Here is a 57,671-nt window from a genome sequence, read left to right as displayed (position 1 = left end):
AGCTGCGCGGCCTCGGCCTGCAAATCGGCGACACGGAAGGCCCGGATCGACTGCACTACATTGAGCGGCACGGTTTTAAACAAACTCATTTATCCCTCATCTCCAGCAATTTATTATCAAGGAAACACACCCCGCTCACTCAATGACTCTTTTGAAGCTTCTATAGTGATCGGCGGTGTAATAATATTCGCGCGGCTTGGCTTGCTCGCCTCCTGTAATAATTCGCTTGGCACCCCGGTTACGGGCACGCGGCGTTTTTACAGTGTATTCGCGATAATACCCACGCTTTTGCTGCGGCAAAACCTTCTCATAATTCCCAAATACGGAGCCATCTTTCTCGTAAGGGAAAGGCCCACCCTGGCGAATCAACGCAATAGTCTGCTGCGCTTCACGCGGCAATTCGGCGACCGAAATGACCGGAAGTCCGCCGGAATCGAATGCAAAAGCGTTATAAGAAAGTAAGAATGTAGCGAAAACCAGGAAAAAACGTGTGAGAAATTTAACTTTCACCGAAATTCCTTCTAGTAATAATTGGCGCATCCTATCGATCTGACGAACGCAATACCTGAGAGTAACGTGTTGTGTTGTCCGAATCAACACGTAATTCACACGCCCGTCACACGCCGCAGGCGCGCGCTTTAGACCGTCGCATTTTCTGCAACACCTGTTTCCTGTGTTGAGAAAAAGGCAAGAATCTCGGTTTTATGAGCCAACGCGTCTTTGCGTCCCAGCTCGATTAATTCGCAGGTGTAGCTTTTTTCAAACAGCAAATACGATGCCAAAGCGGCGCCACGCACTTCAGCCGCGCCGATTCCTGAGAGCAACATTCGTACCGGACGCGGCAAGCTGCCGATGTGTCGGCTTGCGATTGTGTCCAGTCGCTCGGATGGCGCAATCGTCAACATCTCTATCGGCCGCAACGGCGTTTTGGTTTTTTGCTCATCGGTGAGAACCGACAAGGTTTGATTGATACGATTCAAGCGCTCAATATCGCCGGCAATACTGTCGAGGAAAATACTGGATAGCGCATGACCGAGTATTTGCGCCAAGCTTGGGTATTGCGCATTGGCCGATTGATCTATCGCCGGTTCCAGCAAGCGTCCGGCACCAATTACGAGAACTTTGTCTGCGCCCAAATGTATCGCCGGCGAAATCGGCGCCAACTGGCGCATGGAACCATCACCAAAAAATTCGCGACGCCCTTCGCAAAAAATAGGTGTCGCCGGAAAAATCAATGGGATTGAAGCCGATGCCAGCAAATGTTCGACACCAATCTGACCACGTATCGCTACGCGTTGTGTGCGTATCCAAGGTTCGATGTCGGCTTCGCTTTGATAAAAGGTCATGTGCTTGCCAGCGGTATACGAAGACGCCGTTACCGCCAAGGCATGCAATTTCCCATCCATCAGAGCCGCATCCAGACGCGGCAGATTCAACATCCGATTGAGCAAACTGACTAACGGCGTGTTATCGAGTAGTGAGTTCGGCGGATTCGCGCGCCATTTACGCAGCAACCATCCAAAGGACAGCAGCGACAACCACTTCGCACCAGAACGCAACACGCCTAATGAGTCGGCACGATAAACCTGCTCGGCAGTGAAGTGTTCCCAGACATCCACGACCTTTTTCAAGCCGGCGCAAAAATCGTCTGCATGACATGCCAGCGCTGTTGCATTGATCGCGCCGGCGGAAGTGCCGCAAATAATATCGTAGGGATTACGTTCAGGTGCCCAACCGGCTTCGCACAGAATGGTAGAAACAGTTTCCAGCACGCCGACTTGATACGCAGCGCGTGCGCCGCCACCTGTCAGCACCAGACCGATTTTCTTTTGATCTCGTATAGCAACCAATTAACTGAGCCTTTCACATGTCGGACAAGCGAAGCACACCGTCGTTGTATCAATCTCCCTTGGCAATACCTTCGCGCCGTGGGTCGGCACCGCCAAACCAGACTTCTTCACCGTGTATATTCAAACGCATGATGCCTTGCAAACCGGAAGTTTGCTCCAGCACTTGTACTTCATGACCTTTCGACACTAAAGCATTGACCAGTGCATTCGATACACGGCCTTGCTCCAGTTCGGTTGGGCCGTTGCGGCTACCGACGTTCGGCAAGTTGATCGCCTGCTGCACATTGAGTCCCCAATCCATCGTGCCGATGAGAACCTTGCCCACATAATTGATGATGGAAGCGCCACCCGGCGAGCCTATCGACAACACTAGCTTCTGCGTTCCTTTTTCAAAGACGAAAGTTGGCGACATCGAACTACGTGGTCGCTTGCCAGGCTGCACACGATTCGCAACCAAGCCATTGGCATCCGTCGCATTGAAGGAAAAATCGGTCAGTTCATTGTTCAGCAAAAATCCATCCACCATCTGACGCGAACCGAAACCGTTTTCAATCGTGGTCGTCATCGAGACTGCATGACCGTTGCCATCGACAATCGAGATATGCGAAGTAGACGGCAACTCAAGCGAGGTATTGTTGCCCAATGCTATGCGTGCACCGAAAGGTCGGCCAGGCTGCGCTTTCTTCATCGATTCTTCACGAATCAAGGCAGCGCGTTGTATCAGATATTTTTTATCCAGCAAAGGTCGTGCGCTACCACCGGGAAATGACACGAACTCAGGATCGCCTATGTAACGGTCGCGATCTGCATAAGCCAGTCGCCCCGCTTCCGAAAAGAGATGCACTGCCTCGGCATTCCATACGCCATCCACCGGTGCAAGTGCGCGCATGTCTTTCGTTTCCAGTATCCCGAGTATCTGTGCAATCGCAATACCACCGGACGAAGGCGGCGGCATGCCGCACACGATCCAAGACTTGTAATCACTGCAAATCGGCTCACGCACCTTGGCTCTGTAAGAAGCCATGTCACGTACGCTCAATCCTCCAGGATTAGTCGGATGCTTATTTACCTTGTCGGCGATGTCCTGTGCAATCTGCCCTCTGTAGAAAGCGTTGGCCCCCTCGTTCGCAATAGTCGTCAAAGTCGCGGCCAGCGCCGGATTTTTCAACAGATAACCGACTGGTCTTGGCTTGCCATCTTTATCGTAGAAATAAGCGGCGGCTACAGGATCATTTTTCAGATAGGTTTCTGACTGCAGCAAGGTGGCCAAACGCGGACTGACGGCAAATCCATCTGTCGCCAATTGAATCGCCGGAGCGAACAATGTAGCCCACGGTAACTTGCCGTACTGTTGATGTGCCAGTTCTAGCATACGCAGCACGCCTGGCACGCCAACTGAGCGACCACCGACTACTGCCTCATGGAAAGGCATCGCCTTATCGTCGGCAGTTTGAAATAATTTTCCCGATGCATTGTCTGGCGCAGTTTCACGACCATCGAAGGCTTTCACGCGCGACCCATCGTAATGCAACAGGAAGGCACCACCGCCGATACCCGACGATTGCGGCTCTACCAAACCCAGCACCATTTGCGTTGCAATCGCAGCATCAACCGCCGAACCACCAGCTTTCAATATTTGATAACCAGCATCCGCAGCAAGCGGATTGGCTGCGGCCACCATGTATTTCTTCGCGACCCAGCCTGGTTTTTCCGTGTAGCCGCTACTGCCTTCTGGCTCAATCGGGATATAGTTTTTGTGAACAGGTACGCTGCTGCAAGCTGCAAGCAAGGCGGACAATACGACGGCAATAACAGGCGTTTTAATCATGCAAGGTCCCGGAGAAGCAAAGATGGAAGCACAAGGTTTGCCCTAGTGTAAACCGCTTGCGACCTACTGTCAGTTTGTTGAAGCAGCGATATTGCATTTCGATGCACTACTTCAACGAAATCGACAAGCAATCCCGCACAAGAAAAAAGCAGCCGAAGCTGCCCTTTTCTTCCTCATCAACCAATGTCTAAGGTTTAACCAATGCCGGAGGTGCTGGTGCACTTTCAACAGGAACAACGATAGTTGTCACCGGCGACACTATCGTAACCGCCGTCACACTGCTTTGCGTCATTTGAAAACCAGATGCAGGCAGTAGCGGCACCATCAGCAATGCAACGATATTGATGATCTTGATCAAAGGATTCACTGCCGGGCCAGCCGTATCCTTATACGGATCACCAACAGTATCGCCGGTGACCGCTGCCTTGTGCGCTTCGGAGCCTTTGCCGCCGTGATGGCCGTCTTCGATATATTTCTTCGCGTTATCCCAGGCACCACCACCGGTGGTCATCGATATTGCCACGAAGATACCCGTCACAATCGCACCCATCAACAAACCGCCGAGCGCAGCAGGTCCAAGTATCATGCCAACCAGAATCGGAATCACCACCGGTAACAAGGATGGAATAATCATTTCCTTGATCGCCGCTGTAGTCAGCATGTCCACAGCCTTGTCGTACTCCGGTTTACCGGTACCGTCCATGATGCCTTTGATGTCGCGGAACTGGCGGCGCACTTCCATTACGACAGCACCAGCTGCACGTCCCACTGCTTCCATCGCCATCGCACCGAACAGGTACGGAATCAAACCACCGATGAAGAGGCCGACGATAACCAGAGGATTAGACAAATCGAAGGAAGTGCTCTTGCCGACAGAATCCAAAGCATGCGTGTAATCGGCAAACAAAACGAGCGCCGCCAAACCGGCAGAACCAATCGCATAACCTTTGGTCACCGCCTTGGTTGTATTACCTACAGCATCCAGCGGATCGGTAATTGCACGCACCGATTCCGGCATGCCTGACATCTCTGCAATACCACCCGCGTTATCGGTAATCGGACCATAAGCATCCAGCGCCACGATAATGCCGGCCATCGACAACATTGCTGTTGCCGCGATCGCGATACCGTACAAACCGCCTAGCCAATACGATGCAAGAATCGCCGCACACACCGAAACGACCGGCCATGCCGTCGAACGCATGGATACGCCAAGACCAGCAATGATGTTGGTGCCGTGACCGGTAGTCGATGCCTGCGCCACATGCTGTACCGGTTTGAAGTCGGTGCCGGTGTAGTACTCGGTGATGTAGACCATCAAACCAGTCAACACGATACCGACCACTGCAGAACCCATCATCGCCAATTGCAACTCGGGGGGAATAACCAACCAGGTCACGACGGCAAAACCGATCAGTGACAAACCAGCAGCCCACCATAAGCCTGTGTACAAAGCCGACATGATTTTCTTGCCCGGCTTGGCCTTGACCATCGAACAGCCGACGATGGAAGCAAGAATGGATACGCCCCCCAACAACAGAGGATAAATGGCTGCCTGTAACTCCATGCCGCGCATCACCAAAGTACCCAGCAACATGGTGGCAATCAAGGTCACCACATAGGTTTCAAACAAGTCAGCTGCCATACCGGCGCAATCGCCTACGTTATCACCTACATTGTCGGCAATCACTGCCGGATTGCGCGGGTCATCTTCAGGAATGCCAGCTTCGACCTTACCGACCAGATCCGCACCAACGTCCGCACCTTTGGTAAAGATACCGCCGCCAAGTCGTGCAAAAATCGAAATCAGCGATGCGCCAAATGCCAGACCTATCATCGGCGTGATCACATCATGCAAGGTGACGGTATAACCAACGCCATGCAATGCTGAGGTGACCAGAATCAAAAAGAAAATGGCGACACCAAGCAAACCCAGTCCAACCACCAACATGCCGGTAATCGCGCCGCCCTTGAACGCTACATCCAATGCCTCGTTCATGCCCTTGGTCGCCGCTTGCGCAGTACGCACATTGGCACGCACCGATACATTCATGCCGATAAAACCGCATGCGCCGGACAATACAGCACCAATGAGGAAGCCCATCGCCGTTACTAGGCCAAGGCCGGGCACCAACGCGATGATGATGAAGAGCACGACGCCGACGATGGCAATAGTGCGGTACTGGCGTGCCAGATAGGCTGCAGCACCTTGTTGAATCGCGGCAGCAATTTCCTGCATGCGTTCATTACCAGCATCTTGCTTGAGTATCCAACTGCGAGAGATCAGACCATAGACGACGGCAATAATGCCGCACGCAATGGCGAACCATAGACTTGATGCCATATCGACTCCTCCTGTTTTTTCACGACTAAGTTAACCACTACGACAATGCAACAGACATAAAGAATGTCCCGTGCTAACTGCGTACTGCAAAACTTTCTGTCGCCCTTTTTATTATTGAGTGCCAGGGCTGGTTGAGTCTCTTGATGCTATCGATATTAATGCTATAGCGATACAACAGTTTGAACAAGCATGAAAAAAGCGGACATATAGTCCGCTTTCTTTTTAACCTTCCAACGCTGCAAATGCCGCGTCGCGTATCTGATCGACTGGACCGACGCCCGCGATCTTGCGATACTTAGGCGCACCCGGTTTGCCGGATTCTGCCCATTTATTGTAGTAACCAACCAACACTTCTGTTTGATCGTGATAGACCGACAGACGCTTCTTGACGGTTTCTTCCTTGTCGTCATCACGCTGGATCAATTCTTCACCAGTCAGGTCATCCTTGCCTGCCACTTTTGGCGGATTGAATTTGACGTGGTAAGTACGACCCGATGCCGGGTGTACACGACGACCGCTCATGCGCTCAACGATCGCTTCATCCGGCACATCGATTTCCAAAACGTAATCGATGGCAACGCCAGCGTCTTTCATTGCATCAGCTTGTGGAATCGTGCGTGGGAAACCATCGAACAAATAACCCTTGGCGCAATCCGCTTCTTTCAAACGATCTTTGACCAGACCGATGATGATGTCGTCCGATACCAGACCGCCTTCATCCATGATTTTTTTGGCGGCGATACCGAGTGGCGTGCCAGCCTTGACTGCTGCGCGCAACATGTCGCCAGTGGAAATTTGCGGGATATTGAATTTGTCTTTGATGAAACCAGCTTGCGTGCCCTTACCGGCACCAGGCGCTCCTAAAAGGATGAGGCGCATGAAATTTTTCCTAAAACGAGTTTTGAATTCTATTACCGAAAGGCGCTAAAGCGGCGCCGAGGATAGTCGTGATTTATAGATTTAGCCTATGAACTTTGCACGAAACTTACCACAAAATCATGCCAAATCAATGTTTTTTGACTTTGTTGCAATGCATCATTGACCAAAAAAACGCCTGACGCGCTCCAGATCTTCCGGCGTATCCACACCCGTTACTGGGGCATGTGGCGTCACGTGTACGGCAATCGGAACACCGTGCCATAACACGCGTAATTGCTCCAGCGCTTCCAATTGTTCAAGCGGGGAAATGCCTAGCTGAGGGTATTCCTGCAAGAAGCCATTGCGATATGCGTACAAACCTATATGGCGCAACGGCGCATACGCTGCCGGCATCACATCCTTGCTCAAGGCAAAACCATCGCGATGCCACGGAATCGTCGCACGCGAGAAGTACAGCGCACGGCCAGCCTTGTCCAACACGACCTTCACCACGTTCGGATTGAAGGCTTCTTCAATGTCGCTGATTGCATGCGCCGCCGTTGCCATCGGCACATCGCGCGTAATCAAGGTGGCAGTTGCAGCGATCAATGATGGATCGATCAAAGGCTCATCGCCCTGCACATTCACCACCACTGCATCATCCGGCAAACCGATCAAGGCTGCTACTTCCGCTATGCGGTCAGTGCCGGACGGATGATCGGCACGCGTCATTTGCACCGCTACTTTATGCTGCACACAAGCGGAAAAAATATCGGCGTGATCAGTCGCAACGATCACCTGCGCCGCACCGGATTGCATAGCACGCTCAGCCACACGCACGATCATCGGCTTGCCGCCCAGATCAGCCAGCGGTTTATTCGGCAATCGAGTAGAAGCGAGACGTGCAGGAATGATTACAGTAAAAGACATCGAGAACTTCCAGAATAGCGGTGCTTACGCAGCTCTTAAGCTGAAGGCGTAGCTTGCAAATCGCGAGCTTGATCAGCCCACATGATAGGAATGCCATCGCGTATCGGGTACGCAAGCTTGTCTGCCTTGCAAATCAGTTCTTGCGCTTTTTTGTCATGCTCAAGCGGACCTTTGCAGATCGGGCAAACCAGAATATCAAGCAATCGAGTGTCCACGGAGTTTCTCCACAATTTTTTCAGCAAACGCAGCATCAAGCTGCGCTGTTACAGGCACGACCCACAAACGGGGATCGTTTCTCAAACCATCATTTTGCCGACATTTTACTGCATCCTTCTCTGTCATCAGGATCACATCCGCTTTCACGGCAGCAAACGGGTTATCGGCAAAATCATAATGATCAGGCAAGGCCATCTCTTCGAACTGCAAACCGGCATCGCGCAATAGCGTAAAAAATCGCGCAGGATTACCAATTCCAGCAGCAGCCAGTATCGTCGGAGAGTGTTTTCCTTCAATGCCGGCAAAGGAACTCAGCGCGCTCGTTTGCGAACGATCGTTCAATTTTTCCGCTGTCGTGCCGACCAACTTCATACCAACAGCATCAGATGGCATGACGTCCCCAACAGCAGCGCCATTAATCACGGTAAAGTCACGGCGGCGCGATGCAGACTCACGCAAAGGGCCGGCCGGCAGCAGCCAGCCATTACCGACACCACGACTATCGAACAATACGATTTCGACATCCCGCTCCAAACGGTAATGCTGCAAGCCATCATCCGAAATCAGCACATCGACTTCCGGATGCGCAGCCAGCAAAGCGGTTGCAACGGCAACTCGATCGCGCCCCACCATCACCGGGCATTCCGCCCTGTATGCAATCAATAAAGGTTCGTCGCCAACTTCCTGCGCCAAGGATTGTGGCGTCACTGCCTGCGGCACATCGTTATGCACACCGTAACCACGTGAAATCACGCCTGGCTTGAATCCAGCTTGCCGCAATGCCTGCACCAACCAGATCGTCAACGGCGTTTTACCGGTTCCACCAACAAAAATATTACCGACGATGACTACGGGTACCGGCAAGCGCTGAGCTTTGGAAAGTCCGAGTCGATAAGACATGCGACGCGCAGCAGACAGTGCACCGAACAAGCCGGATACAGGCAACAGCAAGCAAGCCGCCAGCCCGCGCTGCGCCCACGTTCGCGTCAAAAATGCTTCGAGATTGGAGCGTTGAAGAGACAAAGACGTGATCCCGTAATGAAAATGCTGCCCTTCACACCTGAAGCGACAGTATCGAAACGATAGAACTTACCAAATGACAGGATTTATTTTTTACCGCTGGTTTGCGCCGCGAACGTCACCTTGGAATAACCGGCAATACGCGCCGCTTCCAATACATTGATCACGGTTTGATGCGTGGTAGTTGCGTCGGCAGCAATGATGACCACCGGATCAGGATTGGGCTTGCCGGACGCAGCGGCGGCTGCGGTCAGCTCTGCCGCCAATCCTTCCGGATTTTGCACTGCGACGCGATTATTGTTAATCGAGTAGCGACCTTGCGCATCGACACCAACGTTGATCTCGAACGGTCTATCCAGTGCCTTCTCTGCATCTGCGGTCGGCAATGTGATCTGCAAAGCGGTGAACTTGCTATAACTGGTTGATACCATCAAGAAGATCAGAATCACCAACAATACGTCGATGAAGGCGATCAAATTGATTTCCGGATCTTCCCGGCTTTGTCCCTTGCGGAAATTCATCAGGCGTCCAGTCTCTTACTTGCGTGAACCATGCACGATATCGACAAACTTCACCGCTTGCTGTTCCATATCGATAATGAAGCTATCGACCAGTGCGCGGAAGTGGCGGTAAAACACTAATGATGGCATCGCAATCGCCAGACCAAAGCCGGTGTTGTACAAGGCAATCGAAATCCCGTGCGCCAGTTGTGTCGGATTCGCGCCGGTGCCGGTTGCATTCTGCGAACCGAAAATCTCGATCATGCCGACCACCGTACCGAACAAACCCATCAACGGAGCCAATGTTGCAATCGTACCCAGTGTAGTCAGGAAGCGCTCCAGCTCATGCGCGGTGCCACGTCCTGCTTCTTCTATCGATTCTTTCATCACATCGCGCGGCGCATCAACATTGCGCATGCCTGCTGCCAACACACGGCCAAGTGGTGAATTCTGTTCCAAGGTGCTCACGACGTTCGCATCGATTTTGCCGTTGTGATAAACCCGAATCACTTCGTCCAGCAAGCTCGGCGGCAAAATCCGGCGGCGGCGCAAGTACAGGCTACGTTCAATAATCAAGGTCAACGCAATAACGGAAGCAATCAGCAACAGCCAGATCGGCCAGCCTGCTGCGTGAATAATGGCGAGCAAAGTAAGCTCCTTCTTTGGGATTCAATAAGTATGGATGGAGAATGTAACGTTTTGGCGCAGGGAGAGCAAGTTTCTACCAGTGTCGGCTTGACAGCCTTGCATGACGAGCGATGACACCATGTTAACCGGCATCCGTACTACACCTGAAAATTCTTTTAACAACATGCCCTTCCCGGCAAAAAGACTTGTGCACATTTTCTGTGGATAACATTGTGCGTAACTGTGTGTAAGCAGTCGAAGTGATTGATTTCAAAGAAAATTTTATCCGTGCATAGAAATGAGGCGGTGCATATCCTTGATGATATCGCGACTATTTTTGCTTTCTGCCATGTTTCCTAGATACATCGGCCGCAACATCCCGCCCAGCATCAGAGAGAGTTGCCGCAGTGGTGGAAAATTCACAAATACCAATCTCATCCTCAAACACAGCACATATAAAAACGCCCGGCATCGATTACTCGACGTCGAGCGCATTTCGAACTTGATGTTCAGACACGCATACGCGTGCCCGGATTGATTAAATACCGCGGAATACGGCACACTGTCTGAAAGCTTCTTCCGAAAATGGTATCTGCTTGCTCTTGCAATATTTCGAAGTCAGCTTCAGCAATTCCTTGATATCGCGGCCGCTGCACTTCGCATAAATATTGCTAAGTGAGTCTATCAATTCGTCCGACAAATCTGCATGGAATTGCGTCGCCAGCGATTTCCACAGGCGCATGGCGTCGTCCTTCGGTGGCACCTCGTATTGAATCGTCGCAATGCAACGCGACAGAATCGCGTCATCGACATCGCCAATACGGTTGGTCGTCATGAACAGCAAACCCTTGAAGTATTCCAGCGTACGCAGGAACTCGGCAACGATAGCGTTGTGTTGCAAATCATTGTCGCGGCAACGGATATACACGTCCGCTTCATCCAGCAACAAGATTGCATCCCAGCGCGCAGCGCGACGCAGAATCTGCGACAGATTCTGTTCGACTGATGCAGCCGTAATACCAAGCTGACCTGAATGCACGCGATACAGCGGCTTGCCCACCACCTCCGAATACACTTCCGCCGTCAGCGTCTTGCCTAAACCCGGTGCGCCTTTACAGAGAATCGTGGTGCCGCCGGATTTACCTTCGACAATATCTTCCATCAACACACTCATATCTGCGGTGAGGATGTCTATCAATTCTCGGTGCTGTGTCGGCAGAATCAACTTCTCGCGCAATTCCGGCTTGTACTGATATGAAGTTAGGTTCTGTACATGCACCCAGATGTTTTGATGCAGCTCCAGATGGAAGAGATGTACATAGCAATGCAGAGGAATTTTCTCGAAACCTTGTGCGAAACCGTTCTCGCGCCAGAATTCGGCATCGGCCATCATCTCGAAACGGCGATCCAGGATTTCCTCGTCATTGACGCATTTCGCGACGGCACCATCCTTCAAGGTCAGCATGCCTATGCGGTGTTTTTCATCCATCGTGAATGCCGCATTGCGCGCGATGAATTGTTTACCAAATTGACGCTGATATGTGAGGAAGCGCTTGGATTGCTTTTCGTATTCCTGCTTGAATTCGGCGCATTCCTTGAAATAGCCGAGCTCGCTCAACAATTCCGGAATCGTGCGATTAACGATATCGTGTGAATTGATCACGATCGCATTGGTCATGCCGGAACGACGCATGCGCAGATCGGATGATTCTTCCTTGCCTGCAGCTTGCATCGTATTGGCGATCAGATCGATCACGACATACGGTGCGCCCTGATCCGGTACGACATGGCGCAGACGATGAATCAACCACGGCAGCAGCACGCCATCTTTATTGCGTTTGTACAGCCAACCGTCGATCACATCGCGTGAAAAATATGCGGCCAGACCCGGCACCAATTTATCCAGATCAGGAATCTTGCGTGCCTGCGGTGCGCCGAGAATATTGTCCAGCGCCAGCATCTGGAACATCAAGGAGCGATCGTCTTGCGCTTTGCACAAGGTGTACAAGGTATTCATCGCTTTCGCGTCGAACAACTTGCTGGAAACAATCATGCGGCCATGGCAAATGCCATGCTCGGAAAGCCGTTTGGCCAACGGAGAATCTTTTTCGATCATCTCCAGCAGCACATTCACCATCGATTCCGGTATTTCAAAATCCATCACAACTCCATGCTAATTTCGTGTTCGGCACAGGTGGGTACCCGATAAAATCCATGCGTAATTCAATGCAATGCCAATGCGGACAACTCGAAGCATAAAACATCAAAAACCAGGCATCATTGTGCGACATTACAAAAGAAAACGGCTTCCATATCTGGAAGCCTTCTGTCTGTTTGATGCCTATCGCCGAAATCGTGATTCAGCAGCGCACGTCTGGCATGTCTTCCCGTTATCGGTGCTTTTTCGTGTTTCTCGTAGTATTCGCCCGACCGCATTGCCTCGTCCATCATAAAGCAATAACTTGGGCATGTGAAGCCAGGGCCGACCACCTATCCGGACAGGGATAGTGCATATCCAGCCAAATAGCGCGCATATCCGGCCATGCTGCACTTGCACATACTTTCAAATATGCTTTTCGGACAATCAGAGAATCCAGACTGAAAGAAAGTCCTTATACTAGCGGGCCACGAAACAAGATCAATTCGCCACGGAGTCTCAGTGTCCAAAGGTATTACGTTTTCAGTTACCAGCTCCGTGCTGTTCGCCGTTCTCTATTATTACTCCACCTTGCTGATACCGCTCAGTGGCGAAGAAATTTTCGGCTGGCGCACGCTGTTGACCTTCCCTTTCCTGACCATATTCATCTGGTCAGGCGGCCGACAAATCATGGTGAAAATGCTGGCGCAACGCATGCTGCAAAATCCCGGCCTGCTACTCGGTGCCATTGCGACATCGGCATTTCTAGGCGTACAGCTGTGGCTGTTCATGTGGGCGCCGCTACATGGTCGCGCACTCAACGTATCACTCGGCTACTTCCTGTTGCCGCTCACGATGTTGATGACCGGTCGCATCGTCTACAAGGAACGTCTGTCGCGTCTGCAAAATCTGGCCGCACTATGCGCAGCATTTGGCGTAGCAAATGAGTTGTATCAGGTGGGCAGCTTTTCATGGGAAACGCTGACTGTCGCACTCGGCTACCCGGTCTACTTCGTTTTACGCCGTCGCCTTGGTTCCAATAATATCGGCGGACTGTGGTTCGATATGGCATTCCTGCTGCCCGCCGGTTTATGGTTCGTCTACGCAGGCAATCTGGACTTTGCTACGCTCCACGATCATTCACAGTTGTATCTCTTGATTCCGCTACTCGGCGTGATCAGCACGTTTGCTCTGATCTTCTACATGATGGCGAGCCAAATCTTGAGCTTGAGTCTGTTCGGTCTGCTCGGCTATGTCGAACCGGTGTTGCTAGTAGTAGTTGCCTTGTTGCTGGGAGAAAGCATCAAGGGCGCAGAATGGCTGACCTACATTCCGATCTGGATCGCGGTATTACTCCTGATCGTTGAAGGCGTTAAAACCGTTTATACACGGCACAATCTGGATACGTAAAACTGATCCAATCAAGCCGGACGAACCTTTATAGAGACGTCCGGCCAGCGATCAGAACTGTTCCCAATCATCCCCAGCACCAGCCAAAGCAGCAACCTTGTCATTCTTGATCGCAGGTGTCTCCTTGCTTGCAAGCTGCGCAGGCGCAGGATTGCGTGACAACACAGGCGCATCTGGTTTGGCAGGCAATGTATTAAGAGCTGATGGCAGAACGTGCAAAACCTGCGTGCCGTCCAATTTGAACACGCTGACAACTTTGACCAAATTCCCCGCCTGATCCTGCAATGAAGCAGCTGCCGCTGCAGCTTGTTCTACCAAGGCTGCATTTTGCTGTGTTGCTGTATCCATCTGCATGACAGCTTGATTGATTTGTTCGATACCAGCGGTCTGTTCCTGGCTGGCAGCGGTGATTTCTCCCATGATGTCGGTTACGCGACGCACGCTAGCCACCACTTCCTGCATCGTGGTTCCTGCATCATCGACCAGACGTGCGCCCACATTTACTTTGCTCACTGAATCGCCGATCAGATTCTTGATTTCCTTCGCAGCGGCAGCCGAACGTTGCGCCAGATTACGCACCTCTCCTGCAACTACGGCAAAACCGCGCCCCTGTTCACCTGCACGCGCAGCTTCCACAGCCGCATTCAAGGCCAGGATATTGGTTTGGAACGCGATGCCATCAATCACGCCGATGATGTCTGCAATCTTCCTGGCGGAATCGTTGATTGATCCCATCGTATCGACCACTTGCGACACCACAGTGCCACCCTTGATCGCCACTGCAGAAGCAGTCATGGCCAGTTGATTGGCCTGACGTGCGTTGTCTGCATTTTGTTTGACTGTACTGGTCAACTCTTCCATCGACGATGCAGTCTCTTCCAATGAACTGGCCTGTTCTTCGGTGCGAGAAGACAGATCCAGATTACCGGTTGCAATCTGTGTGGATGCGGTCGCAATCGCTTCTGTGCTGTAACGCACTTCACCAACTATGCGTACCAGGCTGGCATTCATTTCCTTCAATGCCTGCAATAACTGTCCTGTTTCATCCTTGTATTTGACGTCGATGACGCTGCTCAGATCGCCAGCGGCAACAGTTTGTGCAATCTTGACTGCCTCATTCATAGGCTTGGTAATCGAGTGCGATATCCAGTAGGCCAAGCCAATGCCGGCAATCGCCGCTGCGATACCGAGCGTCGTCATCATGGTTGTTGCCGATTCAATATGGCCGGCGGCGACGTCACCGCTCTGCTCCACTATTTTCTTTTGCAGCACTGACAATTGCACGATTACTTTTTGCACCGCATCAAGGGCCGGTAGCGTTTCTGTCAACATCGCATGCATCGCCTCATCACGCTGACGGTCGGCGACCATTTTCCCGACCTTGGTGAAAGAAGCGACGTACTGTGCGCGCACCTCCTTGAATTGCGTCATTAACGTTTTTTCTTCTTCGCTGATGACCAATTTATCCAGTACGGCGACGGCATCATCAATGGTCTTCTTGTTCTGTGTGATGGCAGCATAAATGGCTTCGACCTTGACCGGATCTGTTTCTATGAACAACTCCATATTGCGGCGTGCATTGGCGAGGGTGGTGCCATCTATCGTGGCAGCCGCTTCTGCCTTGACCCAGTCGGTGTCTATCATCTGACGATTGATTTTTCCAATATCGGAGAAACGAACCAATGCAAAAACGATCAGAATCGTGGTCAATACAAAGATCAGACCGAAGCACATGCCCAGACGGGCGCCAATTTTTACATTCAAGATGTTCATTTTCTTTTCCCCCAGCAAGTCGTGACGACATCTATTTAAAGACGCCAGCGCATTTCAATACTCAAATTCCATTACCATCTGTTTTTATTGTTTGCAGCTATGCACATTCCTAGGGCAGCAAGAAATTGCACTTCACTCATTTCGTGCGCCCAACCCCTGTGCAACCATGAACCGTCCCAAGCAAGAACACTTATGAACTCTGATCGTCCAGCATCGAACCATCCATCCGCACCAGCCGTGCTCAGCGTCTCTGCGCTAAATCAGGCTGTCTCACGCATGCTGGAACGCAACTTTCCTTTGTCGTGGGTATCCGGTGAAATATCCAACTTCACTTGTGCTGCATCCGGACATTGGTACTTCACGCTAAAAGACAGTGCAGCCCAGGTACGTGCTGTGATGTTTCGTGGTCGTGCTCAATATGCAGATTTCATGCCACGCGAAGGTGACAAAGTTGAAGTGCGCGCACTGGTGACGCTGTACGCGCCGCGTGGCGATTATCAATTGAGTGTGGAAGCGATACGGCGTGCCGGTGTCGGTAATTTGTATGAAGCTTTTTTACAATTGAAGGAAAAGCTGAATGCAGAAGGTTTATTCGATCCTGCGCGCAAACGTCCTATCCCCTCATTCGCTCGCACGATAGGCATCGTCACCAGTCCACAAGCAGCCGCCTTGCGCGATATTTTGACAACGCTGAAACGGCGCGCGCCGCATGTGAACGTCATCCTGTATCCAACGCCTGTGCAAGGCGAAGGCTCGGCCAACAAGATTGCGCAAGCGATAGCCACCGCTTCTGCACGTGCCGAATGCGATGTACTTCTGGTCTGTCGCGGTGGCGGCAGCATAGAGGATCTGTGGTCTTTCAATCATGAAATCGTCGCGCGCACCATCGTCGGTTGCGACATTCCTGTCATCGTCGGCGTCGGCCATGAAACCGACTTCACCATCGCCGATTTCGCTGCCGACTTGCGCGCACCAACACCGACTGCCGCTGCTGAACTGGCCGCGACACCACGCGCAGATTGGCTCGCCAGACTGGAAGCACAAGCTGACGATATGCGTCTGACAGTGAAGCGACAGTTGTCCGATACCGCACAAACACTGGATTGGTTATCGCGTCGCCTGATTAGTCCATCGGCTTACATCGCGCATGAAAGAATGAAGCTGCAAAACCTGCAAGCGCGTCTGGGCCACGCCACGCGTATTCCACTCAGCAAGGCACAATTCGCTTTGGCACATCTGCGCAATCGCTGGCTGACGCAATTGCCGGATACGCAAGCACAACGGCTGAATGTCGTTAATCATGCGCGTCGTTTGAGCAATCAAATGAATAGCAACATCGCGACGCAACGCCAAACGCTAGTCGCGCTTTCCGCACAACTGGAAATGCTGAATCCGCAACGCACGCTGGAGCGTGGTTACGCGATGATTACCGATGAAAAAGGAAAAATCGTACGCGCACCAAAAGAACTGCAACCGCGACAAAGTGTCACGGTACGACTGGCCGATGGCACCGCGCAAATCGGAATCGCAAGCGTGCAGGAGACGCTGGACTAAGATGACGCGCATTCGAATAAATGCGCGTCATCTTGGTGGAACTGAAACGTAAAAAATCCACCTCTGACATTCATTACGCAAGCATTGCTAGCCAGCGTAAACATCAAAAATCACACACATCACACCACAAACAATAATGAGAATTATTACCATTTGAAAGGTGTGTGACGAGGCTATGTAAATCGTACAAAGCCTTATATCTATTGGCCTTGCGCCATGTCGCAGCAAAATACAACGCTATGTTTTTCAGCACTTTTTCAAGTGTGTTTTTAAGCTTGCCGGAAATTGACCTGCGTCGTGTGCAAGCAAGGCATAACCGCTTTACAATGAACGCCTTTCAAAAAGAACATCTTCATTTTCAACCCCATATAGAAGGACGACCATGGAACATACCCTGCCGGCACTGCCCTATGCGTTGGATGCACTTGCTCCACACATCTCGAAAGAGACACTCGAATTCCATTACGGTAAACATCATCAAACATACGTAACGAATTTGAACAACCTGATCAAAGGTACCGAATTCGAAAACGCATCCCTCGAAGAAATCATCAAGAAATCTTCCGGCGGCGTTTTCAACAATGCAGCACAAGTATGGAACCACACCTTCTACTGGAACGGCCTGAAGCCTAACGGCGGCGGCGCTCCAACTGGTGCAGTTGCTGATGCAATCAATGCAAAATGGGGTTCCTTCGACAAGTTCAAGGAAGAATTCACCAAGTCTTGCGTAACCAACTTCGGCTCCGGCTGGACATGGTTGGTGAAAAAAGCTGACGGCTCGCTCGATCTGGCTAACACCTCGAACGCTGGCTGCCCATTGACCGGCGCTGACAAACCATTGTTGACCTGCGACGTTTGGGAACACGCTTACTACATCGACTACCGCAATGCGCGTCCTAAGTATGTTGAGTCGTTCTGGGCATTGGTTAACTGGGACTTCGTTGCGAAGAACCTGGCCTAAGCTATCTGTCTGATGCAGACATCAAGGTCTGCATCGATCACAAAAAAACCTTGCTCTAATCGGCAAGGTTTTTTTACGTCTGCAATTTTGCTGGTGTCCATTACTGCGTGCCGGATGAGGCTTGAGCGCTCTGCTCCATGCCTACTGTAAAAGTACGTCATCCCCGCCAGCCATCGTTTAGCGCCACGTACACATTTGTCCATAAAACGACGTTGTCATCACTGTTTTTTTCAAAAATATTCTTTGCATGCGAGGTGAGTACCAAACGCGGAATATGCACGCTTGCTCGCGTGTTTCTCCTCTGAAGCATCGTTTCCGACATCGCATTTCTTGCCTTGCAAAACTGCCTGGCCGTCAGATCGACTACTGCATTTGCAGTATTTACTCCTGAGAAGAAACACCTAACCATGTGCAGAAAATAAATTCTCTTTCTTTTCCGCCATGAACACGTCTTACCGCAATCTCTGGAATCCTGTCCTCGGCACCTGGGTCGCCGTTTCTGAACTCACGCGCGCTCGCGGCAAGCGCAGCCGAGGTGGCAAGTATGGACGAGTATCCATATCAATACACGTCGGCATGGTCGGCTTACTTGCCGGTCTGGGTAGTCCTTCGGCGATGGCAGGATGTACTACGGCTGGATTGACAGTGACCTGTACAGGAAGTGCAAATCCAGTACTTCCCAACTATGCAAACAATGCGAATAATCTGTCCGTCAACATCCTTTCGTCAGGCGAACTCGGCGTTTTGACTGGGGCTGGGGGCACGGCGCTGTCCTTGACTGGCGATAACGTCACACTAAACAACAATGGGACGGTTGATACGGCTCTTGAGGGACCTCAGAGTGTCTTGAGTAGCGGCGTAGTAATTGGCAATACCAATGTCTCAACGGTCAACATTACCAACAATAGCAGCGGGGTCATCAAGGGGTCAATGGCCTCGATAGACGCCCCTCTGCCCGACCTAAACGGCATGGCCCTGAACGTGAACAACGGCGCTGGCGGCATAACCAGAATAGTCAACAATGGCAGCATCTCTTCAAATCTGCTGTCAGGTGCGTCGGGCTTACAGCTTGCCGATACCGCTGTGGTGGCAGTTCGAGGTGGATCATCCGTTGAGATGACCAACTCAAACACAGGTTTCATCACTGGCCGAGTGGCCTTCGAATCTTCGACCAATGGCAACAGCTTCATTAATGCCGGGACCATCATGGGCAGCGTCTCCCTCGGTGCAAGCGGAAACAACACCTTCACCGCGGTGACCGGCTCAGTCATCAACCCAGCAGGCGGCAGCGCTTCCAGCCTCGCCGTGGCGGGCAATTCTAGCCTGACATTCGCTGCCACAGGCACCGTGGATGGCGGGGCCGGTGGCAACAATACCTTGATATTGCAAAACAGCCTTGGGGTGGGTGGTGGTACCTCGGATTCGGGAACGGCCTCGAGCGCCACCTATGTCAACTTCAACAAGCTAACTATCAACAGCGGCACCTGGAGCTTGACGGGTCCACTGGTCAGTGGCAGTGCCACGCTCAATGGCGGTGTGGCGCTGTTCAATACTTCCCAAACTTTTGGCAGCGACGTGCTCACCGGCAACGGAGGGGTGATACAGGCCAGCAACGCCGGCATCAACCTGACCAACCTGATCTACCTAGACACACGCGGGCTGACTGTGCAGGGGAGCAATGCCCTGACGCTGTCCGGCGTGATCTCGGGCAGCGGCGGCCTGACCAAGCTCGGCACGGGCCAATTGACCCTCAGCGGCGCCAATGACTACACAGGTGGCACCACCGTCAGCGGCGGCAGCGTGCTACTGGGCAATAACTTGGCATTCGGCACCGGCACCGTGACCTTTGCTGGCACAACCTCCCTATCGACGCCGGGCACCATCACGCTGAACAATGCCTTCACGCTGAACAACGCCACGGCTACCAGCAACACCGGCATGGGCGCCCTGACGCTGGCCGGAAGCATCAGCGGGAGCGGCTTGCTCACCCAGAACGGCACGGGCAGCCTCACACTCAGCGGCGACAACAGCAACTACAGCGGCATCATCGCCCTCAACGCGGGCACCTTGCGTGCGGGCAGCAGCACGGCGCTGGGTACGGGCAGGCTCAACGTCAACGGCAGCACGAGCCTGGACAGCACCAGCAGCGTGACCCTGACCAACGACGTGACCCTCAATGCCAACTTGAACGTGCTTGGCAACAATGCACTGGGCCTCGGCGGCGTGATCGACGGCACCGGCAGCCTCACCAAGCTCGGCACAGGCAACCTGACCCTCAGCGGTGTCAACACCTACACCGGCGCCACCACCGTGTCCGCAGGCCTGCTCTCCGTCAATGGCTCGATTGCCAATTCAGCCCTCACCGTCAACAACGGCGCCACCCTGGGCGGCATAGGTTCTGTTGGCAATCTCACTGTGATGAGTGGCGGCATACTGGCACCGGGTAATTCGATTGGGGAATTGACCGTCAATGGCAACGCAACTTTGGCCGCAGGTTCTATCTTCCGCGTTGAGGTTGATGACGCAAGTCATTCGGACAAGCTATTGGTCAATGGCAGCGCTACTATCAACGGCGGCACGGTCGACGTGCGTGCCAGTGCAGGAACGTATGCCGCCAACACGCAATACACCATCCTCAATGCAACAGGTGGGCGCACAGGCAACTTCGACAGCGTGACGTCCAACCTCGCCTTCCTGACACCGACGCTGTCTTATGACGCCAACAATGTTTTTTTGAATCTGGCGCGCAATAACAACAGCTACAGCAGCGTTGCAGTCACACCTAATCAAATTGCGACGTCCACTTCTTTGCAGAGTTTGGGCATTGCTGCTACTGGAGATATGGGTAATGTCATTACTACGGTCACAGGCCTATCCGCCGAACAAGCGCGCACCAGTTATGACGCCATGAGCGGTGCCAGCCTGAGGGCGATGAGTCGTGCCGGTGCCAGTTTCTCTGTCGGTGTCGGTAGTCAAATGCGTGCCCGTCTGGCGGCAGTGGGCGGTAACAGTAGTTCAGCCTATGCCTTCGGCACCCCAGTACAGTTGAGCGGCAAGGATCATGTCTATGATTTGTTCTCTTCTGCTTCGACTGCATCACCGTCTTCCTCTACTTCTTCTGGTCTTACCGGTCTGGGTGCGTCTGCCGATTCTTCCTTGACTAACTATGGTCGTGGTTTCTGGCTGCGTGGTTACGGCAACTATCAATCGACCAGCAGTGATGGCAATGCGGTTGCCAGTACGGTGCGCAGCAATGGTTTGAGCGTGGGTTTCGATACCGAAGTCAGTGAAGGTTTGATCGTCGGTGTGGCAGGTACCTTCGGTAAATCCAGTTTGCGTTTCGATAGCAACGATAGCGGTCGTTCGCGTGATCGTGCCCTTGCAGCTTATGCGAGTTATAAAACGGGACCGTGGAACTTCAATGGTTCGGCCAACTTTGCTTTCAACAGCAGCAATATGGAAAGACAAATCGTCGTTGGTGCTTTAACACGTACCGCAACGTCTGCCTTTGATGGTCATACCGCTTCTGTGTATGGCGAAGCGACTTACGATATCCAGATGCAGGATTGGATGTTGCAACCGTTAGCTGCACTGTCCTTAAGTAGAAGCAAAACCGACGGCTTTACCGAACAAGGTGCGGGTGCCTTGAATCTGCAGGTGGCAGGACAAACCACCAATTCAGTAAAGACACTGTTCGGTGCGAAGGCTCAGTTTGAAGTCGGTCAGGTCAAACTGGAACCACGGCTGGCGTGGGGCCATGAGTTTGGCGATGCGAATGCACCGATGACGATGCAGTTTGCTGGTTCGGCAGCACCGTCTTTCCTCATCTCTGGTGTGAAGTTGCCACGAGATAGTGTGATTGCAGGTTTGGGGCTGTCGAGCAATATCAGCAAACGCAGTAATGGCAATCTGTCCTTATTCGCTGATATTCAGGGTGAGTACAACAGCAGACAGAACAATGTGGCTTTGCTGGTGGGAATACGCAGTCGCTGGTAAGAGCGATACGAACAAACTCTTAGCGCGGCGCTTCCCATTCCAGTATCTTCCACTGCGAGGACACACCGTTCCATGACATTTCCAATTCATCTTGCGCGACAGCGAGCAGACTGACTTCCATATGTCTACTCTCTAGCCACGGCAAGGTCGAATGTTCGATGCAGCAACCGCTGGCGTTGCGGCGGCCGAATGAGATTTCAAAATCCAGCAGCATCTTCGCATCATCACGTTGCACGATGTCTGCCATCACAATTCCGTCCGGCCAGGTGATGCTACGTTCGCGCACATGCATCACATACTCACCGGCGATCATCACAAATTCTTTGGGCGTCGTGCAATTCGATGCTTCATCCATTTTTTTCAACACGGCAAAGCCTGCATCGTCATCCGGCAAGTGATGCCAGTTTTCCAGATACACGCCATGCACGCCGGTTTCCACCAATGTCTCAGGCTCGAATCGCATCACACCGGCATCCGGCGTTGCTGATGGCGGCTGATAATCAACCAGCCTATGCCATGTGCATACCTCGGTTTGCGGCGTGACGACAACTTCCGTGATGCCGGCAAATCCCTGCTGCCGCGCCAGCCACGCAAGCTGCTCCACATTGCAATCATCCAGACTGCTCACCTGCGAAAAATCAGGACGCGCTGCTGGTATCCGAATATCGGCATGCCAGCGTCCGCATTGCAACCAGAACACTGTCGTCGTTGTATCGTGAACGCCAGGCGCTTCCAGCAAGCTGCGCCGCCAGACGCCGCGATAACGCGCTGGCACCACCTCCTGTACCGCACCCATAGCTTCCATCTTGCTCATCATGTTCATCGTTCATGCCTTTCAAGAAAAGTATGCAAACCGCGATAAAGCGCGAAGTCGTGATTCAGCCAAATCTGAATGCCTTCTGCGTGTGCGATCTTTTTTAATGTGCGTATGCCGTTCTCTCAGTCGTATTCGTCACTGGATGGATGACCGCAGCAATCGCAGCCGCCGTGGCTACCTTTCCGAAGATGCCGCCCTCCACCGCAATCATGTCCAGCGCCGGCTGTTGCAATGCCGGATTGCTGGCAGCACAGGCATCGCCAACCACGATGCAGTTGTAGCCGCGATCAACTGCTTCGCGCAATGTCGAATGTACACAGACCTCAGTCGTGACACCGCACAAAATCAGAGTATCGATGCCATGGCCTTGCAAAATTTCCTGCAATGCTGTTTGGTAGAAAGCGCCGTAGCCGGGTTTATCGATCACGGTTTCATCCGGCAAGGGCGACAGTTCATCGATGATGTCGTGGCCGTATTCACCGCGCACCAGCAAACGCCCCATCGGTCCGACGCTGCCGATGGCGGCGCCCGCATGTACGCTGCGAGCCATTTTTTGCGGTGGGCAATCCGACAGGTCAGGCAAATGCCCTTCTCGCGTATGCAAGACCAGAAGCTGCGCCTGTCTTGCTGCACTCAGCAGCAGGCTGATATTGCTCACCACCGAAGTCAGGCGCGCGACATCCAGCCCGGCCTGTGCCGCATAACCGCCGGCTGCGCAAAAATCGCGCTGCATGTCGATCACGATCAGCGCTGTTCTTTCAGCCATCAATGAACTCCTTGCGCAATGCTGCGGCAATGCGCGTAGTCACTTCGTCTATCATCAGTACGCCCTTTTCTGCCGTCGCACCTTTGGCCGACGACAAGGCGCCGGACGATGGCACCCAGTGCGTGCAGGTCGGATACATGTCGTACGGAGGAAAAACGGCAGCAGGATGTTCCGGCAATTGATCTAGCCGAACCAGATCAGGAAAGTAATGCAGCATCATCGAAGTCTCGATCACTGCTGCGTGTTCCAGCGCAAAGCCGGGGAAGCCCTCAGGGAAAATTTTTGCCAGCGTCTCTTCGGTGATGAAATCCCAGTACTCCAGACGCATCACGCGCAAGTGAGAATTCGGCCCGACACGACGTCGCGCGAGGTCTATGCCTTCTGTCAAAAACCACTGATTTTCATAATGAGCAGACAACACCACCACATTGCGTACACCGTGCCGTGCCAATTCCGCGATGATGTCGCAAGTCAGACTTGCCAGCGTGCTGCCATCAAGGCTGGTGGTGCCGGGAAAATGCTGGCCACCACCACATTTCGGTTGCGACTTGTAACCGAAGTTGATCGGCGGCGCGACGATGCCGCCGATCTGCGCAGCGACTGACTGCGATACGGCATTCGCCAACAAGGCATCAGTGCCCAGTGGCAAATGCGGACCATGCTGCTCCAGTGCGCCGACCGGCAGCAACACGATGACGTTGGGATCCTGTATGCGCTGCTCGTACGTCACCCAGGTCAGATGATCCATTCTTGAATTATCCATACACATCTCCATTAGAGGCTGTTGAAAAATTAAGCTGACGTTGTTGTGCCTTCTTGTCCTACTACTCAGCCAGCGTTTGTGAACATGCCGTGCTCACAGCATCAGCGCACCGCCGTTCGGGCTTAATGTCTGTCCATAGAAAAAGCGCGCTTGATCGCTGGCAAGAAAAACAACCGTTGCTGCAATTTCATCCACATGCGCTGCGCGCGCGGCCGGAATCGCCAGCTCCTTCTCTTGCCATTCCGCACTGATCAGGTCGAGCGACAACATCGCGGTATCGGTCGGACCGGGTGCGACGGCATTGATGCGGATGGCCGGTGCGAACTCGCGTGCCAGCGATTTGGTCAATCCGATCACGCCGGCTTTCGCTGCGCAGTACACGCCGAACTCCTCGCGTCCCAGATACGCCAGTTCGGATGCGACATTGATCACACAGCCGGCAGCGCGCGGCACCATACCCGACAGCGCGGCGCGACTACAGAGGAACACCGATTTGAGATCGGTAGCGATGACGTGATCCCATTCTTCCTCGGAGGTTTGTAGAAATGGTTTCTGCAACAGGATGCCGGCATTGTTGACTAGGATGTTCAACGGTCCCATCGTGGTTTCTATCTGATCGAACATCTGTTCTACAGCGGCAGCATCGGTAACATCGGCATCGAAGGACAAGGCAGACCCACCCTGCGCGCGTATCGCCTGCTCTAGCTGCAACGACAATGCGGGCTGGCCAAAATGATTCAACGCCACTTTGGCTCCCGCTGCTGCCAGCGCCATTGCACAGGCGCGTCCGATACCAGTGGCGCTACCGGTGACACAGGCTATCTGCCCGGACAAATCGAGCTTGATCATGCCATCACCTCACCGCGGCTCACTAGCAGCGACTGACCGGTAATGGCCGCTGCATCGTCGGAGGCAAGGAAAAGAAAACTGCGCGCAATCTCTGCTGGCAGAATTTCACGCTGGATCGCCTGTTGCGCCAGCACCGCGCGTCGTGCAATTGCGATATCGCAGCCATCGCGTGCAGCAATCGCCGTCAGTGAACGTTCCGCCGCATCAGTAAATACCCAGCCGGGACACACTGCGTTGACGCGAATGTCACGTGTGCCGAGTTCCCACGCGAGAGCGCGCGTCAGCCCGATCACTGCATGTTTGCTGGCGACGTAAGCAGAGAAACCTGCAACGCCTATACGCCCCCAGATCGACGCCTGATTGATCACGCATCCGCCATCGGGTATGAGCGGCAGCAGCGCGTTAGTCAGCCGCGCCATGCTGGTTACATTGTTATCCAGCAGTCGGGCGAAGCTGGCTGCCACATCGACGGCCGCAGTCAGCGGCGTTGGATATTCAACGCCGGCATTGTTGACCAGCACATCGATATTCGGAATTTTACGAACCAGTGCAGCGACTTCATCGTCAGAAGAAAGATCGCAGGTAAAACCGCTCACGTCGGCATCCGGCATCGTCTGCAATGCAGTCGCGAGACCTTGAGCATTGCGATCAAGCAGCAGCGTGCGGCAACCTTGCGCTGCAAATGCCTGCGCAATCGCCAAACCGATACCGCTGGCGGCGCCGGTAATCAGCACCGACCGGCCAGCCAATCCGTAGTTGATCGACATGGCTGCGCTTGCTCAGATTGCGGTCAGAAACGACACGCCGACTGCACCGAGAAAACCATCAGCGCGACCGCTGGCATCTGGCGGCAACACCTGACCGTAATCTGCGGACAGCACGCGCTTGACGCGATTGATGTGAAAACTTTTCAGCAGTATGCGTACCGGAATCACCTGACTGTTAGATGCATCGTACAGTTCTCGATGGTAGGCAGGCAGCCGGTACCAAGGGATTGTCGGCCGTGCATGATGCGCATTATGAAAGCCGAAATTGAGCCACAGCATGTTCAGCCATTTGCTGTCGATGCCAACCACATTGCTGTAGGTATTGGCCTGCTCGTATTCACGATCGCGCACCTTGTCATTCGGAATCGGTGACTCGTCGAGTATCGGATACGCATCGTATGTGTGCTGAAAACAATCGGCAAAACGCAGCACGGTAATGAACACGACATACGCAAGCGCATACAGCACCAACGCCGAAAACGAATACCAGGCCAGTACCGCAAAAGCAGCAGTACGCACGATAAAAATGGCGACGATGCGAGTGCGCGATTTATCTTCACTCGGCTTGATGAACGGCAGCGCCATCACATAGGCGTGCATGATGAATTCGACCGCAGGGATATACGCCCATTCCAGCGCCAGCACCAACTTGCGTAGCCAGGTCGGTCCATTATTCAGAAAGCCCTGCACATGAAAGGTAATGACATCAGCACGTTCAACGTGATGTCGCATGTGCTTGCGGCGCAAATCGGCAAACTTCGCATAGCAACTGCCATTGATCCACGTCATGACCGTGCCCCAGCGTGCATTTGCTTCAGCCGTCTTGAAAATCGCCTGATGCGCGTATTCATGTATGAAGTAAGCAGACCAAATCAGCGTCAGCGTCACCAGCAAAAAACCGGCAGCCTTGGCCAGCCAAAACGGCTGCACCAGCAAAGCTATGCCCAAGGGATAACCCAACAATGTAAATGCCATCGCTGCCGTATTCGGCCAGGTGCCGTCTGGATATCGATAGTATTGCGAAATCATTGTTACCTCTCTAATCAAGACAGGCCGAGGCCGGTCCGCGCCTGACATCCATCTATGGAATATCGCTCGCAGGCCGACCCGACCGCTCACATTATTTCTTCTGCAGCTCGGTGACGAACTGTGCATCGATAGTCGATTCGGTTGGCGGAATGGTCTTGATCTGACCCTTCGCTTTCAGAATGCTGCTGATGATGTCGCCGCTGGCGTAGTAGGACGTGGTCTCGGTCGACTTCACATAAGCCTTCGGCATTTCAGCCAATGGAATGTTGTAGACGCCGGACAATTGTTCCTTCACTTCCTTGGCCGAGATACCCATGAACTTGCCGATGATCTTGGCAGCTTCATCCGGTTTGGCTTTCATGTAAGCCAGTCCATCGAGATAGGACTGGATGATGCCTTTGATTTCTTTTGGATTGGACTTGATGAACTTGTCGTTGAACACCAGCACGTCGGCGATCAGGCCAGGCGCATCTTTCGATGAATACACCACGTGGAATTTTTTGCCACCGCCCTGGCTGACGATCTGCGACAGGCTCGGTTCATAAGTGACACCAACCGGCATCTGTCCCGATGCCATTGCAGCCGGTACCGATTCCGGCGTCATCGCGACTGAGGTGATGTCCTTGTCGGTCAGGCCATTGGTTTTCAACGCATAGGACAGCAGAAAATCCGATGGCGACAATGGATTGAAACCGATTTTCTTGCCCTTGAAATCACTGACTTTGCTAATACTGTTGGCCGCAACAATCGCATCACCGCCATTTGAATAGTCGATAGGCATCACAACGCGTTGCTGCATGCCCAGCGCGACCTGACCAATCACCTGGTCATACGTCAGCATCGCACCTTGTACCGAACCACTGGCCAGCGCCGCCGGAATCAAGGCAGGATCGCTAAAGACTTTCAGCTTGACGTCGAGGCCGTATTTTTTATACAGATTAAGCGACTCTGCGACATAGAAAGGACCGTAGCCTATCCATACCACTGTGCCGACATTGAGCTTGCTCGCGGCGAAGGATGCACTGGCCGCAATCAGCAACACCGCACCGATGGCAACACGGCACAGCGAACGATAGAAGGCATCATGCTTGAATGTGATGGGGGCTTGCGTACTGGTAGAGAAAGGCATGGCAAAACTCCTGGTCGAATAAGTTGGGCGCAAGGAGAACGGTGCTGCAATTGTTCTCCCGGGCTTTTATCCCTCCGTGGAGCCTCACCATCGAGGCCGAAATACTCTCGGACCAGACATCATCTGCACGCAGGCAGATGATCGGAACCCTAGTACTTCTAAGTAAGACGACTTGCAATCAACCGTCATTGCAACTCGCTCTTCCTGCATGCTTTTAATAGCAAAAACGGTGCCAATCAAAAACCGGCTTTTATCCTCGATTTTGAACACAAACGGCACCCATTTCGTGATTTGTATACTTCCTTGTGCACTACTTCGTCACACTTGCTCTATCAAAGTGCATCACTGTTTTTTACGATGGCTTGCAGACCTTCTACTACCTGCAATGCCGGCAAGAAAAAAGCGGTCGCGTACTTCTGCACGCGACCGCTTCAAGTCAGACCGCTCGTAGCTTAAAAACCGTAGCTGAGGGAAGCAGTGACCTTGCTGCTTTGATGAACTGCAAAACGGTTTTCACCACCGATCAAGCCTTGCAGACCCCAGGTCAAGCCGGTGCCGCCGATAGGTTGCGTGATGCCGACGATCAAGTGACGGAAGCCACTGCCGCTAGGTGCATTACCGGCTACGCAGGCACTGACGTTAAAGCTTTCTCCCGCACCGCAAGCCGTGCCGCTTGCAGTATCAACGGTTCCGAGAAATTTGCCTTCCTTCTTGTACGTGTAGTAACCGAGAGATGCATTGAGCGTGATGTCATACGGCAATGGCTTGGTGTAGTTCAAGGTCCAGTAGGTATCGCCCTTGTTACCCCACACCACATCCTTCAGCAAAGTTTGCGCATTCAATGCAAAGTCGCCGTAGCTGACACCGAGTTTGGTTTCCAGCGCATTCGCATCCTTGCCATTGATGTACACATAACCGGTCAAACCTACCGTGTAGCCGAAGTCGCCGATCTTGCCGGTGTAACCACCGTAAAAATCGTTTTCAATTGATTTGTCCGATTGAAAATCGGTGATGCTGCGATCGTAATAGGATTGCCCCAAACGTTTGTATGAATAGTTGACCGTCGATGCCCAGTAACCTGCATAGAAACCGGATGGATGTGTCCAGTCCGCGCCCCATTGCAAGGCTGCTTTATCGGATTCAGGTGCATCCGCGCCTGCATTGCCGAGTCCCGGCTTGCTCGGACCGTAAGTGTCTGTGATACCGCGCAGGATGTAGCGATTGACTACATCGATGTGTCCGGTCCACGACGAAGCATCGGCGATGGGAGCGCTTGCAGCTTCCTGCGCCATTGCACCACCAGTGACAAAAATACTGGCGCCCGCCAGCGTTAATCCAAGAGTGCGATAGAAAGACATAACAATTCCTTTAAAAGTATGTAAACAAAGGCAAGGCGCCTCGACTATTGAACAGCAACGACAGGGGGTACTACATTAAAAACGGCGATGTTCTGACCAGCGGCGACCGGCGTGCCTTCACCTACCAACCATTCGGCGAGTACGCCGGTATCGGTAGCGGTCAATTGAATTTCCATCTTCATCGATTCAAGAATGGCGATCGTGTCGCCTTCGGTCAGCACGTCGCCGACTTGCGCCACGATCTTCCACACGCTGCCCGGCACGATGGCGGACAGATAGCGACTGCCTTCCGGCAACGCCACTTCGGTACCGGTGCTGACAGCGGCTTCTTCACTGACCCATTCGGCCTGACCGGAATGACGCCAGCGATCACGCTCAGCCTCGAATGCGGCTTGCTGCTTATCCTTGAAGGAAGAAATGGATGCCTGTTCCTGCGCCAGAAACTTGTTGTAGTCAGCCAGTGAGAACGTTGTCTCTTCTATCCGCACATCAAAACGTCCCAGCGGAAAATCGCGTCTGTGTTCCAGCAACTGTTCTTCGCTAACTTCATAAAAACGGATTTGATCGAAGAAGCGCAGCAGCCACGGTTTGTTGTCGCGGAAGCTGTCGGTCTGTCTGTAGCGATTCCACATCTGTACGGTGCGACCGACGAATTGATAACCGCCCGGCCCTTCCATGCCGTACACGCATAGATAGGCACCGCCGATGCCGACTGCGTTTTCCGGCGTCCAGGTGCGTGCCGGGTTGTACTTGGTGGTGACCAAACGATGACGCGGATCGATAGGCGTTGCGACCGGCGCACCCAGATAAACGTCGCCCAGACCCAGCACCATGTAACTGGCGTTGAAGACGACGTCGTAGACTTCCTTGATCGAATCCAGTCCGTTGATGCGCTGGATGAATTCGATATTGCTCGGACACCACGGCGCATCCGGCCGTACTGTGGTTTGATATTTTTGTATCGCGAGACGTGTTTGTGTATCGTTCCACGCCAGCGGCAGATGCACGATGCGCGATGGCACCACCATGTCATCGACAGCGGGCAGTTGCTTGATCCGATCATCGATCAAACTGATCAACTGATTACCTGGCAATTGTCTGTGATCAAAATGCACTTGCAGCGAACGTATGCCCGGCGTCAGATCAATCACGCCGCGCAACTTCGCATCTGCTATCGCCTGCATCAAGGCATGTACGCGGAAACGCAGATTGATATCCAGCACCAGCTCGCCAAATTCAACCAGCAGATAATCGTCACCGGCACGGCGATAGATGATGCGTGTGCCATCATCCAGTGTGGTTGAGCGTATGATCGCGGTCGATTGCGTACCGGCATCGCTGACCGTAGGCACAAATGTCGGCGCGGCAGATACGCCATTTTCAAACACGCTTTCCTGCAACTCGCGCATCTCGGCAGCCTGCTCTACCGACACGCGGATGAAGCGCACGGTATCGCCCGGTTTCAACTGCCCTATCTTCCACAAGTCCGCCGAGACAATCACCGCCGGACAAACAAAGCCGCCCAGACTGGGACCGTCAGGACCGAGGATCACCGGCATGTCGCCGGTAAAGTCGATAGAACCAATCGCATAAGCGTTGTCGTGAATATTCGATGGATGCAAACCGGCTTCGCCACCATCGCTGCGCGCCCAACGCGGTTTAGGCCCGACCAGACGCACGCCGGTACGACTGGAATTGAAGTGCACCTGCCAGTCCGTGCCGAAGAACATCGCGATATCTTCATCGGTGAAAAAATCCGGCGCACCGTGCGGGCCGTAATGCACAGCGACTTCCCATGCGTGTGTGTATTCAGGTACGGCTTGTGGTTCTGCTGCACGCGGCGTCACATCGACTGCATTCAGTTTCAAGACATCGCCGGCACGCAATGCACGTCCGCCATGTCCGCCGAAATTACCGAGCGTGAAAGTCGCACGACTATCCAGATATTCAGGTGTATCCAATCCACCAGCGAAGGCAAGATAGGCCCGCACACCTGCGCCACTGACACTGCCGCAACGTAAAGTTTCGCCAGCCTTGATTTGATGCGCCTGCCAATTTTTCAGTGCACGTTTGCCATCCGGCCCGCTTACGCTTGTGCCCAGATCAGCACCGGTCAGTGCAATCGTGCATGCGCAGTTAAAACTCAAGGTCGCACCCTGTAAGGTCAGTTCCAGCGTCGCTGCCTTGAGGTCGTTACCGAGCAAATGATTGGCGTAGCGATGTGCGTAAGCATCCATGGGACCGGAAGGCGGAATGCCTACCGCCCACAAACCCAGACGACCAGGATAATCCTGCACCGTGGTTTGTATGCCGCCATCGATCACATCAACAGTACGCGGCTGATACGGCATGCCGGCCAGCATCTGCGTGATCTGTTTACCTTCGACAAAGGTACGATAGCCGAGAATAGTGGCGAGGTAGGCCAGATTGGTTTCTATGCCGTCTATGCGCGTGGTCTGCAAAGCGGTGCTCAATGCCTTGATGGATGCCGCGCGGTCATCTGTCTTGACGATCAATTTGACCAGCAAGGGATCGTAGTAAGGGCTGACGGTGACGCCTCTTTCCACCCAGGTATCGACGCGCAAGCCGGAAGCGAATTCAACTGCAGTCAATACACCGGATGACGGTTGGAAATTCTTCGCCGGATCTTCCGCATAGACGCGCAGTTGCATCGCATGTCCTTGCGAACGCAGATCAGTTTGCTTGGGCAAGGTGAAGTTGCCATCGGCCGCACGTATCATCCACTCAACCAGATCGACGCCAAACACTTCTTCCGTCACGCCATGTTCAACCTGCAAACGCGTATTGACTTCAAGGAAGTAAAACTCGCCGGTGTCAGCATCGAGTACATACTCCACCGTGCCGGCGGATAGATAGGAAATCGATTCTGCGAGGCGCACCGCAGTTTCTGCCAGAGCCTTGCGCGTGGTTTCCAGCAAGCCGGGGGCTGGCGTTTCTTCTATCACTTTTTGATTGCGGCGCTGCACCGAACAATCACGCTCGCCCAGTGACACCACATTGCCGCGTCCATCGCCGAAAATCTGCACTTCCACATGGCGCGCATGCTGGACAAATTTTTCCAGATAGATGCCGCTGTTCTTGAAGTTGTTTTCCGACAGATGCTTGACCGATGCATAAGCACTCAGCAATTCATCAGCGTCCTTGCACAGACGCATGCCGATACCACCACCGCCCGCCGTGCTCTTGAGCATGACCGGATAGCCGATGCGATGCGCTTCCCGCAATGCTTCATCTGCATCGTTCAACAAACCGGTGCCGCTGAGCAAAGGGACTTTGGCCAGTTGCGCCAATTCGCGCGCAGTATGCTTGAGTCCGAATGCACGCATCTGCTGCGGTGTCGGCCCGATGAAAACGATACCGGCAGCAGCGCAACTTTCTGCAAATGCAGCGTTCTCGCTCATGAAGCCATAACCCGGATGGATCGCTTGCGCGCCGGTTTGTTTAGCTGCGTTCAATACGTTTTCAGCAGACAAATAGCTTTCGCTAGCGGCGGCCGGACCCACGCACACGGCTTCATCTGCCAGGCGCACATGCAATGATTCGACGTCTGCTTCCGAATAGATGGCGACGCTCTTGATACCCATGCTGCGTGCGGTACGAATGACACGGCAGGCGATTTCCCCACGATTGGCGATTAGAATTTTTGTGAACATGTTTTTGGCCGATTTGAGTTTGCTGGCTTGTATGTGATTGCTGCCTGAATTTATGTTTGATCCCAGACGAGAAAACGCACTGGCGTCGGGTTATATGCGTTGCAGGGATTGTTGAGTTGCGGACAGTTCGATACAAGAACGATGACGTCCATCTCGGCGCGCATTTCCACATACTTGCCGGGTGCGGACAAACCGTCTTCAAAAGTCAGGCCGCCTGCTGCCGTCACCGGCACATTCATGAAAAAGTTCACGTTGGGTACCAGATCGCGCTTGCCCATGCCGTTATCCGCATGCGCCAATGCGAGCAGGTAGTTGTCGCGACAGCTATGCATGAATTTCTTTTGTGGTGAATAGCGCACCGTGTTGCTCTCGGCTGCGCAAGCACCACCCAAGGTGTCATGACGACCGCAAGTGTCGGCAGTGATGGTCAACAACGGCCGGCCGCGATTGGACATCAACACCGAGCCGGTGCTCAGATAAATACCGCCCTGATGTTGCAAGGTGTCGGTGACGCTGTAGCTTTCTGCCGTGTCGTCAGCGTTGTAGAAAATCGTATCGACCGCCTGATTGCCTTCCAGATCAACGATGCGGAAAATCTGGCCGCGCTTGACTGTATGCAGCCAAGGTTCGCCGGCTGGCTGGTAATGATCGAGAACAGCGGTAGATGCTTCCAATGTGCTTACGCGTAATGTGTTCATGCTCATTTTTCTAGTCTCCTAGCGATAAACCAATTCGGTGTTGTCATAGCCGCGGCCGTTTTCCGGGCAGGACAGACGACAAACATCGTCTGCGCCGGCGGTACCGCTTTCCCATGCAATGACGGCGACTTTTTTCGGTGCATATGCGGGATGAGGATCGAGCGGGTGCGGCGTGGTCGAGAGTGCGATCAAGGTATCCATCTCGAAACGCAGTTCGACGAAGTCACCTTTTTGGGAGTGATCAGGAACAAACTGGAAGCGGCCGTCAGCATCCACCGCAACTTTGGAAAATAGATTGACGTTGGGTATCAGATCGCGCAGTCCCAAACCCCATTTACCAAGTTCCACCAGCATGCTGTCCTTGCCGTTGCGATACATCGCGTTGCGGTGTTCCTGATAACGACGTTCGCCGTATTTTTTCTCTACCAGTGCGGCATCGGACAAGCCACACAATGGATCGTGCCAACCAACGGTGTCAGCACTGATGGAAGCCAGAATGCGCCCCATATCGGAATACAAAACATTGCCAGTCGTCAGATGCGCCGTGTGTTGCGCCTTCAACGTGTCAGGTACATTCAAACGTTCCTGACGCTCGTCGGCGCGGTACAGCAAGACGGCAACATTGGCGCCGCCTTCCAGATCGACAAAGCGCAAGGTCGTGCCGCGACGTACGCGGTACGACCAATGACCGCCGCCGGGGAAGAGCTCGGTCCACAATATTTTTTCGCGTGGAAGATCAGCCGCGAATTCCTGCGTGTGTTCGGGTAGGTCTAACGTTGCCTGATTGATGGCAGTTGTCATCAGAGGTCTCCATGGTTCGATGAGTTATTCAGTGCGGGATCGGCAGTGCGAACCAGCTTGCTCAATTGCGCAAGGTCGGTTTTGATGCCTGAGGTTTCGCGTATGCGATCAAGGATCTGTTTTTTGAGTGCAGCAAATTCCGGTGTCAGCTTCATGTCCAGATGACGTTCGGCGCCGAACGGCACGTCGACGATGCTGTCGATGCGACCTGGGCGTGGTGCCATCACAACGACGCGTTGACCTAGATAGATCGCTTCTTCGACGTCATGCGTGACGAACACGATGGTGGTCTTTTCCAGCTTGTAGACATAGCGGATCAGGTCGTGCATCACTTCACGCGTTTGTGCATCGAGCGCGCCGAAGGGTTCATCCATCAGCAACACATCGGGCTGCACCATGAAAGCACGTGCAATGGCCACACGTTGCTGCATGCCGCCAGACAATTCCGCTGGATAGGAATTAGCGACATGCGATAAACCCATCAACGCTATCAATGCATCGGCACGACCCGCTGCAAATTCCACATCACTGGAAGTCGTGTTCTCTCTATGATGTTTGAGGCGACGGCAAAACTTGATGTTCTCCGTCACGGTCAGCCACGGATACAGGCTGTAACTCTGGAATACCATCGCGCGATCCGAGCCGGGGCCATCGACCATTTTCCCGTTACAGAAGATATCGCCATCGGCATATTCTTCCAGCCCGCCGATCGTGCGCAGCAACGTCGACTTGCCACAACCGGATGCGCCTACCAGTGTGATGAACTCACCGTTTTGCACATCCAGATTGACGTTGTTCAATGCGTGCGTGCGGCGCTCGCCCTGCCCATAATATTTATCCAGACTACGGATACTGATTTTGATATTTGCCATGATCAGCCTCGCAGGTGATGCCAACGGAAGCAGTGGCGATGTAGCCAGCGGAATGCCAGATCGGTCAACAAACCAATCAGACCTATCAGCAAAATGCCAGCGAAGATTTTGTCGGTTTGCAGAAAGCGTTGCGCCTTCAGTATCGAGAATCCCAATCCTGAATTGGCGGCAACCAATTCCGCCACCACCAGATAAGTCCAGGCCAGACCCATATTGCAGCGCATGGATTCCAGCATGGCCGGACGTGCGGCCGGGATCAGTACGTGCTGCAGCACTTCACCATCGCTGGCACCCATGGTCTTGGCCGCTTCCACCGCCGTGTTCGGTACGCGCACGATATCAGCGGCGATCATCAACACCATTTGGAAAAAAGTACCGATAAAAATCACCGTTACCTTGGCGCTCTCGTCTATGCCGACCCACAGCAGAATCAGTGGAATAAACGCGACCGCCGGCAGATAGCGACTGAAGTCGGTCAGCGGCTCCAGCAAGGCCTTGGCTGGTGCGTAAGTACCGATACTGATGCCGACCGGTAGCGCGAGTACGGTTGCAGCGATGAAGCCGCCAAACACGCGGCCGATACTGATGCCGACGTCGCTCAACAAATCATCATTGATCAACCAGTCGGTCATGCGCTGCAAGACTTTCATCGGTGTTGGCAAGAAGACGGGATCAACCCAGCCCGCTGCCGACACGATGAGCCAACCAATGAAGGGCAACAAAAAACCGGACACAGCGAGTGTGAGCACCACACTGCGTGGTATCGCACCGCGTACTGCCCACGGCGAGCGACGATTGCGCGGCGTGTTGCGTAACACCACGGCTTTTTCCAAAGGAGGAAGTTTGGTCATGGCGCGCCTCAGCTTTTCAAGGCAGCGGTGATAATGAAGAAGCGCGTTTCCGGCAGAAATGCCGGCTCTTCTTCCAAAGTGAGATGGCTTATATAGATATCGTCATCTGCTCTTCCCGACGCAACACAGGCGGGCGATAGATGAGACAGACTTGCAGACAATGTGCGCAGGACGCGCGAAGCAAATAATGAACGCATGACAGCTTCCCCGGAGTGGATAAAATGAGAGGCGAGCGATCACATCCTTGTGATGGCCTCCCGGGTTTTTATCCCTCCGTGTAGCTCCGAACGATGGGCTGCCTGTTCGAAACCGGATGCTCTCGGACCAGTCATCGCTTGCGCGACCGGAACCCTAGCTTCCATGCTCAAGAAGCGCTTCGACTTTCGTCTAGACTCGCCTCTCGTTATCCCTTCTATAGCAACATTGGTGCCAGGGTTATTCGCCGTATAAAAGCGATGACTTGCATTGCAATGACGCAGAAATCAAAGCGCGAGCGCGCAGAAATAGTGCATTTATAAACAAACGCCTCATTCATGTTCATCTCTGTCATGACGATGCGGATCGATATTTTGTTTATATAAATAGCAATATTGATATTCGCAGCTATAGTGAGAAAATGCGTTCTATATACTATTTCCGCATAGCTACATGCGAAAAGGATCGTTTGGCCGCATAAGCAAATTTGTTATATTCATTTCCACTCGGTAAGTTACTCGATTGCATCGATGGAAAGACACACCATCCGTCATACATGCCGAATCGCCGGTAATCCTATTACCACCCATTTTTATGAAAATATGGAGAATGTTCATGTTTAAGAAAGTTGTTTTACTGACAGCCGCAACCGCAACCCTGTTCTCAGGCGTCGCACAAGCGCAAGAAAAGCCTTTGCTCAATGCGTCCTACGACGTGGCACGTGAAGTATTCGCCGCTATCAATCCTAAATTCCAGGCTAAATGGAAAGCCGAAACCGGCCAGGATCTGAAGATCGATCAATCGTTTGCTGGTACTTCACGTCAAGCACAGGACATCATCCAGGGTAAAAAAGTAGATACCGTTACTTTCAATCAGGTAACCGATATCGACATCCTGGCGCAACGCGGTCTGGTGCGTAAAGACTGGCAAAAAGCTTTCCCTAACAATAGCTCGCCTTACTACAGCACCATCGCTTTCCTGGTGCGCAAAGGCAATCCTAAAAACATCAAAACCTGGGATGACCTGGTACGTGATGACGTGAAAGTCGTTTTCCCTAACCCGAAAACTTCCGGTAACGCACGCTACACCTACCTCGGCGCATGGCTGTATGCGAACGAGAAGTTCAAGGGTGACGAAGCTAAAACCAAGCAATTCGTCGGCAAACTGCTGCACAACGTTGTGAACTTCCCTACCGGTGGCCGCGGCGCAACCGTAGCGTTTGCACAAAACAACCAAGGCGATGCATTGCTGACCTTTGAATCGGAAGTGATCAACATTGCCAAGAGCGATGAATTCAAATCCGGTGCTTACGAAATCGTCGTACCACCAGTCTCGGTATTGGCTGAATTCCCGGTTGCTGTCGTTGACAAAGTTGTCGATGAAAAAGGCACACGTAAAGTCGCTACGGCTTACCTGAACTATGAATACTCGCGTGAAATTCAATTGTTGCTGACCACCTTCAACTACCGCGTACATCATCCAGATATCGCTAAAGTAGTTGCTGACCGTTACGCAAAAGTTCGCTTGATCGATCCAACCAAAGTGCTGGGCACATGGGATGACATTCAAGCCAAGCATTTTGCCGGTGGTGCCGTACTCGACCAGTTGCTGTCGCAACGTCGTTGATAGTGGGCTGACGACGTGAATAAAGCGCTTCGTCAGCATCACTTTTGTCATTCAGGATGATGGTGGTTTACAATGCCGCCATCCACGCGACCATCCGTTACTGGATGGTCGTTTGTTTTTACCGTACCGTTTTGCAGTGACGCCGCACTGCCCTGACCCGCACATACCGTGAACCTGTCTCTTCGCTTCTTCCGTAGTACGCCTATCCTGCCGGGCTTTTCGATGAGCTTCGGCTTTTCGACGCTGTATATCAGCCTGGTGATCCTGTTGCCGATTTCGGCGCTGTTGCTGTACGTCAGCGGCATGACATGGGATCAATACTGGTTCGCGATTACCGATGCACGCGTGCTGCAAAGCTACAAGATCACCATACAAGGTGCGTTTTATTCTACCGTCGTCGTGACCTTTATCGGTTTCCTGCTGGCGTGGATCATCACCCGTTACGATTTCCCTGGCCGTCGCCTGATCGACTCGCTGGTTGATTTGCCGTTTGCCTTGCCGACGTCCGTCGCCGGCATCACACTTTCCGCTCTGTTCATTCCAACCGGCTGGCTCGGGCAATGGTTTGAAATATTCGGCATCAAGATTTCATACGCATTCCCCGGCATTGTTGTCGCGATGATTTTTACCAGTCTGCCCTTCATCGTCCGCTCGGTACAACCGGTGCTGGAAGATATGGAGAAAGAACTGGAAGAAGCTGCGCTGATGTTGGGCGCGAACAAGTGGCAGATTTTCTGGCGCGTGATTTTGCCAACACTGATTCCTGCGTTGATCACAGGCTCGTCACAAGCCTTCATCCGCAGCCTCGGTGAGTTCGGCGCCGTCATTATGATCGCCGGCAACATTCCGTTCGAAACTGAAGTGACTTCGCTCATGCTGTTCGTGCGCCTGCAAGAGTACAACTACCCTGCCGCTGCCGCCATCGCGTCAGTCGTGCTACTGGCTTCGCTCATCCTCTTGTTCCTGCTGCAAGTTGTGCAGGGACGATTCTTCAAGAAAGCATAAGGGGATAAACATGGCTAAAGCAATCAAACGCCCTAACGAAACACATCAATGGATTTTGATCGGCCTCGGTATCATCATGACGATACTGTTGCTGGTTCTGCCACTGGTCCTGATTTTCACGCAAGCCTTCAGCGGCGGCCTCGAACTCTTGTGGGCCAACCTGAATGAAGACTTCATGAAGCACGCACTCGGCCTGACCTTAACGGCTGCCGTGCTGACTGTACCGATCAACCTCGTGTTCGGCATTTTGCTCGCGTGGTGCGTCACGCATTACGACTTCTTCGGTCGTCGCCTGTTGGTGACGCTGGTTGAAATTCCATACGCAACATCGCCTGTGGTCGCCGGCTTCTGCTATCTGGTGGTGTATGGATTGGAAGGCACCATCGGTAAATGGCTGTACGCCAACGATGTGCAATTAATGTTTGCATGGCCGGGCATCATCATGGTCACGGTCTTCGTTACCGCACCTTACATCGCACGCATCTTGATGCCGCTGATGCAAAAGCAAGGTACGGAGGAAGAAATCGCAGCGCTGTCATTAGGTGCAACTGGCTGGCAAATTTTCTGGCGCGTGACTTTGCCAAATATCAAATGGGCTTTGCTCTACGGTGCAGTCATTACCAATGCACGCGCAGTCGGTGAGTTCGGCGCAGTCGCCGTCGTATCCGGCACGATCATGAATCAAACCTTGACGCTGCCATTACTGGTCGAGCAGCTCAATAATGATTACAAGACAGCAGCTGCATTCACCGCTGCTGCATTGCTGGCTTGCATGGCCTTGCTCACTTTGATTTTGAAAACAGCAATGGAATGGCGTCAGGAAAGACGCGAAGCAGAGCCAGACAATATCCACATAGGCTAATGCTCACGAAGCGGGATCACACAGAGGAATAGCAACAAGGCAACTATCAGTGTGAATCCCCATCCCGCTTCAAAATCAACTATCATTACGCACCGCTGCAGTTATAAACCAAGACGCAGCAAACATTTTCGTTTTGCGAAAATGTTCAATCAAGCATCGTTCGCCGGCACATCTGTGTGCCTTCATTTCCAACCATAGTCGGCAACTTGGCAAGTAAGCATGCCATTTGCACAATCAAGTCAGCGCCTTCCTACAAACTTTTAGGATGATCGCTGATCGCCATCAAACGATGGCTCCTTTATTCTCGCAACTCAGGTCGCGCCTCAGGAATTAACTGGCGCAAGCCGTGCGATATGTCATCACAACCATCAGCAGCTTTCGAAATTTGATTGCTGTGATCAATAAGGATATCGACCATGTATAACCACCACGATGCAAGCAACAATCCAACGTTCTCAATCAAAACGAGCAAACACATACCAGATATGGATCATGCTCAGATTGGCAACGAACAAGACAACAAAGACGAACCATGTTCGGATCTGAAAGATAAATCCGAATCGTCCAGCACCATCACTGTGGTTCCTTTCAGCAAAACCCAAACCGGCTCGTTTCAATAAGCCACTCTCGATCAGCTCCTTGCGCATAGCGCGGGCTGATCATCGGCAAGTCAGTCATTTTTCAAACTGCTGATCGTCCGATTACACCCTTCCCTTACGCTTTACGCCTTGCCTGCGATCAACGCATTAGCAAGGCGTAATTGCATGGTCGTCATGAATGTCTTTGCTTGCATGAGCAACAATGACCATAATCATTCCAAGCGCTAACGAATAACGTTTAGCAAACGCCTAAGAACATTGTCGTTCCGTCAGACCATCGCATGATGCACATCCACCTTCAAGGAGACAGCATGTCGAACGAGATCCACACGCGTTGTTGTATAGCCGGAGGCGGCCCTGCCGGCATGATGTTGGGCTTGTTGCTGGCACGTGCAGGTATCGATGTCATCGTCCTGGAAAAGCATGGCGATTTTCTGCGTGATTTTCGCGGTGATACCGTGCACCCATCCACACTGGAAGTCATGCATGAATTAGGCTTGTTGCAAGCTTTCTTGCAACGTCCGCACGATGAAGCACGTGAGCTCAGCATTAACGTTTCTGGTCAAGCATTGGCGATTGCCGATTTTTCTCGACTACGTACGCAGTGCAAATTTATCGCCTTGATGCCGCAATGGGAGTTCCTCGATTTCCTGCGTGATCACGCTGTGCTCTATCCAAATTTTCGTCTGATGCAAAACGCTGAAGTCATCGACTTGCTGGAAAACGCAGATCGCGTAACAGGTGTGCGTATCGATACATCTGAAGGTTCGTTAATCGTGCATGCAGATCTAATCATCGGTGCCGATGGTCGACATTCTGTCGTGCGCGATATCGCTAAGCTAACTGTGCGCAATCTAGGCGCGCCTATCGATGTCTTGTGGTTACGCATGCCGATGGCAGTTGGCGATCCACCCGGCATGGGTGGACGATTGGACATAGGTCAATTCTTCGTCATGCTGCATCGAGGGACTTACTGGCAATGCGCGTATGTGATTCCCAAAGGCGGGATTGAGGTGATACATGCACGAGGGCTGGATGCCTTCCGCGCAGAGTTGAGCAAGATAGCCCCCATGTTTGCCAATCGGGTAGACACGCTGCAAAGTTGGGACGACATCAAGTTATTGAGTGTCACCGTGGATAGGCTGGAACGCTGGTGGAAGCCGGGATTATTGTGCATAGGCGATGCTGCACACGCGATGTCGCCAATAGGTGGCATCGGCATTAATCTGGCGATCCAGGATGCGGTGGCAACGGCGAATATTCTGGCACACTCTTTGGCAGATAAAAGCATCAGCGCGCAATCCCTAACACCGCTGCTGGCTCAAGTAGAAGCACGCCGTCTGTTCCCGACACGCGTCACACAAGCACTGCAAGTCGCGATACAAAACCGCATACTGGTACCAGTAGTCAATCGCGCAGCAGATCGACCACTGACCATTCCATTTCCCTTGCGTTTGCTGAATCGCTGGTCCTTGCTGCGCAGCATACCGGCATACGTAGTCGGTATCGGTGTACGTCCGGAACATGTACATACACCAGCGATGCCTCTACCTAAATAGATGGCACTCGACTCATGTAAAAATGTGCGATGCCGTTTCTTCAATGGCATCGCATTTCATTATCGAATCAAACTTTCACGCGCAGCAGAACTGATTGCCACAACGGCAGGATGCGTCAGCTGTCTTTCCACTGAAATCGCATAGAACTGTTCGGATACTGCGTTGGTGCGTCCAATCTCCGTCACGCCATATTGCTTTTTAATTTGATCGGCCACGGCAGATGGTGCTGCAAAAATACCTTTGCCAGCCTCACCAAATGCCTGCAATAAAGCGCCATCGTCAAACTCACCAATGATGCGCGGACGTACTTTCTCTTTTTCAAACCAGCGTATCAAACGTGGACGCACTGCGGCATCTTCACCCGGCATGAGGAAAGGCGCACCATCCAGACTTTTCGGGAAATCCTTCTTGTATTTTTTTGCCAACTCATCGGTCGCAAAAAAAGTCATGCCGGATTCGCCCAGCAAATGGTTATAACCGCGCACATCGATATTCGCCGGCATAGGACTATCGGCAATCACAATATCCAGACGATGTACGGCCAGATCGGCCAGCAGATTTGTCAGCTTGCCTTCACGGCACACAATACGCAGCGATTCCGGCAACTCCATCGCCGGCTCCAGCAACAGATAGGCAATCGCCTTCGGCACGGCATCAGCAACGCCTACCCGGAATTGCAAAGGCCAGCCGCCCGGACGGAAGCGCAACACTTCCTGTAACTCTTCGCCCAGGGTAAAAATCTCATCCGCGTAACCGAGCACGACGCGCCCGGCATCGTTCAGCTCAAGTCGTCGCCCGATGCGATTGAATAATTTATAACCCAGCACGTCTTCAAACAGGCTGATCTGGCCGCTGATAGTTTGTGGCGTCAAATGCAGCCGTTCGCTGGCCTTGCCTATGCCACCGGATTTTGCGACCACCCAGAAGTAATGCAAATGCTTGTAATTTATTCCACTCATGAAACATCCCTCTTCTGTTTTTTCGAATGAAAAGTTGATTATATTCGAATTCTCAAGCAGTTAAAGAGCGGCTAGAGTGCACGGTATCGCTAGAAATAGTGAGTTAACTACGAGGATATCAACATGAAATGTCCGGCCTGCAATGAAATGCACCTGATCACATCTGATCGCCACGGAATTGAAATTGATTACTGCCCGAACTGCCGCGGTGTATGGCTGGATCGTGGCGAACTCGACAAGCTGATCGATAGATCCGCCAATGCCATGCCGCCAGAAGCACCGCCACCATTGCCGCGTTATCGCGGTGAACGCAGCGTTCCAGTGCGCACAACACAACACGGCTACAACAAAGAAGGTTATGGCCAAAAGAATAAAAAGGACTTGATCGGCGAATTATTCGATTTCTGAATAGTCTGTATGGATCGATGGCAACTTCGCCATCGATCTTTCTTTATCCTCGCAACATCCTCTTCATATAGCAACTCTTCTTCGCTTAAGTACATCTAAAAATCTTTATTACGTATAGCCTTCATCAGGATGCAATAACCGCTCCACACGCCTTAAACTTGCAAAATTTCCGCAGCAAGCCGCCAAGGAATGCTTTAAAGTAGCGAACGCCTGCCTTTGCACACGTCAACGCCACCGCGCGTCTGCGTGCCTCCCCAAGCAAATGCACTCCTCACGCAGGCACCAGAACAGCAAACGAAAGAAAGAAATTCATGGATACAGCAAAAGCCGCACTGAAGCGTCTGCGCGATGGCAACAGCCGTTTCGTCGCAGATATCCGCAAAAATGCCTCGAGCCTCGCGCGCCGCAGCGAAGTCGTCGATGGCCAGGAACCGTTTGCCATCATTCTCGGCTGCTCCGATTCACGCGTACCGGCAGAAATGGTGTTTGATCAAGGTTTAGGTGATTTATTCGTGATCCGCGTCGCCGGCAATATCGTCGCACCGTCGCAAGTTGGTAGCGTCGAGTTCGCCGCTGAACGTTATCGCACCAAGCTGGTAGTTGTACTCGGCCATTCGCAATGTGGCGCCATCCTCGCAACACTGGAAGAACTCAAGCGTCCAAGTGAAAACCAGTCACGCAACCTGAAATCCATCGTCGACCGTATCCGCCCTTCGGTCGAAACCTTGATGGAAACGGACTTGAAACACGATCATGATGCGCTGGTACATCAATCAGTACGTGCGAACATCCGCGCTTCGGTCAATCACTTGCGCCATGGTTCAGAATTGCTGGAAAACCTGATTCAAAATGAAGGTTTGCTGGTGGTCGGTGCCGAGTATTCACTGGAAACCGGCGAAGTGGAATTCTTTGACGGCATGCCTGCCGGTTTCTGACACGCGCTTTACTTCAACATGCGCAGGATCGCTGATGCCATCCTGCGCGTTGTTTATCAATACTCCAGACTGAGCGTGATCGAGCCATAGCTTTGCGGCTTGACCTGACCACGGAATTCTTCGCTACGCAGATATTGTGCGTAAGTGATTTTTCCACCTACCCACTGCCACGCAATACCCGCTGCAATATCACCGACGAAATAGCGCTTCGACACGCTATGACTATCGGAGAAGGTATTCCCGTCCAGAAAAATATTGCGCGCCACTGCACGTCCATCCACTGAGACAAAAGCATGAATACCGCCATCGGCCAATCGGTGCGACACATTCATCGGCAATGGCGCATTGCTGTCGCTGGCTGGGCGTATCGGCGAGGTACCAAAATCGTTAGGTAGATAAGTACCGATACGCACTTCCACCCCGGCATTCAGATATGTCTTCACGTTGCCCAAGCTGTAGCCGTAATGCGTAATCGCATCGATCTTCGGCCCACTTGACCTTGAATAATTGAAGACCTTGGTTTTTCTTTCCTTCACGAACTGTATGCCCAGCTCATTGTTGAGCTGATTGCTCCAGCCCTGGAAACGATCGATACCGCGCAAGCGATGGATAAAATCCTGTGACTGTTTTGCCAGTGATGCTGCCCCCACCATACCGATATCGATTTCGGTGACTTCCATGTCCTTGTCATTACGCGCATTGTAAGCAAGTCCAAGGTAAAGCCAGCCGGCATACGGCCTGTCATTGACGATCAAATCACTACGATACTTATCGGTAGGCGTATAAATTTCCTGCCCAAAACTGACCACCATATTGCGCGTATCGAATACACCCGGCTGCACCATTTCTGAAATACGATTCAGCTGACGCACCCATTTCGGCAAACAAGGATCGTGGATGTAATCGTCCAGATTGGCCGATACCCAAGAGAACTTCGCGCCGCTCGTGTAATTATTGTCCGTCCCGGCAAACAAATCGTTTTCGTAATAGAAGTTGTACACCTCCGGATATTTTTGCAAAGCCCGGACACCCGGCTTGGATGTACACACTTCGTCAGTATCATTGTCGGCAAAGGCTGCGCCAGATGAAATGGTGAGCATTGCCATGGCGGCGAGATGAAGAAAACAGGTTCTGGACAAGCGATCTATATGCATTAATTAGGTAAGGTAGAAGTGTTTACCGCGTACTGGCGGGAACGCAAATCGAATAGTATTGTCAATCTGTACCGGCTGAATAGTTAAACAAAGACTACTTGCCGCTATCGTGTGCGTCAAGATGCGCAACATATAGCAAGGTAGTTAGATATTGTTGATACGCACCTCAAACCGATTCATCACATGCTTTTTTCAGGACAATAAAATGAAATCATTCCGCTCAGTGATCGCCCTGCTCGCGCTATCCATGCTCGCAACTGCCTGTGCACAATTCAAATCGGACAAGACCGTGCCGCTTTCCGGCCGCGTCAGTGGCAGCGTTATCTATAAAGAGCGTATTGCCTTGCCACCCGATGCAAAAATCGTTGTGACGCTGGAAGATGTCAGCTTTGCCGATAAGAGCAGCACATTTATTGCACAACAAACCCTGCGTCCAACCGGACAAGTGCCAATTCCTTTTGATTTACGCTATATCCCGTCGGCCATCGATCTGCGTCATCGCTATGCCGTGCGCGCTGTCATTCTGGATAATCAGGATGCATTAATGTGGACATCGACAGAATCCTATCCCGTCTTGTTCAACGAGCCGGAAAAACCATTCACCATCATGCTGCAACGCGTAGCAGAGACGGTTACACCAAAGAGCAATGCCGTTGCCGCATTCAAATGTGATGACCTTGAATTTATTGCCAAATTCCCGAATACGGACAAGGTAGAAATCCTGCTGGCAGGACGCACATTGACGCTGCCGCATGTAATCTCCGGCTCCGGTGCGCGTTACTCCGATGGCTCGACTACGTTCTGGGGTAAAGGCAATGAAGCTTTGTTTGAAATGAATGGCATCAGCTACAAAGGTTGCAAAACCGATCCACTGCAACAAGCTCCGCAAGGCAAGTAAGCAAACTATCCGATCAAACGCGTTGCCAGACCAAGAGTCGATTATTGGCTGGCATCGCGTGATCGGCATGCAACACCAAACCCTGCTCTTTTGCCAGCGAGATCATCGCTTCGCTATCCCTGATACCCATGTGCGGTGCCTGCGCACGCAGACTGGCATCGAATTGCGCATTGCCTGAACTGGTGAATAGTCCACCGTAATTGAACGGACCGTAGACGCACATTTTTCCGCCTGACTTCAATCTTTGCGCCGCACCGACGAACATCGCTTCAACCTGATGCCAGGCCATGATGTGGCAAGTGTTGGCCGTGAAGACTGCATCGAATAACTCTGCCGGCCATTCCGGTTTCTCCATATCCAAGACCAAAGGCGACAGCACATTCGGCAACTGCGCTTCCTGCATCCACGCATTGATACTCGGATGATTCTGCGCCAGATCACTGGTTTGCCATATCAAATGCGGCAGATGTGCAGCGAAGAAAACCGCGTGTTGCCCGGTGCCGCTACCGATTTCAAGTACGCGTGTGCAATCACTCAACTCCTCTCGCAAGACGGCAAGAATGGGATCGCGATTACGTTCGCTGGCGCTGGAAAATTGCTTGCTCATGATGAATGATTCTTGGATAGGTGACAGGCTGCATCATATTTCGATGCAATCAAGATACAGATAAGGATACGCTCCACAGGCCTGCGCGTTGCAAACAAAATCCACGTTTCTCGGCAGCACTCAAACGCTTCATCGCACATTCCGCTTTTGATGCGGTGGAACGATCCGGATACTCAACGATGGCCAGCAAGCGTCGCGGCGGATGTGAACGCGTGTAACGCGCACCCTTGCCTTTCGCATGTGCGGCATAACGTGCAGCGACATCGACCGCAATACCGGTATAGATACTACCGTTCTTGCATTCGAGTAGATAAAGAAACCATGTCATGGGTCGATAGTATAAAGAGCTTTCGCCTCGGGCTCTTCATCTATCCATTGCTAAAGTTTCGTTATACTGCAACGACATTCTCCCGGCTCTATACGCTATATGAAAACCATCAGCCATACACTGCGCTTATATGTGACCGTTTTGCTGATCTGTATGGCAAGCAGTTATGTATACGCCGCAGACCCTGTATTGGAACTGGCATTCAGCAATCAACATCAAAAGCTGGCGCGTGCCGACTTACTCAAACATCCCGCTTTACGCACCATCACCATTCCGGCCGATGTGTCCTATAAACGCCCCATGGAATATCGTGCACTGCCCTTGCTATCAATATTGCGAGATGTGAGTAAGGTAGAGATGGTGCAATTCAAGGCGGAGGATGGCTTTGTCGCCAATATCCCTGCACAACTATTAACAGGTGCAGCAGAACCTTGGCTAGCGATTGAACCGGTCAATGCGCCGTGGCCTACATTGAAGTCGGGTGGCCGCAGCGCCGGTCCTTTTTATCTGGTCTGGTTGAAACCGGAAAAAAGTGGCATCACGCAAGAGCAATGGCCGTATCAAATTGCCGAGATCAGTGAAGTCGCAGCACTGCAAACCCGTTACCCGCAAATCCTGCCGCACTCACCAGCCGACAGTGCAGAATACCGCGGCATGCACGTCTATACCGTGCATTGTGCCAGCTGCCATCAAATCAATGGCGGCGGCGATGCGACTGTCGGACCTGATTTGAATAAGCCATACAATCCAACTGAATATTTTCAGCCGACATTTTTAAGACAATACATACGGGATCCGGCAGCGGTACGAACATGGCCGCAGCTGACGATGCCGGGATTTTCCGACACCGTCATGAGTGATGCGCAATTGGATGATTTGATGGCGTATTTACGCCAGATGGCGCAGCAGAAATAATCTGCTGCGAAGGAAGAAGTTAGTTAGCGGATGCAACCTGTTCGTCTGTAAAGAAACGCGGCTGCATTTCTTCCAAACCCAGCGTCTGCAACACTTCCTGCAAACGTTCAGTCGGACGTTTGCGTGGCAAGTCCTTGTAGCTAGCGATGATCAGTTCATTTTTCATCGAATGTTCCCAACCGACGAGTTCAGTCACATTGACTTGATAACCGTGCGCTTCCAGTTGCAGGCAGCGTAATACATTGGTTACCTGGCTGCCGAACTCGCGTGTATGCAGCGGATGACGCCAGATTTCCGTCAAGGCACTCTTCGCCAGCGTCTTGCCTTTGTTCTTCTTCAAAACAGAAGCCACTTCAGCCTGGCAGCATGGCACCAGCACGATGAACTTGGCCTGCTTCTTCAATGCGAAATGAATCGCATCGTCAGTTGCGGTATTGCATGCGTGCAGTGCGGTGACGACATCGATTTTTTCCGGCAACAAATCCGATGTGATCGACTCTGCCACCGAGAGGTTCAGGAAGGACATGCCGGGAAAATCCAGCTTCTTCGCCAGCGCTTCCGATTTCTGCACCAGCTCGTCACGCGTTTCTATGCCGTAGATGCGCGATTGATCCTTGCGTTCCTTGAAGAACAAGTCGTACAAAATAAAGCCCAGATACGATTTTCCGGCGCCATGATCAGCCAGCGTGATGTCTGGGTGATCGTTCTGGATTTCCTGCAATAGCGGCTCAATGAATTGATAGAGGTGATAGACCTGCTTGAGCTTGCGACGACTATCCTGATTCAATTTCCCGTCGCGCGTCAGGATATGCAACTCCTTCAGCAACTCTATGGATTGACCGGGCCGTATTTCATGTGTGTTGCTCATCTTGCAAACTTCCGTGATCTTCAGTGTCGTCACTATAGGGATTTTGCCGATAACCGGCAAGCGCTGTGCCCATGCCAGCAATGGCATGTCCCTCGGACAAGTACGATATTCACCGTTTGAGGGCGGATAAAAGGACGGTTTGTCTAAATGCCATATCAAATGCTGCTAAGCTTGCAACACCGGACAGATTATCTCTATCATGCTGCCCCGACCGCGAGAAACCGACATGTCCATCTTGTCATGCCGTCTTTTCCATTTATTACCGTCTTTGCCTATATTGTGCTGAACAGATTCTATCCAAGCCAAGTATGGCAATTCACACTGTGCGCTCTGCTGCTGGCCTGTTGGCTACCGATGCAGGCACAAGCCGCTCCCAGCTACACCGTTTCCATTAACGGTGCGGGTGAGCTGAGCGCGCTGATTACCGACAATCTGGAACTCAGCCGCCGCCAGGCGACCGATGAGTTAAGCCTGGAAGAAGTACAACGTCTGGTCGATATTGCACCGAGCCAGATCCGTTCATTACTAGCAACGGCAGGTTACTTCTCGCCGACCATCACGCAAGAACTAGATCAACAATCGACACCATGGGTCGCGCGTTTCAACATCACCCTGGGTACGCCGACTGTGATTGAATCGGTGAACATTGTTTTCACCGGTGACATCCTGCAAAAAAATCAGCAACGAATGGATAGACTGCGCCGCCAGTGGAGCTTGAAGGTCGGCGATGTCTTTAAACAAAGCGAATGGAATGACGCAAAGAACGGCTTGCTCAAGGCTTTATTGATCAGAGATTACCCAGCCGCCGCCATCACAGAAAGCGAAGCGCGCATAGAACCATCGACCAATAGCGCTGCGCTCAGTGTGGCAATCGATTCCGGTCCAGCCTTCACATTCGGTGAATTAACGATCGAGGGCTTGCAGCGTTACTCCCGCGACATGGTCGTAAAACTCAATCCCATCAAGCCCGGTGATCCCTATTCGCAGGAAAAATTGAATGAGCTGCAAGCGCGTGTGCAAGATACCGGCTACTTCCGCTCTGCATTTGCCATCGTCGATATCAATCCAGAGAAGCCGCACAATGTACCGATCCGACTCGATCTGCATGAAAATGAGCGCAAGCGCTTGTCACTCGGTTTAGGATTTTCGACCGATTCCGGCCCGCGTGTGCAAGTGAAATGGCTGGATCGCAATTTCCTTGGTCGTGATTGGCGCTTTGAATCACAAATACGCGCTGATCGTAATACGCGCGTACTCGGTGCAGATCTCTATTTCCCTGAAATCCAGAACGGTTGGCGCCCTAGTGTGGGCACCCATTACGAGTATGAAGATAGCGCCGGTGTCATCAATGACAAAACCCTGACCAGCGCACGTCTGACCAGTCCGAACAAGAGAGATGAAAAAATCTGGGCCATCTCGGTCCTGACCGATAGACAGCGCATAGGCGATGAATTTACCAGCAACCGTCAGGCATTGATCGGTTCCTTCACTTACACGATGCGACGCGTCGACAACATGATTGCGCCAAGGCGAGGTTATTTTGCATCGATAGATCTGGGCGTCGGCCCCAGCGGCCTCATCAACAAGAAAAGTCTGGCACGCGTGGTTGGCCGCGCCACCTGGCTCTCCCCTTACTACGGGCGTTTTCAAGCCATATTGCGCGGCCAGGTCGGTCAGGTATTCGGCGCTGAGCGTGACACTGCACCATCCGATTTACTGTTCCGTACCGGCGGAGATCAAACAGTACGCGGCTATGCCTACAATACATTGGGCGTCTCGCAGGACGGCGCAATTGTCGGCGGTACCGTCACCGCTGTCGTCAGCGCAGAACTGGTTTATCGCGTGACGCAAGAATGGGGCGCTGCCGTCTTTACCGATGCAGGTAACGCTGCCGACACATGGCACGACTTCCGTTTAAAACAAGGCAGCGGCATAGGTGCGCGCTGGCGCAGCCCGATAGGTCCGGTCAATCTGGATTTGGCATACGGTCACGAAACCAAAGAACCGCGTCTTCACTTCTCTATCGGTTATGGCTTCTAACGATCAACAAACGCCCAAGGGCCTCAAACGCAAACGCTTGCTACGCGTATTGCTACCGCTCGTCCTCAGTATCTGCCTGATCGTATGCGCCGGTCTGATATGGATGTTCAATAGCGAACGCGGTGCACAATTCGCGCTCTCTACTGCCAGCGATCTGTCCAACGGTACCTTGCAAACAAAAGGTGTCAGCGGGCAGTTGAATGGCGCATTGCACGTCGATCAGCTCAGCATTCATCTTGAGAATCAAAAGATAGTTCTCGACGATGTTCAACTCAATAGCAAGTTGACGGAACTGTTATTTGGCAAATTGCACATCACCTCGCTGCAAATCGGCAAGCTCGGCATCGTCAGCAAAATCGATCAAACTCCAGAGCCTTCCACATTGCCGGAGAAAATCGCCTTACCGATACACTTGAAAATAGACAGAGTCAGGGTAAATAGTGGCGAAATTGCATGGGGACCTGTCGATGTCGTCAAGCTCGGTGCTTTCGCCTTCAATGTAAACTTCGATGGCATGCGCTACAGCCTGAGTCTGGATCAACTCACTGCAAGCTCGGATCTTGGCTCGACAGCTTTCAGCGGCGAGTTTAAAGGCGAGGCAACACTCTCAGCCATCAAACCGTATGCGCTGCAAGCTTCCATCGTCAGCGATAGTGAAGCCATGATCGATGATCACAACAACGTCAGTGCAAACGGTCGTATCGACTTGCGTGGTTCACTGGCCGAAATTGCAGCCTCCATCAACTTCCACATCAATCAGGCATCGATCAAAGGCAACGCCATGCTACGTCCTTTCTCTGATCAGATGCTGGGTGCTACGGATTTGTCAGCACAGGCGCTGGACCTCTCCGATCTGGCTGCAGAATTGCCGGAAACCGATCTCTCCATCCTGTTACATGCAGCAGAAAACGGCGATGGCAAACTGACGATCAACAATGCCTCCGCCGGTTTGTATAACGAAAACCGCATTCCATTAAGCAATCTGGTAGCCGAGTTCACACAAAAAGACAGCCAGTTCAATATTGATCATCTCGCAGCCAATCTCGGCAGTGTGCGCAAACCGGCCGGCAGCCTCAACGGCAAAGGGCGTTACGCCAATGGCGCGCTGGCACTTACGCTAACTACCGATGCACTTGATCTGCAAAAAATTGACCAACGCGTACGTGCCACCAAGCTAACCGGCAATCTTGAAGTACGACACGTCGAGGGCAAACAAACCATCGCTCTTGCATTGAGCGAGCCGCTCAAGAAAAACAAGCTGACACTGAACGTACATGCCATCGTTGCCGATGAAGAAGCCAATATCGATAAAATCGAATTGCGCGCCGGTGCCAGCGCCATCGATGCCTCTGCCCATATTGCATTGAGTGAAAAACAGCAATTCGATGCCAAGGGCACGATACGTAAATTCAATCTCAGTGATCTTGGCAACTTCCCGCAGTTACCGGCGCTAAGTCTGAATGGTAATTTCTCTGCAAAAGGTTTGCGTCAACCCACACTCGAAGCCGATGTCGCCTTCCGCATCCACGATAGCCAACTCGCAGGCCAACCATTAAGTGGTGAAGGCCAGGCGCAACTGCGTGCCGAAACGCTGATACTACCGAAATTATTATTGAATGCCGGTAGCAATCGCGTCAGCGCGCAAGGCAAGTTGGCCGGGAATGATGCACGCATCACCTTCGCCGTCGATGCACCAGCACTGGAACAACTCGGCTCCGGTTTTTCCGGTGCGATGCAAGTCAACGGCGAAGTACGCGGCAAGGTACAACAACCTCGCATCACCGCAGAATGGAAAGGCAGCAAACTGCGCATGCCGGGCAATGTCAGTCTCGCCGAGACGCAAGGCAAGGCTGACATCAGCATCAATCGCAACGCGGGATTGATCAGCAACGCCACCATCAATGCAACGGCACAAGGCATGAATCTGGCTGCGCAAAAAATCGCCAAACTGAGCATGCAAGCGCAATTCGCCATGCAAGCGAATGCGCCGGTCGCTATCAATGTACGTGCCGATGGCATCGATGGTACGCAACTACGTGCAGAAAATTTCACTCTCAATGTCAGCGGTACCACGGCGCAACATGTTCTGAATGCAGCTCTGGTCGAACGCGAGCAGAATTGGAAACTCAACGCCAGCGGCGGCGTAAAAGATTTGACGCGCAATCCAAGCTGGCAAGGCAGCATCAATAGTCTCGATGCCACAGGTCGCCTCACTGCCAAGTTAGCAGCACCTGCTGCCTTGCTCATTTCACAGAAGCAGGTACAACTGGATCAGTTCAAATTGAACGTCAACAATGCCGTCATTGCGATCGAACAGTTCATGCGTAACGATCGCAATATTGTTACCCGTGGCAAATTCGAACACGTGCAAGTCAGTGAGTTGCTGCGCTATCTGAATCCGGAACTTCCTCTCGCAGCCGACCTCACCTTAGGTGGCGACTGGGATTTCAAAATAGCGGATCGCCTCAACGGTAAATTCAATATGCGTCGTGAAAGTGGCGATGTCGTGATGCGTGGCAGCCGCTCGGCTGCACTCGGCCTGACAACACTGAACGCAAACGCCACGGCCGATAACGGCCGCATTACCGTCGCGCTGCTCACGGAAGGTAAGCAAACGGGTAACATCGCTGTTAACCTCAACACCACGATGGGTAGCGGCAGCTCGCGCTTCTCCATCGCACCGAATGCGCCGCTCGCCGGTAGTGCGCGCATCCATGCGCCGACTCTGGGATGGTTGGGCTCATTGATCTCGCCATCATTGATTACAGAAGGCAGCATAAAAGGCGACATCGCACTGGAAGGTACTTTCGGCAATCCGCGCCTGGCCGGAAAAATCGATGCTGATGGCTTGCGCCTGCTCTTTACCGATACCGGCGTCGACCTGAAGCAAGGTGTGTTGCGCAGCGAATTTCAAGGCAACAAGCTTTTTATCAATAGCCTCAGTTTTCAAAACGGTGGCAGTCTGACGATTGCCGGTCCGCTCAGCTTGATCCGTGAACAGCTGGATCTCGAACTGACCGTCAAGGCCTCCAAATACAAACTGATAGACAGATCAGATCGCCAAATCGTCATCAGCGGCGACAGCGTTCTCGGCTGGCATGAAGGACGTGCGAAAGCGAACGGCAAGTTTGAAATCAACTCCGGCCTCTTCGACGTCGGCTCGGTAGATGTTCCCGAACTATCAGACGATGTCGTGATCGTTGGCCAAAATGCCAAGCAAGGAACCAAGACCGCGGTTGCACTCGATCTGAGTATCAGCCTGGGTGACGGCATACGCTTGCGCGGTCGCGGCATCGATGGCTTGCTGGTTGGACAAATCAATCTGCTCGCCAATGCCGGTGAAACATTGCGTGCGCAAGGCACCTTGCGCATTGCATCCGGCACCTTCAAGGCGTACGGACGTGAGCTGAAGATAGAACAAGGTTTGTTGCGCTTCAGCGGCCCGCTGAACAATCCTGCGCTTGATATTCTCGCGATGCGTCGCGGACTGGAAGTGGAAGCTGGCGTCTCGGTACGCGGCACCGTACTCGCACCGCGCATTACGCTGGTATCTGAGCCAACTGTAGCGGATGCAGAAAAATTATCGTGGCTGGTATTGGGACGCGCATTATCCAGCGCCGGTGATAGCGATATCAGTGCGCTGCAAACTGCAGCCAGCTCGCTCCTTACGCAAGGCGCCGCAAGCGGTTTGCAATCACAAATCGCCACTGCATTCGGACTGGACGATTTCAGCATAGGCACCAGCGATAGCAGTCTGCAAGAACGCATCATCACACTAGGCAAAAAAATATCATCGCGTCTTTACGTCAGTTATCAACAAGGGCTGCAAAGTGCCAGCAGCGTCTTGCTATTGCGCTACACCTTGACACCACGCATCTCGGTTGAAGGTGAAGCTGGGACGCGCAGTGCACTCTCGATGTTCTACAACTTTGCATTCGACTAATGCGATTGATGCAAATCCGGCAAGTCAGCTAAGGCATGGCAGAACTGCATTGAAACTGATATAACAATGCTATTGCGCATGTTTTCGTGTTGAAACCGAAAGACATGCACGCAGGGAAGTATTTCACCCTGCCGCTCACGCTTACCAATAATCTGGAGAGATCGTATGTCAAGCAACGCTAACGCCGATGACAGTTCGCATGAGACCACACCTGAGCCGTTTATCATCAACGAGCCTGCACCGCATCGCATCGTCATAGTAGGCGGCGGCGCAGGCGGTTTGGAACTGGCAACTACGCTGGGCAACAAACTGGTAAAAAGCGGACGTGTCAGCGTCGTGCTGGTCGATCGCTCATCGACCCATATCTGGAAACCGCTACTGCATGAAGTTGCAGCCGGCAGCATGGATGCCAACTCGCATCAACTCGAATATGCCGCACAAGCACGCTGGCATCGCTTCGTCTTTCAACCAGGCGAGCTGAAAGGTCTGGATCGCGAGCGCAAAACAATTACTGTCGGCAATCTGATCGATGACGATGGCATCGAACTATTGCCGCAACGCGAAATCAAGTACGACACATTGATCCTGTCTATAGGCAGCATCACCAATTTCTTCAATGTGCCCGGCGCAGAAAAAAATGCGATCTCTATCGACAGCATGCATCAGGCAGAACATTTTCGCCGCCGCATGATCGGACTGTGCGTACGTGCAGATCAAGCGCAATCGAAACTCAACATCGCCATCATCGGTGGCGGTGCAACCGGTGTAGAACTCTCGGCAGAGTTGCGCAATACCGCCGAAGTATTAGGCGCATACGGCTTGCATAATCTCGATCCGCACCGCGACATACGCATCACCGTGATCGAAGCGGCACCGCGCATTTTGTCGGCATTGCCGGAACGCGTATCCGTCAAGACGACGGAATTGCTCAACAGACTGGATGTTGATGTACTCACCGATGCCAAGGTATCCGAAGTACAGGAACATGCAGTGTTGCTGGCGAGCGGCACACAGATACCAGCCGATCTGACCGTGTGGGCTGCGGGCATACGAGCCCCGCAAATTCTTAGCGAGCTGGGCTTGCCGGTTAATCGTCTTGGTCAGATCGTGGTCTCGCGCACCTTGCAGACCGAAATCGATCCAAACATTTTTGCCTTCGGCGATTGTGCTGCCTGTCCATGGCCGGAAAAAAACAGTACGATCCCGCCGCGTGCGCAATCAGCGCATCAGCAAGCCAGCTTCCTGTTCAATGCATTGAAGAAACGTTTAGACGGCCAAGAGCTGCCGCTGTTTGAATATCGCGATCTGGGCTCGCTTGTATCGCTAGGACGTTTTGATGCAGTCGGCAATCTGATGGGGCCGTTGATAGGTCGTGCGATGTTTATTGAGGGTGTGCTGGCACGCCTGCTTTATATCTCGCTCTACCGCATGCATTTGGTCGCGTTACACGGTGTGATACGTACTTGCGCCGATACGGTAGCCCATTGGTTACGACGCAAAACATCACCTCGTGTGAAATTGCACTAAACACATCACAATCCCCACAGTTGTAGCAAAAAAATAAATTGCTTTATAATCGCCGCTGCCTTGCAACATTAGGCAGCGGCGATTACTTCAAACAAAATGGTCGCAACTTTTTTCTGAAACTGCTGCTACACTTTCGGCAGTCAAATTTATAAAACGGTATCTCCGTTAAGAACAACTGTCTTATTCGCTGCTGCGCCGGGTGCTGCATTGCAAACATCGCGACACAGCAAATCGGATGACGCTTGCCACTGTGCAAGCCACCGCATCCAGCACAATCTGTGAATAACACTGATCGATCAAGCATTCGATCGCCATGCCGTACTGTGATTCAGTATTAACTAGGCGTCCTGCTTCAACAATGTGTGTCGTTTCATTTTTCTGAAACGCCCTCTTTTTAAATTGTCGGGAACTACATGACATCACATAGTTTTTTTCCGTCCATGCCGCATGCGCTGAATGTACTCACTGCCACTGGCTTAATTCTGATCGCTGGCATATTGGGCGCACACTTTCTCCGTCGCGTATTTCCGCAAATACCAGCGATCACCTGTTACGTCTTGACTGGCTTGCTGATCGGACCGTCTGCACTGAATCTGATCGACGTCTCGGTACTAAGTGAAATCAGTGTGCTGGTTGATCTCGCGCTTGGTCTGGTTTTGTTTGAGCTTGGTCGCCGTGTTGATTACAAATGGTTGCTGCGTGAAAGAGGCTTGCTCATCACCGGCGTCTTGCTGAGCCTGGTCACCTTCTTCGCCCTGTTCCTGTTGCTGACGCAATTCGGTATCAGCAAACTGGTTGCCAGCATGGTCGCTGCATTGGGTATGGCGACCTCGCCTGCCGTGATTCTGAATGTGGTGCGCGAAGT

At 52.5% G+C, this 57,671-nt stretch carries 49 protein-coding genes and 2 riboswitches (2 of these 51 only partly in view); of the genes, 17 read left to right on the top strand and 32 right to left on the bottom strand.

Going from position 1 to position 57,671, the window contains the following annotated elements:
* From AC07N2_RS09195 to AC07N2_RS09140, 12 genes are all read right to left on the bottom strand, one after another.
* A protein-coding gene (locus AC07N2_RS09195; RefSeq protein ID WP_076593646.1) for a barstar family protein crosses the window boundary here: on the bottom strand, positions 1-89 show its 5' end (the start). The gene continues 310 nt to the left of window position 1, outside the view; only the first 89 of its 399 coding nucleotides appear in the window; the start codon lies at positions 87-89; the stop codon falls past the left edge of the window.
* 46 nt (positions 90-135) lie between these two features.
* Positions 136-540, bottom strand: a complete 405-nt coding sequence (locus AC07N2_RS09190) for a guanyl-specific ribonuclease (RefSeq protein ID WP_494777959.1) — start codon at positions 538-540, stop codon at positions 136-138.
* A gap of 98 nt (positions 541-638) precedes the next feature.
* Positions 639-1,841 carry a patatin-like phospholipase family protein gene (locus AC07N2_RS09185; protein WP_494778138.1) on the bottom strand — a complete coding sequence of 401 codons (1,203 nt, stop codon included), beginning with the start codon at positions 1,839-1,841 and terminating at the stop codon, positions 639-641.
* A 58-nt stretch (positions 1,842-1,899) separates the two neighbouring features.
* Complete coding sequence (gene ggt, locus AC07N2_RS09180; RefSeq protein WP_494777958.1) at positions 1,900-3,678, bottom strand: gamma-glutamyltransferase; 1,779 nt, start codon at positions 3,676-3,678, stop codon at positions 1,900-1,902.
* 187 nt (positions 3,679-3,865) lie between these two features.
* Positions 3,866-6,022: a sodium-translocating pyrophosphatase gene (locus tag AC07N2_RS09175; RefSeq protein WP_494777957.1), complete on the bottom strand. Its 2,157-nt coding sequence runs from the start codon at positions 6,020-6,022 to the stop codon at positions 3,866-3,868.
* Between the two features lie 222 nt (positions 6,023-6,244).
* A complete protein-coding gene (gene adk / locus AC07N2_RS09170; protein ID WP_076593643.1) occupies positions 6,245-6,901 on the bottom strand; it encodes an adenylate kinase in 657 nt (218 codons plus the stop codon).
* Positions 6,902-7,057: 156 nt separating this feature from the next.
* A complete protein-coding gene (kdsB, locus tag AC07N2_RS09165; RefSeq protein WP_494777956.1) occupies positions 7,058-7,810 on the bottom strand; it encodes a 3-deoxy-manno-octulosonate cytidylyltransferase in 753 nt (250 codons plus the stop codon).
* 35 nt (positions 7,811-7,845) lie between these two features.
* Positions 7,846-8,025 carry a Trm112 family protein gene (locus tag AC07N2_RS09160; RefSeq protein ID WP_494777955.1) on the bottom strand — a complete coding sequence of 60 codons (180 nt, stop codon included), beginning with the start codon at positions 8,023-8,025 and terminating at the stop codon, positions 7,846-7,848.
* Positions 8,006-9,049, bottom strand: coding sequence for a tetraacyldisaccharide 4'-kinase (gene lpxK / locus AC07N2_RS09155; RefSeq protein WP_494777954.1), 1,044 nt, complete (start codon positions 9,047-9,049; stop codon positions 8,006-8,008). The genes AC07N2_RS09160 and lpxK overlap by 20 nt, the downstream gene beginning before the upstream one ends.
* Before the next feature lie 83 nt (positions 9,050-9,132).
* Positions 9,133-9,567 (bottom strand): ExbD/TolR family protein, encoded by a 435-nt coding sequence (locus AC07N2_RS09150; RefSeq protein ID WP_494777953.1) that lies wholly within the window; start codon positions 9,565-9,567, stop codon positions 9,133-9,135.
* A gap of 15 nt (positions 9,568-9,582) precedes the next feature.
* Positions 9,583-10,194 carry a MotA/TolQ/ExbB proton channel family protein gene (locus AC07N2_RS09145; protein WP_494777952.1) on the bottom strand — a complete coding sequence of 204 codons (612 nt, stop codon included), beginning with the start codon at positions 10,192-10,194 and terminating at the stop codon, positions 9,583-9,585.
* 517 nt (positions 10,195-10,711) lie between these two features.
* Entirely contained in the window at positions 10,712-12,334 is a 1,623-nt protein-coding gene (locus tag AC07N2_RS09140; RefSeq protein ID WP_494777951.1) for an AAA family ATPase, read from the bottom strand.
* A 498-nt stretch (positions 12,335-12,832) separates the two neighbouring features.
* Between AC07N2_RS09140 and rarD the strand changes: the two genes are divergently transcribed.
* Entirely contained in the window at positions 12,833-13,720 is an 888-nt protein-coding gene (gene rarD, locus AC07N2_RS09135; protein ID WP_494777950.1) for an EamA family transporter RarD, read from the top strand.
* A gap of 51 nt (positions 13,721-13,771) precedes the next feature.
* Here rarD and AC07N2_RS09130 read toward each other — a convergent pair whose 3' ends face one another.
* Positions 13,772-15,493, bottom strand: a complete 1,722-nt coding sequence (locus AC07N2_RS09130) for a methyl-accepting chemotaxis protein (protein WP_494777949.1) — start codon at positions 15,491-15,493, stop codon at positions 13,772-13,774.
* Positions 15,494-15,685: 192 nt separating this feature from the next.
* Between AC07N2_RS09130 and xseA the strand changes: the two genes are divergently transcribed.
* The 3 genes from xseA (at position 15,686) to AC07N2_RS09115 (ending at position 22,004) form a co-directional block, all read left to right on the top strand.
* Positions 15,686-17,047 (top strand): exodeoxyribonuclease VII large subunit, encoded by a 1,362-nt coding sequence (xseA, locus tag AC07N2_RS09125; RefSeq protein ID WP_494777948.1) that lies wholly within the window; start codon positions 15,686-15,688, stop codon positions 17,045-17,047.
* A gap of 382 nt (positions 17,048-17,429) precedes the next feature.
* Positions 17,430-18,008, top strand: coding sequence for a superoxide dismutase [Fe] (sodB, locus tag AC07N2_RS09120; protein ID WP_012080441.1), 579 nt, complete (start codon positions 17,430-17,432; stop codon positions 18,006-18,008).
* Positions 18,009-18,449: 441 nt separating this feature from the next.
* Complete coding sequence (locus AC07N2_RS09115; RefSeq protein WP_494777947.1) at positions 18,450-22,004, top strand: autotransporter domain-containing protein; 3,555 nt, start codon at positions 18,450-18,452, stop codon at positions 22,002-22,004.
* Between the two features lie 19 nt (positions 22,005-22,023).
* Here the strand turns inward: AC07N2_RS09115 and AC07N2_RS09110 are convergent, their stop codons facing one another.
* The 14 genes from AC07N2_RS09110 to AC07N2_RS09045 form a co-directional block, all read right to left on the bottom strand.
* Positions 22,024-22,827 (bottom strand): hypothetical protein, encoded by an 804-nt coding sequence (locus AC07N2_RS09110; RefSeq protein ID WP_494777946.1) that lies wholly within the window; start codon positions 22,825-22,827, stop codon positions 22,024-22,026.
* A 94-nt stretch (positions 22,828-22,921) separates the two neighbouring features.
* Positions 22,922-23,587: a cysteine hydrolase family protein gene (locus AC07N2_RS09105; RefSeq protein ID WP_494777945.1), complete on the bottom strand. Its 666-nt coding sequence runs from the start codon at positions 23,585-23,587 to the stop codon at positions 22,922-22,924.
* Positions 23,580-24,350, bottom strand: a complete 771-nt coding sequence (locus AC07N2_RS09100) for a creatininase (RefSeq protein WP_494777944.1) — start codon at positions 24,348-24,350, stop codon at positions 23,580-23,582. Before AC07N2_RS09100 ends, AC07N2_RS09105 begins: the two co-directional genes overlap by 8 nt.
* A gap of 93 nt (positions 24,351-24,443) precedes the next feature.
* A complete protein-coding gene (locus tag AC07N2_RS09095) occupies positions 24,444-25,199 on the bottom strand; it encodes an SDR family NAD(P)-dependent oxidoreductase (RefSeq protein WP_494777943.1) in 756 nt (251 codons plus the stop codon).
* Positions 25,196-25,966, bottom strand: a complete 771-nt coding sequence (locus tag AC07N2_RS09090) for an SDR family NAD(P)-dependent oxidoreductase (protein ID WP_494777942.1) — start codon at positions 25,964-25,966, stop codon at positions 25,196-25,198. Before AC07N2_RS09090 ends, AC07N2_RS09095 begins: the two co-directional genes overlap by 4 nt.
* A 12-nt stretch (positions 25,967-25,978) precedes the next feature.
* Complete coding sequence (locus AC07N2_RS09085) at positions 25,979-26,995, bottom strand: fatty acid desaturase family protein (protein ID WP_494777941.1); 1,017 nt, start codon at positions 26,993-26,995, stop codon at positions 25,979-25,981.
* 91 nt (positions 26,996-27,086) lie between these two features.
* A complete protein-coding gene (locus tag AC07N2_RS09080; protein WP_494777940.1) occupies positions 27,087-28,124 on the bottom strand; it encodes an ABC transporter substrate-binding protein in 1,038 nt (345 codons plus the stop codon).
* Between the two features lie 53 nt (positions 28,125-28,177).
* A riboswitch (guanidine-I (ykkC/yxkD leader) is annotated at positions 28,178-28,288 on the bottom strand.
* 288 nt (positions 28,289-28,576) lie between these two features.
* Positions 28,577-29,482 (bottom strand): TorF family putative porin, encoded by a 906-nt coding sequence (locus tag AC07N2_RS09075; protein ID WP_494777939.1) that lies wholly within the window; start codon positions 29,480-29,482, stop codon positions 28,577-28,579.
* Between the two features lie 44 nt (positions 29,483-29,526).
* On the bottom strand, positions 29,527-33,156 hold the full coding sequence (gene uca / locus AC07N2_RS09070) for an urea carboxylase (protein ID WP_494777938.1): 3,630 nt from the start codon (positions 33,154-33,156) through the stop codon (positions 29,527-29,529).
* 50 nt (positions 33,157-33,206) lie between these two features.
* The gene (locus AC07N2_RS09065) at positions 33,207-33,860 is read right to left on the bottom strand and encodes an urea amidolyase associated protein UAAP2 (protein ID WP_494777937.1); all 654 of its coding nucleotides are present in this window, start codon (positions 33,858-33,860) and stop codon (positions 33,207-33,209) included.
* 12 nt (positions 33,861-33,872) lie between these two features.
* Positions 33,873-34,655, bottom strand: a complete 783-nt coding sequence (locus tag AC07N2_RS09060; RefSeq protein WP_494777936.1) for an urea amidolyase associated protein UAAP1 — start codon at positions 34,653-34,655, stop codon at positions 33,873-33,875.
* Complete coding sequence (locus AC07N2_RS09055) at positions 34,655-35,527, bottom strand: ABC transporter ATP-binding protein (RefSeq protein ID WP_494777935.1); 873 nt, start codon at positions 35,525-35,527, stop codon at positions 34,655-34,657. Before AC07N2_RS09055 ends, AC07N2_RS09060 begins: the two co-directional genes overlap by 1 nt.
* 2 nt (positions 35,528-35,529) lie before the next feature.
* On the bottom strand, positions 35,530-36,378 hold the full coding sequence (locus tag AC07N2_RS09050) for an ABC transporter permease (RefSeq protein WP_494777934.1): 849 nt from the start codon (positions 36,376-36,378) through the stop codon (positions 35,530-35,532).
* Between the two features lie 8 nt (positions 36,379-36,386).
* Positions 36,387-36,575, bottom strand: a complete 189-nt coding sequence (locus AC07N2_RS09045) for a hypothetical protein (RefSeq protein WP_494777933.1) — start codon at positions 36,573-36,575, stop codon at positions 36,387-36,389.
* 55 nt (positions 36,576-36,630) lie between these two features.
* Positions 36,631-36,744: riboswitch (guanidine-I (ykkC/yxkD leader) on the bottom strand.
* Between the two features lie 444 nt (positions 36,745-37,188).
* On the opposite strand from AC07N2_RS09045, the gene cysP reads away from it, so the two are divergent.
* From cysP to AC07N2_RS09020, 5 genes are all read left to right on the top strand, one after another.
* Positions 37,189-38,199 carry a thiosulfate ABC transporter substrate-binding protein CysP gene (cysP, locus tag AC07N2_RS09040; RefSeq protein WP_494777932.1) on the top strand — a complete coding sequence of 337 codons (1,011 nt, stop codon included), beginning with the start codon at positions 37,189-37,191 and terminating at the stop codon, positions 38,197-38,199.
* Positions 38,200-38,367: 168 nt separating this feature from the next.
* A complete protein-coding gene (gene cysT / locus AC07N2_RS09035) occupies positions 38,368-39,204 on the top strand; it encodes a sulfate ABC transporter permease subunit CysT (protein WP_494777931.1) in 837 nt (278 codons plus the stop codon).
* A gap of 10 nt (positions 39,205-39,214) precedes the next feature.
* Positions 39,215-40,066, top strand: coding sequence for a sulfate ABC transporter permease subunit CysW (gene cysW / locus AC07N2_RS09030; protein WP_494777930.1), 852 nt, complete (start codon positions 39,215-39,217; stop codon positions 40,064-40,066).
* Between the two features lie 416 nt (positions 40,067-40,482).
* The gene (locus AC07N2_RS09025) at positions 40,483-40,686 is read left to right on the top strand and encodes a hypothetical protein (RefSeq protein WP_494777929.1); all 204 of its coding nucleotides are present in this window, start codon (positions 40,483-40,485) and stop codon (positions 40,684-40,686) included.
* A gap of 290 nt (positions 40,687-40,976) precedes the next feature.
* Positions 40,977-42,224: an FAD-dependent oxidoreductase gene (locus AC07N2_RS09020; RefSeq protein WP_494777928.1), complete on the top strand. Its 1,248-nt coding sequence runs from the start codon at positions 40,977-40,979 to the stop codon at positions 42,222-42,224.
* A 59-nt stretch (positions 42,225-42,283) separates the two neighbouring features.
* Here the strand turns inward: AC07N2_RS09020 and nhaR are convergent, their stop codons facing one another.
* The gene (gene nhaR, locus AC07N2_RS09015; protein WP_076593615.1) at positions 42,284-43,183 is read right to left on the bottom strand and encodes a transcriptional activator NhaR; all 900 of its coding nucleotides are present in this window, start codon (positions 43,181-43,183) and stop codon (positions 42,284-42,286) included.
* A gap of 123 nt (positions 43,184-43,306) precedes the next feature.
* On the opposite strand from nhaR, the gene AC07N2_RS09010 reads away from it, so the two are divergent.
* Together AC07N2_RS09010 and AC07N2_RS09005 are read left to right on the top strand one after the other, a co-directional pair.
* Entirely contained in the window at positions 43,307-43,591 is a 285-nt protein-coding gene (locus AC07N2_RS09010) for a TFIIB-type zinc ribbon-containing protein (protein WP_494777927.1), read from the top strand.
* 311 nt (positions 43,592-43,902) lie between these two features.
* Entirely contained in the window at positions 43,903-44,526 is a 624-nt protein-coding gene (locus tag AC07N2_RS09005; RefSeq protein WP_494777926.1) for a carbonic anhydrase, read from the top strand.
* A gap of 56 nt (positions 44,527-44,582) precedes the next feature.
* On the opposite strand, the gene AC07N2_RS09000 is transcribed toward AC07N2_RS09005, so the two are convergent.
* Complete coding sequence (locus AC07N2_RS09000; RefSeq protein ID WP_494777925.1) at positions 44,583-45,632, bottom strand: lipid A deacylase LpxR family protein; 1,050 nt, start codon at positions 45,630-45,632, stop codon at positions 44,583-44,585.
* A 253-nt stretch (positions 45,633-45,885) separates the two neighbouring features.
* Here AC07N2_RS09000 and AC07N2_RS08995 point away from each other — a divergent pair, with 253 nt between their 5' ends.
* Entirely contained in the window at positions 45,886-46,578 is a 693-nt protein-coding gene (locus tag AC07N2_RS08995) for a YbaY family lipoprotein (RefSeq protein ID WP_494777924.1), read from the top strand.
* Positions 46,579-46,591: 13 nt separating this feature from the next.
* On the opposite strand, the gene AC07N2_RS08990 is transcribed toward AC07N2_RS08995, so the two are convergent.
* Both AC07N2_RS08990 and AC07N2_RS08985 read right to left on the bottom strand, forming a co-directional pair.
* On the bottom strand, positions 46,592-47,185 hold the full coding sequence (locus AC07N2_RS08990) for a DUF938 domain-containing protein (protein ID WP_494777923.1): 594 nt from the start codon (positions 47,183-47,185) through the stop codon (positions 46,592-46,594).
* A 49-nt stretch (positions 47,186-47,234) separates the two neighbouring features.
* Entirely contained in the window at positions 47,235-47,513 is a 279-nt protein-coding gene (locus AC07N2_RS08985; protein WP_494777922.1) for a GIY-YIG nuclease family protein, read from the bottom strand.
* A 99-nt stretch (positions 47,514-47,612) separates the two neighbouring features.
* Here AC07N2_RS08985 and AC07N2_RS08980 point away from each other — a divergent pair, with 99 nt between their 5' ends.
* On the top strand, positions 47,613-48,428 hold the full coding sequence (locus AC07N2_RS08980; RefSeq protein ID WP_494777921.1) for a c-type cytochrome: 816 nt from the start codon (positions 47,613-47,615) through the stop codon (positions 48,426-48,428).
* Between the two features lie 19 nt (positions 48,429-48,447).
* Here AC07N2_RS08980 and AC07N2_RS08975 read toward each other — a convergent pair whose 3' ends face one another.
* Positions 48,448-49,296, bottom strand: coding sequence for a class I SAM-dependent methyltransferase (locus AC07N2_RS08975; protein WP_494778137.1), 849 nt, complete (start codon positions 49,294-49,296; stop codon positions 48,448-48,450).
* A gap of 240 nt (positions 49,297-49,536) precedes the next feature.
* Between AC07N2_RS08975 and AC07N2_RS08970 the strand changes: the two genes are divergently transcribed.
* The 4 genes from AC07N2_RS08970 to AC07N2_RS08955 all read left to right on the top strand — a co-directional run.
* Positions 49,537-51,336 carry an autotransporter assembly complex protein TamA gene (locus AC07N2_RS08970; RefSeq protein ID WP_494777920.1) on the top strand — a complete coding sequence of 600 codons (1,800 nt, stop codon included), beginning with the start codon at positions 49,537-49,539 and terminating at the stop codon, positions 51,334-51,336.
* Complete coding sequence (locus AC07N2_RS08965) at positions 51,326-55,279, top strand: translocation/assembly module TamB domain-containing protein (protein WP_494777919.1); 3,954 nt, start codon at positions 51,326-51,328, stop codon at positions 55,277-55,279. The genes AC07N2_RS08970 and AC07N2_RS08965 overlap by 11 nt, the downstream gene beginning before the upstream one ends.
* Positions 55,280-55,444: 165 nt before the next feature.
* A complete protein-coding gene (locus AC07N2_RS08960) occupies positions 55,445-56,806 on the top strand; it encodes an NAD(P)/FAD-dependent oxidoreductase (RefSeq protein ID WP_494777918.1) in 1,362 nt (453 codons plus the stop codon).
* A gap of 413 nt (positions 56,807-57,219) precedes the next feature.
* A protein-coding gene (locus tag AC07N2_RS08955) for a cation:proton antiporter (RefSeq protein WP_494777917.1) crosses the window boundary here: on the top strand, positions 57,220-57,671 show its start. 751 nt of this gene lie beyond the right edge of the window; only the first 452 of its 1,203 coding nucleotides appear in the window; its start codon is at positions 57,220-57,222; its stop codon lies off the right edge, out of view.

It is taken from the genome of Herminiimonas sp. GW821-FHT09C12, from assembly GCF_059416385.1.
This window is presented reverse-complemented; position numbering and strand designations above follow the sequence as displayed.

Excerpts from the sequence above, each read along its gene's own strand:
- cysW (WP_494777930.1), top strand. The coding sequence starts at position 39,215 with ATGGCTAAAGCAATCAAACGCCCTAACGAAACACATCAATGGATTTTG.
- AC07N2_RS09085 (WP_494777941.1), bottom strand. The coding sequence starts at position 26,995 with ATGATTTCGCAATACTATCGATATCCAGACGGCACCTGGCCGAATACG.
- AC07N2_RS09080 (WP_494777940.1), bottom strand. The coding sequence starts at position 28,124 with ATGCCTTTCTCTACCAGTACGCAAGCCCCCATCACATTCAAGCATGAT.
- AC07N2_RS09100 (WP_494777944.1), bottom strand. The coding sequence starts at position 24,350 with ATGGATAATTCAAGAATGGATCATCTGACCTGGGTGACGTACGAGCAG.
- AC07N2_RS09110 (WP_494777946.1), bottom strand. The coding sequence starts at position 22,827 with ATGAACATGATGAGCAAGATGGAAGCTATGGGTGCGGTACAGGAGGTG.
- AC07N2_RS09045 (WP_494777933.1), bottom strand. The coding sequence starts at position 36,575 with ATGCGTTCATTATTTGCTTCGCGCGTCCTGCGCACATTGTCTGCAAGT.
- AC07N2_RS08985 (WP_494777922.1), bottom strand. The coding sequence starts at position 47,513 with ATGACATGGTTTCTTTATCTACTCGAATGCAAGAACGGTAGTATCTAT.
- adk (WP_076593643.1), bottom strand. The coding sequence starts at position 6,901 with ATGCGCCTCATCCTTTTAGGAGCGCCTGGTGCCGGTAAGGGCACGCAA.
- AC07N2_RS08995 (WP_494777924.1), top strand. The coding sequence starts at position 45,886 with ATGAAATCATTCCGCTCAGTGATCGCCCTGCTCGCGCTATCCATGCTC.
- AC07N2_RS09005 (WP_494777926.1), top strand. The coding sequence starts at position 43,903 with ATGGATACAGCAAAAGCCGCACTGAAGCGTCTGCGCGATGGCAACAGC.
- nhaR (WP_076593615.1), bottom strand. The coding sequence starts at position 43,183 with ATGAGTGGAATAAATTACAAGCATTTGCATTACTTCTGGGTGGTCGCA.
- AC07N2_RS09010 (WP_494777927.1), top strand. The coding sequence starts at position 43,307 with ATGAAATGTCCGGCCTGCAATGAAATGCACCTGATCACATCTGATCGC.
- uca (WP_494777938.1), bottom strand. The coding sequence starts at position 33,156 with ATGTTCACAAAAATTCTAATCGCCAATCGTGGGGAAATCGCCTGCCGT.
- sodB (WP_012080441.1), top strand. The coding sequence starts at position 17,430 with ATGGAACATACCCTGCCGGCACTGCCCTATGCGTTGGATGCACTTGCT.
- AC07N2_RS08960 (WP_494777918.1), top strand. The coding sequence starts at position 55,445 with ATGTCAAGCAACGCTAACGCCGATGACAGTTCGCATGAGACCACACCT.
- AC07N2_RS09065 (WP_494777937.1), bottom strand. The coding sequence starts at position 33,860 with ATGAGCATGAACACATTACGCGTAAGCACATTGGAAGCATCTACCGCT.
- AC07N2_RS09095 (WP_494777943.1), bottom strand. The coding sequence starts at position 25,199 with ATGATCAAGCTCGATTTGTCCGGGCAGATAGCCTGTGTCACCGGTAGC.
- AC07N2_RS09090 (WP_494777942.1), bottom strand. The coding sequence starts at position 25,966 with ATGTCGATCAACTACGGATTGGCTGGCCGGTCGGTGCTGATTACCGGC.
- AC07N2_RS08965 (WP_494777919.1), top strand. The coding sequence starts at position 51,326 with ATGGCTTCTAACGATCAACAAACGCCCAAGGGCCTCAAACGCAAACGC.
- AC07N2_RS09105 (WP_494777945.1), bottom strand. The coding sequence starts at position 23,587 with ATGGCTGAAAGAACAGCGCTGATCGTGATCGACATGCAGCGCGATTTT.
- AC07N2_RS08970 (WP_494777920.1), top strand. The coding sequence starts at position 49,537 with ATGCCGTCTTTTCCATTTATTACCGTCTTTGCCTATATTGTGCTGAAC.
- cysP (WP_494777932.1), top strand. The coding sequence starts at position 37,189 with ATGTTTAAGAAAGTTGTTTTACTGACAGCCGCAACCGCAACCCTGTTC.
- ggt (WP_494777958.1), bottom strand. The coding sequence starts at position 3,678 with ATGATTAAAACGCCTGTTATTGCCGTCGTATTGTCCGCCTTGCTTGCA.
- AC07N2_RS09075 (WP_494777939.1), bottom strand. The coding sequence starts at position 29,482 with ATGTCTTTCTATCGCACTCTTGGATTAACGCTGGCGGGCGCCAGTATT.
- xseA (WP_494777948.1), top strand. The coding sequence starts at position 15,686 with ATGAACTCTGATCGTCCAGCATCGAACCATCCATCCGCACCAGCCGTG.
- AC07N2_RS09060 (WP_494777936.1), bottom strand. The coding sequence starts at position 34,655 with ATGACAACTGCCATCAATCAGGCAACGTTAGACCTACCCGAACACACG.
- AC07N2_RS09020 (WP_494777928.1), top strand. The coding sequence starts at position 40,977 with ATGTCGAACGAGATCCACACGCGTTGTTGTATAGCCGGAGGCGGCCCT.
- kdsB (WP_494777956.1), bottom strand. The coding sequence starts at position 7,810 with ATGTCTTTTACTGTAATCATTCCTGCACGTCTCGCTTCTACTCGATTG.
- AC07N2_RS09115 (WP_494777947.1), top strand. The coding sequence starts at position 18,450 with ATGAACACGTCTTACCGCAATCTCTGGAATCCTGTCCTCGGCACCTGG.
- AC07N2_RS09140 (WP_494777951.1), bottom strand. The coding sequence starts at position 12,334 with ATGGATTTTGAAATACCGGAATCGATGGTGAATGTGCTGCTGGAGATG.
- AC07N2_RS09130 (WP_494777949.1), bottom strand. The coding sequence starts at position 15,493 with ATGAACATCTTGAATGTAAAAATTGGCGCCCGTCTGGGCATGTGCTTC.
- AC07N2_RS09000 (WP_494777925.1), bottom strand. The coding sequence starts at position 45,632 with ATGGCAATGCTCACCATTTCATCTGGCGCAGCCTTTGCCGACAATGAT.
- AC07N2_RS09150 (WP_494777953.1), bottom strand. The coding sequence starts at position 9,567 with ATGAATTTCCGCAAGGGACAAAGCCGGGAAGATCCGGAAATCAATTTG.
- AC07N2_RS08990 (WP_494777923.1), bottom strand. The coding sequence starts at position 47,185 with ATGAGCAAGCAATTTTCCAGCGCCAGCGAACGTAATCGCGATCCCATT.
- AC07N2_RS09175 (WP_494777957.1), bottom strand. The coding sequence starts at position 6,022 with ATGGCATCAAGTCTATGGTTCGCCATTGCGTGCGGCATTATTGCCGTC.
- AC07N2_RS08980 (WP_494777921.1), top strand. The coding sequence starts at position 47,613 with ATGAAAACCATCAGCCATACACTGCGCTTATATGTGACCGTTTTGCTG.
- AC07N2_RS09055 (WP_494777935.1), bottom strand. The coding sequence starts at position 35,527 with ATGGCAAATATCAAAATCAGTATCCGTAGTCTGGATAAATATTATGGG.
- AC07N2_RS08975 (WP_494778137.1), bottom strand. The coding sequence starts at position 49,296 with ATGAGCAACACACATGAAATACGGCCCGGTCAATCCATAGAGTTGCTG.
- AC07N2_RS09025 (WP_494777929.1), top strand. The coding sequence starts at position 40,483 with ATGTATAACCACCACGATGCAAGCAACAATCCAACGTTCTCAATCAAA.
- AC07N2_RS09190 (WP_494777959.1), bottom strand. The coding sequence starts at position 540 with ATGCGCCAATTATTACTAGAAGGAATTTCGGTGAAAGTTAAATTTCTC.
- AC07N2_RS09050 (WP_494777934.1), bottom strand. The coding sequence starts at position 36,378 with ATGACCAAACTTCCTCCTTTGGAAAAAGCCGTGGTGTTACGCAACACG.